We start from the raw sequence: 55,461 nt of genomic DNA on the forward strand, positions 1-55,461 counted from the left end.
CGCTACCTGGATCCATTGCGGAGACTCGCGCCTGTACATGGTGCGCGATGGCGATCTGCTGACCCGTACGCGGGACCACTCGTACATGGAGCTGCGCAACACGCCGCCCCCTGGTCTGGACAAGATCAACCGCAACGTGCTGTTCACCTGCCTGGGTTCCCCCACCAAGCCCATTTACGACATTACCGGCCCTGTGTACCTGGAGCAGGGCGATCGCATTCTGTTGTGCTCAGACGGCCTGTGGGGCACGCTCAGCGACGAAGACATCGCCAAGCAGCTGGGCCGCAACACCGTGTCGCACGCTGTGCCCGAGCTGGTGGAAGATGCCCTTCGCAAAGCCGGGGACAGCAGTGACAACGTGACCGTGGTGGCTCTGGAGTGGGAGACGCCAGATGCGTTCGAGTCCACCCAGGGGGTGTCCACGGACAGCATCAGCGACGACGTTTTTGCGTCCACCATCCAGGCGGGCCCGCTCGATGGGCTGGTGGATGACCTGGACGATGCGGCCATTGAGCGGTCGATCGCCGAAATCAACGAAGCCATCCGTCGCTCTGCTGCCCGCAAGGCCTGAACTGCCATCGGCGCTGTGGGTTGCATCCAGGCTCCCTCCATGCGAATGCATGGAATCAGGTTTTTTCGCCTTTCATCGCCCGCCTCATGACGCAGGTGGGCGACTCGCTTGATATAGAGAATCACATGACCACCTTCATCCGCACCGGCAACCGCGCCGCCAACCAACTGCGCCCTGTGCGCATCACGCGCCACTACACCATGCACGCCGAAGGCTCGGTGCTGATTGAGTTTGGCAACACCAAGGTGCTCTGCACCGCCTCGGTGGAAGAGCGTGTGCCCCCGCACAAGCGCGGTAGCGGCGAGGGCTGGGTCACGGCGGAGTACGGCATGCTGCCGCGCGCCACCCACACCCGCAGCGACCGCGAGGCCGCACGGGGTAAGCAGACTGGCCGCACGCAGGAGATCCAGCGCCTCATCGGCCGCAGCCTGCGCGCCGTGTTTGACCTTCAACTGCTGGGCGAGCGCACCATCCAGCTCGACTGCGACGTGATCCAGGCCGATGGTGGCACGCGCACGGCTGCCATTACCGGCGCCTGGGTCGCGGCCCAGGATGCGGTCAACCAGCTGCTGGCCAGCGGCAAGATCGCCCAGTCGCCCCTGCTGCAGCCAGTGGCGGCGATCTCGGTGGGCATCGTGCAGGGCACGCCGCTGCTGGACCTGGAATATGTGGAAGACGTGGATTGCGACACCGACATGAACGTCGTGATGACGGGCGCAGGCCACTATGTGGAGGTGCAGGGCACAGCCGAAGGCGTGGCCTTTACCCGCGCCGAGATGGACCAACTGCTGGGGCTGGCCGAACAGGGCATCGCCCAGCTGGTGCAGCTGCAGCAGCAAGCCCTGCAAAATACTCCTTAATTGATAGCTGCTTGCGCATATTTCACTAGCGCTTGCGGCCATTTTGACCATGAAAATTGTTCTGGCATCCAATAACCGCGGCAAACTGGCCGAGTTGCAGGCCATGTTTGCGCCCCTGGGCGTGGAGCTGGTGCGGCAGGCCGACCTGGGCGTGGGTGAGGCCGAGGAGCCTTACCGCACCTTTGTCGAAAACGCCCTGGCCAAGGCAAGGTTTGCATCCGAACACACGGGCTTGCCGGCGCTGGCCGACGATGCCGGCATGTGTGTGGACGCTTTTGGCGGCCTGCCGGGCGTGGACACCGCGTATTACTGCACCCAGTTCGGCTACGAGAAAAGCGACGACAACAACGTGCGCGCCCTGCTGGAGCAACTGCAAGGCGTGACCAACCGCCGCGCCGCCATGGTCAGCACCCTGGTCGCCGTGCGCAGCCCGCAAGACCCGGAGCCGCTGATCGCCGTGGGCCGCGTGGTGGGCGAGATCACCACCGAACCCCGGGGCAGCAACGGCTTCGGCTTCGACCCCGTGATGTTCATCCCCGAGTTCGGCAAGACCTTTGCCGAGCTGCCCGTGGAGGTGAAAAACGCCCACAGCCACCGGGGCCGATCGGCCGCACAGATGCTGGCGCTGATGCGCGAACGCTGGTTGTAGAAGGGCGCTGACCGTGGTTCATATTCCGATCACGCCACAGGCCGAGGCCGAACCTGCCGTGGTGCGCGACATCCAGCACTACATGCGCCCGGGCCTGTTGCAGCTGCCCAGCCTGCCGCCCCTGTCTCTGTACGTGCACCTGCCCTGGTGCCTCAAGAAATGCCCGTACTGCGACTTCAACTCGCACGAATTTCGCGCGGATGCCTCCGGCGGCGAGGTGCCCGAGCAGCGCTACATTGATGCTCTGATGGCCGACCTGGAGGCCGCGCTGCCCCTGGTCTGGGGGCGGTCCGTGCACAGCATCTTCATTGGCGGCGGCACGCCCAGCCTGTTTTCGCCGGCAGCCATCGACCGGCTGATCGGCGACATCCGCGCCCGTCTGCGGCTGGAGCCAGATTGCGAGATCACGATGGAGGCCAACCCCGGTACGTTCGAGAAAGACCGTTTTCGCGCCTTCCGCGCGGCGGGTGTCACGCGCCTGTCGGTAGGGGTGCAGAGCTTTAACGACCAGCACCTGAAGGCCCTGGGCCGCGTGCACGACCGTGCCCAGGCGATGGCGGCGGTGGAGGAGGCCGCTGCGTCCTTCGACACCTTCAACCTCGACATCATGTACGCCCTGCCGGGCCAGACGCTGCCAGAGCTGGAGCAGGACCTGCAAACCGCGCTGGCCTTCAAGCCGCCGCACATCTCCATCTATCACCTCACCATTGAGCCCAACACTTACTTCGCCAAGTTCCCCCCGGCCATCCCCGAGGACGACCAGGCCTACGCCATGCTTGACCGGATCACGGAGATGACGGGGCAGGCGGGCATGGCGCGGTACGAGATTTCTGCGTATGCGCAGCCGGGCCACCAGTGTTTTCACAACACCAACTACTGGCAATTTGGCGACTATCTGGGCATCGGCGCGGGCGCGCACAGCAAGCTGAGCTTTGCGCACCGCGTGGTGCGACAGGTGCGCTTTCGGGACCCCGCGCGCTACATGGACAACGCCCTGGCAGGCCATGCCGTGGCGCAGGACGACGAGGTGCGCCGCACCGATCTGCCGTTTGAGTACATGCTCAACGCCCTGCGCCTGCGCGAAGGCTTTGCGCTGCAGGACTTCATGGCCCGCACAGGCCTGCCGTTGACCACCATCGCCAAGGGCCTGGAGGCTGCCGAGCGCAAGGGCCTGATCGAGCGCCACATGGCGCGTGTACGGCCTACCGAGCGGGGCTTTGACTTCCTGAGCGATCTGCAGGAGCTGTTTCTGGCGGACTGACGGAGGGAGGCTCCATCAAAGCCGGTTTGTGATCTCCGGGGAGATTGTTGGCAGGCCCTCAGGCCATTCGGCAGCCAGGGGCAAGCTCAGCCACACTTTGCCGCAAGGATGCGGCCATTGCCATCTACCTCCAGGTTCAGCCGCTGGGTGTCGTATTCCTTGGTGATGATTTGCCCTGGGCGCAGGATGCGCGCCGTCTGCGCGCCCGAGCGCTGCCGTGCAGACTCCACGATCGATGCCGTGCTGTTTTGTCCCACTGCAAACTGCGCGGGCTGGGCATTGCACATGCCTCCGGGCGCTGCGCCTGTCGGTGCCGTGCTGGCGGGTGGTGCGGGTGTTTGTCCGTAACCCGCACATCCAGTCACAGCTGCTCCCAGGGCGAGGCAACAGGCGACGGCAAAAGGGGTGGTTTTTTTCATCATGCGGCTAGCTCCTGGGTACAAAACACCCACCATAGCGGAACGCAGGCGCGACAGGGTTCCGGTCAAGCTATGGATCAGTTTCCAGCCGTAACGACGACGGGGCCTAGCATCCGCGCTGGTCTCGGTTGAGTCTTGACTTGCATCAAGATATTGTGGTGCTGGCGCAACACAAACCGCTGCCTTCAACTTGTCCGTGGCCCTCAGACGGTTTGCTGTAAGTACGGTTCCGCACAATGAAGCGACCGGCGCTGTGCGTCGGCGTTGGCAGACCCCTTGCCACCTGGGCCAGTGTGTTGCACGGGCTTGTGCTGACAGTGCCGTATCCAACCTCCTGACCATGCCTGACGCTTCTCGCCTCCGCCTCATCCGTGCCCTGGGTGACACCCTGGATGGTTTGGACGTGGCGCTGTGCGCGTTTGACGACAGCGACCGCACGGTGGCCTGGAACAGGACCTTCTTCAAGTTCTTCCCGGAGCACGAGGGGCATGTGTACGAGGGCGAGCCCTACGAAGCCAACCTGCGCCGCTTCTATAACCAGCGGCTCGATGCCCAGGAGCTGCCCAACATCGAGCGCTACATCACCGCCGGGGTCGAGCGCCACCGGGCGCAGACCCGCCCCTACAGCTTCGATCACCGGGGGCTGCGCGTGCATGTGTCGTCGTTGCCCATTGAAGGCGTGGGGCGGGTGCGCCTGTGGCGTGCCGAGGCGCTGCCGCTGCAGAGCGCGCAAGCCACGCTCGCTACGCCGGCCGAGGCCGACATCCATGAGCCCGGCTACCTGCGCAGTCCGCTGTTTGAAAGCTCCGAACTGTTCGACCGCATTCCCGATGGGTTGATGATCTGTGCCGAAGATCAGCGCATCCAGTGGGTCAACCAGCCCTTTATGCAGATGTATAGCCTGTCGGACCGTACGGCTGCCGCGGGTAAAGCGTTCGACGAGGTGTACCGCCACGCCTGGTCCGTCGAAGGTCAGGGAGATATGGCGCCTTTTTACGACGGCCTGTCGATCTTGCAGGAGCACATGCGTTTTGCGGGGGCGCCGTTTGAGGTGCCCTTGCCCCGCAGCCGCTGGAGCCGCGTCATCGCCAAACAGGGCAGCGACGGCACGGTGTTCTATGCCCATGTGGACATCACCGAACTCAAGCGCCAGCAGCGCTTGCTGGCCCAGGCGGAACGCAGCGCCCGCGACAGCGAGGCGCAATTGCGCGAGAAATCCATCCTGCTCGAAGCCACGCTGGAAAACATGGACCAGGGCGTGGCCAAGATCAGTGCCGCCGGGGTCGTCGAGCTGTGCAACCGCCGTGCACTGGAGCTGCTGGAGCTGCCCGCCGAGCTGATGGCGTCCAAACCCACACTGATGAATGTGCTGGCCTACCTGCGCGCTCGCGGTGAGTTCAAGGGTGCCTCCCAAGACATCCAGGACATGCTGCTGCACAGCAACGGTGGAGTCGATCAGCTGCAGGTGTACGACCGCCCCCGGCCCGACGGGCGCATCCTGGAGGTCCAGACCGTACCCATCAAAGGCGGGGGAGCGCTGCGCACCTTTACCGACGTCACCCAGCGCAAGCAGGCCGAGCAGCAGATCCGCCACGTCGCAGAGCACGACGGCCTGACGGGCTTGGTGAACCGCACGGCCTTTTTGCAAGCGTTACAGTCCGCCGCCACCGATGTGCACCGCCTGGGCCGTGGCTTTGCCGTGTTGTATGTGGACCTGGACGGTTTCAAACCCATCAACGACCGCTACGGCCACGCGGTGGGCGACCAGTTGCTGGTTTGGGTGGCCCGGCAACTGACGCAGGCTGCGCGCGAGGACGACGTGGTGGCGCGGCTGGGCGGTGATGAGTTTGCGTTGTTGCAACGTGGGGTGTCCGACCGCGAAAGCGCCTACCGCCTGGCCGATCGCCTGGTGCAGGCGCTGGGGCAGCCCACCGAGATCGAGGCGCACGCCCTGCAAATCGGCGCGTCCGTCGGTATCGTCCTGTCGCCCGGCGACGGAACCGAGGCCGAAGAACTCCTGCGCAAGGCCGATTCCGCGATGTACCTCGCCAAAGCCACTGGACGGGGCTGCGCACGGATCTATGGCACTTGAGCGCTGGGTGAGCGGTGCATTGACCCTATGGCGGCCGCAGGCTGCCAAGCGGTCCGGGACCCGGGGACACACGTTTCAGCCCTTGCGCGCGCCTCTGGAGGAATCGGCTCTGTCCTACATGCCCTCACGGGTCACCGTCCTAACATTGCCACGTCGATACCCCTCGACATCCCTCCCGCTTGCATCGTGCAAGTGTTAAGCCCGCAACCTGCGGGCTTTTTTTTGTCCGCCCTTCGGCATCAACATGGGGGTGAAAAAGCGACTGCGTCGTAGGTCTTTTGCCGGGCGGCAAAGCCCCGGCGCCCATCTGTTGGCACCATTGCGGAATGGGTGATGTCGTCATCCTCCGGCCATCCCAGCGCGCTACATCACAAGAATGATTCTGTACAAACCCGGCGCGCAATTTCTCTACAAAGGCAGAACGGTGAGCGTGGACTACGTCATCATCAAACGCACCGGTCTGTGGATTCGTTTGGCGCACAGCGAAGAGGTATGCCGCCCTGAAGATTTGACTCCCATCGCACCGCAGGGAGCGGGACTGGCGAGGTGAAAGAAAGGCCACACGCAGGGCACAGGCCCGGCGTGGCACCCCACCGAGAGGTCTACTTGAGCTGCTGGGACAACCACAACAGCCCCCAAACGATCGCCACCAACTGAACCAGGTTGACGAAGAGCGCCGCCGAATGCACGCGGCGAAAGTGGTGAATCGCTCCGTCGCTACTCGCCTCGATCTGTGCACCGAGCTGCTGCATGGCTTGCAACAAGTGCTTGCGCAGCAGCGAGACGATGCAGGCATTGACCGCCACGCCGATTGCAAAGGGGTACCTGCCCCAAAGCGCATAGCTTACAAACGCCCCCAGTGACGCCCAGAACGCAGCACGGTAGTACACGTTGAAAAACCCCCGAACGAACCGCGCGTCCAGTGGGGTGTCATGTTTTAGCGTAAGAAGCGGCAGACCACCCATCAAGAAGTAGGCGGTGGTGACCAGCAGGGCCACCGTGAAAAAGAACGATGCGTAGAGGGCCGACGACAACATCCTTCTCTCCTCGACATGGCTAGTCACTTCAGGCCGCAGGCCCACACCCAATTTCTCAGTCCTGCCCATGGATGCAGCAAGGCTCAGTAAAAACGCAGTCTAGGGGGCAGATGCGTTCTTGTGAATCGGGTTGAGTGAGGGGTGGTCAGCCACAGACATGTTGCTGCACTGGCCTTTGCGCACATTTCGCTGTTGTAGCTGCGCCGGGCCGAGAACTGGCGGAGACTGTGAGATTCGAACTCACGGACGGTTGCCCGTCGGCAGTTTTCAAGACTGCTGGTTTAAACCACTCACCCAAGTCTCCGGGAGGGAAGGCGCGAATTCTAGCCGACTGCGGGTGCTGATTTTTTCAGCATGCCCCGGGTCTCGATGAACTTGACCACATCGGCCACGCCGGCCAGGGTTTTGAGGTTGGTCATCACAAACGGCTTGAGGCCCTGGGCGTTGGTGCGCATCCGGGTGGTGTCCGCATGCATCACATCCAGGTTGGCGCCCACGTGGGGGGCCAAGTCGGTCTTGTTGATGATGAACAGGTCGCTTTTGGTGATGCCAGGGCCGCCCTTGCGGGGGATTTTTTCGCCAGCGGCCACATCGATGACGTAGATGGTGAGGTCGCTCAGCTCGGGGCTGAAGGTGGCGGCCAGGTTGTCGCCGCCGCTTTCCACAAACACGATGTCTGCGTTGGGGAACTCGCCCAGCATGCGGTCGATGGCCTCCAAGTTGATGGAGCAGTCCTCGCGGATGGCGGTGTGGGGGCAGCCGCCGGTTTCCACGCCCAGGATGCGCTCTGCGGGCAGCGCGCCGCTCACGGTGAGCAGGCGCTGGTCTTCCTTGGTGTAGATGTCGTTGGTGATGGCGATGAGGTCGTAGTCATCGCGCATGGTCTTGCACAGCATTTCCAGCAGCGTGGTCTTGCCGGAGCCGACGGGGCCACCGATGCCCACGCGAAGGGGCGGCAGATTCTTGGTGCGGTTCGGTACGTGGTGCAGGTTGCTGGTGGTCATGATCGGAAGAGGCGGGAGTATTGGGTTTCGTGCTGGGCTGACAGGATGGCGAGCATGGGCGAAAAGGCCTGGCGCTCGCTGTCCATCAACCCGATGGCATGGTCGGCTGCGGCTGGGATTGCATCGGCCAGCCGGGCCAGGATGCGCTGGCCGGCGCTTTGGCCCAGCTGCATGGATTTGAGGGCGGCCTGCACCATGTTCTCCGCCCAGCCAAAAGCGTAGGCCAGCAGGACGTCGCGCACGGGCGCCTGGGTGGTGGAGGCGGCCAGTGCGAATGCCACAGGGTAGGTGGGGGGCAATGCGGCCAGGTGGCGCACGGCGGGCATCAGGGTCTCGTCGCCCTGGTTCTGATTGCGCAGCCAGTCGGCCATCGACCGGCCCATTTGCTCGGTCTGCATGCGCAGTTCGCTCGTTTCTCGGGTGTGCAGCACCCAGTCGTTGAGTTCGCGCACATGCGCCCAGTCGGCGCGCCGCCACGCACCCACAGCCTTGGCGATGAGGGCCATGTCGCCCCGGGCCTGGGTGATGTGGAGCTGGTCCTGCAGCCAGTCACCCACGGCGGTTTCGCTGGCGAGGCCCACGTTTTCAATGGCGCTTTCCAGCCCCTCGGAATACGAAAACCCGCCCACCGGCAGTGCAGGGGAGGCCAGCCACATCAGCTGCAAAAAGCTGGCGGCCGGCAGCGGCGTGGGGCGGTCCAGGCGCATGGGCGGTGGCTCAGTGGTCGTGGTTGCAGTTCGGGCCGTGCACGTGCCCTTGGGCCACCACGGGGATGGACACCGTGCGGCCTCGGGCCGGGGGCGTGGCCGCAGCCGGTACCTCTGTGTGCGTGTGCCCGTGGTCATGGCCATGATCGTGCGCGTGAGCATGCTCGTGGTCGTGGTCGTGGTCGTGATCGTGATCGTGATCGTGATCGTGGCTATGGCCGTGACCCCCATGGTGGTGCCCGCCGCCATGCCCCGCAGCATAGGCACCGCCTTCGGGTTCAAACGGCAGGTTTTGCTCGTTCACGATGAGGTGCATGGCGCGCAGCATGTCGGCCAGCACGTGGTCAGGCTCGATCTTGAGGTGGTCGGGCTGCAGCTCGATGGGCACGTGGCGGTTGCCCAGGTGGTAGGCGGCGCGGGTCAGGTCAAACGGTGTGCCGTGGTGTTCGCAGTGGGTGATGACCAGCACCGGCTGCGGCGCTGCGATCACGCGCACCATGGAACCGTCTTCGGCCACCAGCACATCGCCGCCGCGCACCAGGGTGCCACGGGGCAGGAAGATGCCCAGTTCGCGTCCGGCCGAGTCGGTGGCTGCAAATCGGCTTTTCTGGCGCACGTCCCAGTCCAGCTCGATGGTGGTGGCGCGCTTGAGCAGTACGGGAGCGAGGCCTTGGCCTTGGGGGAGAAGTTTGGAGACCTGGATCATGGCAAGAGGGAAGGGCGGAGCCGGATAGGCGAGGTCAACATTGTGGCCCTGGCCGAAAGGCGATGCGCGGATGCGCTACAGGGTGCGGCTCATGTAGCGGCTGTGGGGATCGGGCCGGTAGCTGCCGAATGGTGCACAGTCGGTAAAGCCATAGCGCAGGTACAGCTGGTGCGCGGGTTCAAAGAAGGGCTGGGTGCCCGTTTCCAGGCTGATGCGCTGGTAGCCCAGGTCCACCGCCTGGCCCAGGATGTGTTCCAGCACGGCCCGGCCCACTCCCTGGCCACGCACGCTGGCTGCTGTGCGCATGGACTTGAGCTCGGCATGGTCGGCATCCAAGTGCTTGAGTGCGCCGGTACCCACCAGCTCGTCATCGCCGCGCCAGGCCGTCCAGAAGCGGATCTCAGGCTGGCGCAGTTGCACCATGTCGAGCGCGTGCACGCTCTCCGGTGGCGAGGTGGCACGCATGTCCTTCAAATGCTCCTGCATGAAGGCTTCGATGCGGGGATCGGTCAGGTCGTCCAGGCGGATCCGCAGGTCTTGCAGCAAGGCGTTCATGGGAAGCAACCTCAGAACAGGAAGTAGCGCTGTGCCATGGGCAGCACGGTGGCCGCTTCACAGGTGAGCAGCTGGCCGTCGGCGCGCACGGTGTAGGTCTGCGCGTCCACCTCCATCTTGGGCGTGTAGCTGTTGTGCACCATGTCGCGCTTGCGGATGCCGCGGATGTTGCGCACGGCGGAAAGCGTCTTGCGCAGGCCAAAGCGCTCGCCAATGCCAGCAGCCAATCCTGCCTGCGAGACAAAGGTGAGCGACGTTTTGGCGATGGCCCCGCCAAACGCGCCAAACATGGGCCGATAGTGCACGGGCTGCGGTGTGGGGATGGACGCGTTGGGGTCGCCCATCGCAGCCATGGCAATCAGTCCGCCCTTCAGGATCAGCGCGGGCTTGACACCAAAGAACGCGGGCTTCCAGATCACGATGTCGGCCCACTTGCCGACTTCGAGAGAACCCACCTCGTGGCTGATGCCATGCGCAATCGCGGGGTTGATGGTGTATTTGGCCACGTAGCGCTTGATGCGCGTGTTGTCGTTGCGGGCCGTGTCACCTTGCAAGCTGCCGCGCTGCACCTTCATCTTGTGCGCCGTCTGCCAGGTGCGCAGGATGACTTCGCCCACGCGGCCCATGGCCTGACTGTCGCTGGACATCATGCTGATGGCGCCCAGGTCGTGCAGGATGTCCTCGGCCGCAATCGTCTCCTTGCGGATGCGGCTCTCGGCAAAGGCGAGGTCCTCGGCAATGCTGGCATCGAGGTGGTGGCACACCATGAGCATGTCCACATGCTCGTCCAGCGTGTTCTGGGTGTAGGGCATGGTGGGGTTGGTGGAGCTGGGCAGAAAGTTGTCTTCGCCCACCACGCGCAGGATGTCCGGTGCATGGCCGCCGCCCGCGCCCTCGGTGTGGAAGGCGCAGATGCCGCGCCCGCCCACGGCGGCAATGGTGTTCTCCACAAAGCCCGATTCGTTGAGCGTGTCGCTGTGGATGGCCACCTGCGTGTCGGTGGCTTCGGCCACATCCAGGCAGTTGCTGATGGCCGAGGGCGTGGTGCCCCAGTCTTCGTGGAGCTTGAGGCCAATGGCGCCAGCGTTGATCTGCTCGTGCAGCGCATCGGGCAGGCTGGCGTTGCCCTTGCCGAGAAAGCCGAGGTTCATGGGGAAGGCGTCGGCGGCCTGCAGCATGCGCTCCATGTTGAAGGAGCCCGACGTGCAGGTGGTGGCCAGCGTGCCCGTGGCGGGGCCGGTGCCGCCGCCCAGCATGGTGGTCACGCCGCTGGCCAGGGCCTCTTCGATCTGCTGCGGGCAGATGAAGTGGATATGGCTGTCGATGCCGCCTGCGGTGACGATGTTGCCTTCGCAGCTGATGACCTCCGTGCCGGGGCCGATGACGATGTCCACGCCGGGCTGGGTGTCGGGGTTGCCGGCTTTGCCGATGGCGGCGATGCGGCCTGCGCGCAGGCCGATGTCGGCCTTGAAGATGCCGGTGTGGTCTACCACCAGGGCGTTGGTCAGCACTGTGTCCACCGCGCCTTGTGCGTTGCTGCGCTGGCTCTGTGCCATGCCGTCGCGAATCGTCTTGCCGCCGCCAAACTTCACCTCTTCGCCGTAGCTGCCGGCGCGCAGGGTGTAGTCGGCCTCGACTTCGAGAATGAGTTCGGTGTCGGCCAGGCGCACGCGGTCGCCCACGGTGGGACCGAACATCTCGGCGTAGGCGCGTCGTCCAATGGTTGCCATGTGAGGGGTGCTCCGCAAGAACGGTTTACTATGTTTTTGATAGCTGCTGGGGCAATTGATACCGGCGCTATCGGCCAATTGGGCTTGAATTTGCTACAGCGGACCCTGGGTCAGGCCCTGAAAGCCGAACACGCGGCGCTCGCCTGCGTAGTCCACCAGCTCCACGGTGCGCTCCTGGCCGGGTTCAAAGCGCACGGCGGTGCCGGATGCGATGTTGAGCCGCATGCCGCGTGCAGCCGCACGGTCAAAGCCCAGGGCGTTGTTGGTCTCGGCAAAGTGGTAGTGCGAGCCCACCTGGATGGGCCGGTCGCCGGTGTTGCGCACCACCACGGTCAGCGTACGGCGGCCGGTGTTGAGCGCGTGCTCGCCGGGTTCGGTAAAAAGTTCGCCAGGGATCATGGTCGGGTCCTTGAGGGAGGAGCTGCTGTGGTGTCGGTATGCATGACGCCAGTCAGACCTGTCAGGCCATCTGGGCCAGCAGGGCGCCACCCATCAGTGCCACGGCAGCGCCTGCAGCGCGGCTGAGCCACACGGTGCGGTGGCGCAGTGCCCAGCCTGCCGCCAGCCCCGCGCCATGCAGCAGCACGGTGGCCGTCAGCATGCCCGCCAGGGTTTGCCAGGCGCTGTGGCTGCCCGCCAGCTCGACGCCGTGGGCCACGCCGTGAAAGACGGCAAACACCCCCACGCCCAGCGCGGCCACGAGGCCAGGCACGGGCAGGCGCGACACGACGAGCAGGCCCGTGGCCAGCAGCGACGCGGCAATCATCGGCTCCACCGCAGGCAGTGCCACGCCCTGCAGGCCCAGCACTGCGCCCGCCAGCAACATGGCCGCAAAGCCCACAGGGCCCCACAGCAGTTCGCGTCCAGCACGGCGCGCGGACAGGGCGCTCCACAGGCCCACGGCCACCATGGCGGCCAGGTGGTCCAGGCCGAACAAGGGGTGGGCCAAGCCGCTCAGAAAACTGTTGTGGATGTGGGATTCAGCGCCGGTATGGGCGATGGCGCTAGAACTGATTGCACTGGCTGCTATGAAAAGAAGAGCGGCTGTGTGACGGTGTGAGAGTGTGATGCGCATGGGGGCTCCACAGAGAGAAGGTGGGAAGTGTTGGGGAGGGGTCAGACGATCGGCTGATGGACGGTGACGAGCTTGGTGCCGTCGGGGAAGGTGGCCTCCACCTGGATGTCCGGAATCATCTCGGGGATGCCTTCCATCACGTCCGCGCGGGTCAGCACGGTGCGGCCTTCACTCATGAGCTGCGCCACGGTCTTGCCGTCGCGCGCGCCTTCCATCACGGCGGCACTGATCAGGGCGACGGCCTCGGGGTAGTTGAGCTTCAGCCCCCGGGCCTTGCGGCGCTCGGCCAGCAGGGCGGCAGTGAAGATCAGCAGCTTGTCTTTCTCACGAGGGGTCAGTTCCATGTCGTTCTGCTCAATGTAAGGAGGGGTGGGCTCGTGTGGCGGGTTGTCCTGGCCGGACATACGGGGCAATCGTCATCGATGGCCATGCGGTCCGAAGGGCAGCGGATTCATCATAGGCAGCAAGCCCCGTGCCCGCCATACGCCAGAGGGCGAAGGTGCACTGGAAGTGAAGCCGACCCGTGGCATGGAAACTGCACTTACAAGGGCCGCCGCCGCCCTTTGCCCATGCTCCCCTCCACCGCCTCCCTTGCCCCGCCTGACGCCACCTCGGCTCCCATGCCAGGGCCGGATGCCGACGCGCAGGCGCCGCAGCAGGTCGTGAAGGTCCGGCGCGACTACAACAGCTGGGTGGCCACCGAGACCATGGAGGACTACGCGCTGCGCTACACCCCCCAGCGCTTTCGCAAATGGTCCGAATGGCGGGTGGCCAACACCGCGTTTGGTGCGGCCTCGTTCCTGATCCTGGAGGCCGTGGGCGCCACGCTGCTGGTGCAGTACGGCTTCATCAACGCGTTCTGGGCCATCGTGGCCACGGGGCTCATCATCTTCCTGGCGGGGCTGCCCATCAGCGTGTATGCGGCGCGCTATGGGGTGGACATGGACCTGCTCACGCGCGGCGCGGGCTTTGGCTACATCGGCTCCACGCTCACCTCGCTGATCTACGCCAGCTTCACTTTCATCTTCTTCGCGCTGGAGGCGGCCGTGATGGCCTATGCGCTGGAGCTGGCACTCGACATCCCGCCCACCTGGGGCTACCTCATCTGCGCCATTGTGGTGATTCCGCTGGTCACGCATGGCGTGTCGGCCATCAGCCGCCTGCAGGTGTGGACACAGCCGCTGTGGCTGGTGATGCTGGTGGTGCCGTTTGTGTATGTGATCGTGCGCGATCCTGGTGCATTTTCCGGCATCGTGCACTATGGTGGTGAATCAATGCGGGGCGCCACATTTCAGTTGCCCTTGTTTGGTGCGGCGCTCACGGTCGGTATTGCGCTCATTACCCAGATGGGGGAGCAGGCCGACTACCTGCGCTTCATGCCCGCCAGCACACCCGCCACGCGCGGCCGCTGGTGGCTGGGCGTGCTGGTGGGCGGGCCGGGCTGGGTGGTGCTGGGCGTGCTCAAGATGCTGGGCGGCGCTCTGCTGGCCTACCTGGCGCTCACCCACATGGTGCCCGCCGAGCGTGCGGTGGACCCCAACCAGATGTACCTGGCCGCGTATGAATATGTGTTCCCCCACTACGGCTGGGCGGTGGCGGCCACGGCGTTGTTTGTGGTGGTCTCGCAGCTCAAGATCAATGTGACCAACGCCTACGCAGGCTCGCTGGCGTGGTCGAACTTCTTCTCGCGCCTTACCCACAGCCACCCGGGGCGCGTGGTGTGGGTGGTGTTCAACACGCTGATCGCCTTCATGCTGATGGAGATGAACGTGTTCCGCGCCATGGGCGAGGTGCTGGGGCTGTACTCCAACATCGCCATCGCCTGGATCATGTCGGTGGTGGCCGACCTCGTCATCAACAAGCCGCTGGGCCTGTCGCCCAAGGGCATCGAGTTCAAGCGCGCCCACCTGTACGACATCAATCCAGTGGGCGTGGGCTCGATGGCGCTCGCGTCCATCCTGTCCATCAGCGCGCACCTGGGCCTGTTCGGACCGCTGCCGCAGGCGTTCTCGGCGGTGATTGCGATGGCGGTGGCCTTTGTCACCGCACCGCTCATTGCCTGGGCCACTGGAGGGCGCTACTACATTGCGCGCCAGCCCGATCCCACTGCGGTGACCGATGTGGTGGCGGTGCCCATGCACGGTCCGGTCAGCGGCAAACAAGGTGCTGACCTGGGCAGCTACGTGCGCTACACCGTGCAGCGCTGCGTGATCTGCGAGCGCGAGTACGAAGCCCCGGACATGGCCCAGTGCCCTGCTTACCGGGGGGCTATCTGCTCGCTGTGCTGCACGCTCGATGCGCGCTGCGGCGACCTGTGCAAACCCCACGCGAGCATGGCGGTGCAATGGTCGGCCGCGCTGCGCTGGGTGCTGCCGCGCGCCATGTGGCGCTACCTGGACACGGGCTTGGGTCACTTCCTGCTGCTGATGCTGGTGATCGCGCCGCTGCTGGCCTCGGTGATGGGGCTGCTGTACCACCAGGAGCTCAACACCATCGCCCAGGCGGCCACTGACACCGAGGTGATGGCGGCACCCGAAGTGGCGCTGCGCTCGGGCCTGCTCAAGGCCTATCTTGCACTGCTGGTCATTTCGGGCATCGTGGCCTGGTGGCTGGTGCTGGCGCACAAAAGCCGCCAGGTGGCGCAGGAGGAATCCAATCGCCAGACCGGCCTGCTGGTGCGCGAGATCGAGCTGCACCGCCAGACCGACGAGGCGCTGCAGACCGCGCGCAGCGTGGCCGAGCAGGCGCGCCAGGTGGCCGAAGCGGCCCAGCGCGCGGCCGACCAGGCCAACCAGGCCAAGAGCCGCTACATCAGCGCCATCAGCCACGAGATCCGCACGCCGCTCAACAGCATCCTGGGCTATGCCCAGCTCATGGGCGAAGACGCGGGCGTGCCACCGCACCGCAAGCAGGCGGTGCATGTGATCCGGCGCGGCGGCGAGCATTTGTTGTCGCTCATCGAAGGCACGCTCGACATCGCGCGCATCGAGTCGGGCAAGCTCACGCTCGAGGTGGCGCCCATGCGCTTTGCGGACGGGCTGCACGAGATGGCCAGCCTGTTCGAACTGCAAGCTGCCGCCAAGGGCCTGGCGTTCACGTTTGATGTGCAAGGCGTGATTCCGGAAGTGGTGCGTGCCGATGACAAGCGGCTGCGCCAGATCCTCATCAACCTGCTGGGCAACGCCGTCAAGTTCACGGCGCACGGCACTGTCACGCTGCGCGTGCGCCATGCGCGCGAGATGGCACGCATCGAGGTGCAGGACACGGGGCCGGGCCTCACGGCCGAGGAGATCGAGCGCATCTTCGAGCCCTTTGCACGCGGCGGCTCGGGCGGCGGCAGCACCACGGCCGCGCCGGGCGCAGGCCTGGGCCTGACCATTGCCAAGATGCTCACCGCGCTCATGGGCGGCGAGCTGACGGTGAGCAGCACGCCGGGCGTAGGCTCGGTGTTCCACGTCAAGCTGTTCCTGCCCGAGGTGCATGGGGATGTGCTGGGCAAGGCGGCGGCGCCCGTAGCGGTGCAAGCCCAGCGCGCCCGCAGGGGGTATGCAGGCGAGCGCCGCCGCATCCTGGTGGTGGACAACGAGGAGCCCGACCGCGAACTGCTGCTGCAACTGCTGGAACCCCTGGGCTTTGAGCTGCGCCAGGCGGCCAGCGGCCACGATGCGCTGGACCTGCTGGCCACCGGCTACCGGCCGCACGCCATCTTCATGGACTTGGCCATGCCGGGCATCGACGGCTGGGAGACTTTGCGACGTGTGCGGCAGATGCGGTTACCGGACGTGCAATGTGCCATCGTCTCCGCCAATGCCTTCGACAAGGCGCTCGACAACGACGTGGACATCCGGCCCGAAGACTTCATCGTCAAACCTGTGCGCCACAGCGAGCTGCTGGACTGGCTGGAGCGCCGCCTGGGCCTGCAATGGCAATACGACGAGGCTGCCGAGGCCTTCACGGGGCCAGCGCCCACGGCAGCCTCTGCGGCGCCCGCACCCCTCACATACCCCGATACCACTGCGCTGGCGGCTTTGGCGCAGGCAGTGTCTTTGGGCTACTACCGGGGCATTCTCAACACCCTGGACGACATTGAACGCAGCCAGCCCGCACACAGCGCTTTTGTGGACACCATGCGGCAGCTGGCCAAGCAGTTCCAATTCGATGCCATGGGCCAGATCCTGGAACAGGCACCCTCGTGATGACCACCGCCAACCCACCTTCCTTTCAGGCCCCTGCCGCGCCGGGTGCCGCGCTGGACCGCACCGACAGCGATGTGGTGCTGATCGTGGACGACGTGCCGGACAACCTGGCCGTCTTGCACGACGCGCTGGATGAGTCGGGCTACACCGTGCTGGTGGCCACGCATGGCGAGGCCGCCCTGCAGCGCGCTGCGCAGGCCCTGCCCGACATCGTGTTGCTGGACGCGATGATGCCCGGCATGGACGGCTTTGAAGTGGCCCGGCGCTTGAAGGCATCGCCCGCCACGGCACACATTCCCATCATCTTCATGACCGGTCTCACCGAGACTGAACACCTGGTGGCCGCGCTGGAGGCGGGTGGCGTGGACTACGTCACCAAGCCCATCAAGCCGCGCGAGGTGATGGCGCGCATGGGGGTGCACCTGGGCTCTGCCCGAAAGGCCCGGCAGGACGCGCGCCAGGCCCGCGAGGCGCGCAACGCGCTCGATGCGTTTGGCTACGCCAGCATCACCGTGCGTGCGGTGGACGGACGCATCGTGTGGCAGACCCCGCTGGCGCGCGAGCTGCTGCAAAGTTACTTTGGTGAAGTGGGCCCGGACGGCGCGCCCACCGCCTTCGGCCAATGGGCGCCCGAGCCGGTGCAGGCCTGGCTGCGTCGCCATGTGCTGGCCGACAACGCGGCCGAGCTGCTGGCCGCTTCGCTGGCCGAGCCCCCGCGCCTTGCGGTGGAGCAGGGTGCCCGCAGGCTGACCTTCCGCCTGCACCAGCAGGCTGGCGACAGCGCCGGCGGCGGCGACTGGCTCATCGTGATGCGCGAGGTGTCGGATGCCAAGATCATCGAATCCATGAGCCTGTCCTTCAAGCTCACCGCGCGCGAGGCCGAGGTGCTGTACTGGGTGGTCAAGGGAAAGATCAACCGCGACATCGGCGACATCCTGGGCGCCAGCCCTGCCACCGTCAAAAAGCACCTGGAGCGTGTGTTTGCCAAGCTGGGGGTGGAAACACGCACCGCAGCAGCGGCCATGGCTATGAACCGCATCCGGCAGTTGCATCCCCAGTTTGAAGGGTGACCGTCGGGGCCAAAAAAACGCATTGACCTCGTCATGTTGCAGCGCAATAATCGCGCACCTTCATTTCCGGAGCCCCAGCGTGGAAAGTGCCAGTTGTTGCAGTGAACCCCAGCAAGCCGTGACGGCTGCTGCCTGCCAGGCCTCCTGACGCCCGCTCCCGGGCCGTGGATTGCCTTGTGCAAGCTCCGGCCCCGTCTCTCCCAGCCCCTGTTGTACCCCGTGCGCCCCCGTTGGCCATGGCGGTGTGGGTGGCTTTACCGTCTTGCCGCTTTGCTGCATCTGTGCCGTCTGCACGGGCCGCGCCCCTTTGGCTGGGGCATGTCCCGCCTGCTGTGATGGTGCCCCCTGGCGCCCATCTGCGTCTGCGTGCTCCGCCCTGCCTGCCAAGGACAACGGCCATGCGTTTTTTTGTTGTGGATCTGCCCAGCCTTTTCCAGCGTGCGGTGGCGCCTGGCGCTGAACGCGCCGAGCATGCTGCATTGCTGCCTTCAGGCGCACAGGGCCCTGCCCATGGGGCCGCTGACAGCCTGCAAGCCGTGGCCGAACTTGACGGCACCACGTTGTGGCCCACGCACCGCATTCGCTGCTACCTGCATGGCCAGCCGCCTGCGCGGGCATCGCGCCGCCGGGCGCGGCCGCTTTAAGCCGGCCCAAGCCGGTATTGCAACCACTACCCAGGAGGCCCCATGGACCCAGACCCGCGCAGGCGCTCCGAAGCGCCGCCCCACACCACATCCCCATTGAACTTTGCATACCAGGCCCAGGGCCCGGGGCGATGGCTCGCGTGACGGCGTGAGCCTCACGCCTCTGGCCGTTGCCGGCCAGAAGGAGTGACTCACCATGTTCCGTTTCATCAACATTTCTGCGCACACGGCACCACTGCCCGTGACGCGCAACGCCGTCAGCGCTTGCTGCTAGGGAGACCGCCATGAGCTTCCTGCACCACCTGTTCGACCGCTTTCTGCACACCCGCCATGTGACGCGCCACTTTGCGCGGCGGCTGATCCTGGACACGCTGACCCTGGGCCGCGCGCCCACCCCCGCCACCTCGCCCGACCTGCTCAGCCGCGAGCTGCAGCGCGCCGCCAGCGATGACCTGCCCCCACTGATCGAGCGCCTGCAGTCCGACCCTGCGGGTCTGAGTGACGCCCAGGCCGCCGCCGCCCTGGCCCAGCACGGCCCCAACGAGGTGGAGCACGAAAAGCCGCTGCCCGCCTGGCTGCACCTGTGGCACTGCTACAAGAACCCGTTCAACGTGCTGCTCACGGTGCTGGCACTGATCTCGTACCTCACCGAAGACCACGAGGCCACCGTCGTGATTTTGGCCATGGTGGTGCTCTCCACGCTGCTGCGGTTTGTGCAGGAGGGCCGCTCCAACCGGGCGGCCGAGCGCCTCAAGTCGCTGGTCACCAACACCGCCACGGTGCTGCGCCGCAGCGGCGCGGAGGCCGCAGCCACGCCGCGCGAACTGCCCATCCACCAGCTGGTGCCGGGCGACCACATCGTGCTGTCGGCGGGCGACATGATCCCGTCGGACTGCCGCGTGCTCACGGCCAAGGACCTGTTCGTGAGCCAGTCGGCCATGACGGGTGAATCGCTGCCGGTCGAAAAATTTGCCGAGCGCAGCCAGCCCGGCACGAGTGCGCTGGACGCCACCAACCTGCTGTTCATGGGCACCAACGTGGTCTCGGGCTCGGCCACGGCGCTGGTGGTGGCCACGGGCAACCATACCTACTTTGGCACGTTGGCCACCCGCGTCACGGCCACCGACCGCACGCCCACCGCGTTCCAGGCAGGCGTCAACAGCGTGAGCTGGCTGCTGATCCGCTTTGCGCTGGTCATGGTGCCCATCGTGCTGGTGGTCAACGGCTTTACCAAGGGCGACTGGCTGGAGGCGTTTCTGTTTGCGCTGTCGGTGGCCGTGGGCCTCACGCCCGAGATGCTGCCCATGATCGTGACCAGCACGCTGGCCAAGGGCGCCGTGCTGCTGTCGCGCAAGAAGGTGGTGGTCAAGCGGCTGGACGCGATCCAGAACTTTGGTGCCATGGACGTGCTGTGCACCGACAAGACCGGCACGCTCACGCAGGACAAGATCTTTCTGGAGCGCCACACCGACGTGTTCGGCCACAACAGTGACGAGGTGCTGGCCTTTGCCTACCTCAACAGCCACTACCAGAGCGGCCTGAAGAACCTGCTGGACCACGCCGTGCTGGAGCATGTGGAGCTGCAGACCGACCTGCGCCTGGCGCAGGACTACCGCAAGGTCGATGAGGTGCCTTTCGACTTTGTGCGCCGGCGCATGTCGGTCATCGTCAGCGAGCGCAACGACCACCACGAGCTGATCTGCAAGGGTGCGGTGGAGGAGATGCTGGACGTGTGCACCCAGGTCCGCGTGGTGGAAGACACCGGCGCGCAAGACCTGCCGCTGGACGCCACCCTGCGCGCGCGGGTGCTGGAGGTGACGCGCGGTCTGAACAACGAGGGCCTGCGCGTGGTCGCCGTGGCCATGAAGGAGACGCCGCCCCACCAGACGGTGTACAGCGTGGCCGATGAATCGGGCCTCACGCTGATCGGCTACGTGGCGTTTCTGGACCCACCGAAGGAATCCACCGCCCCTGCGCTCAAGGCGCTGGCCGCGCACGGTGTGGCCGTGAAGGTGCTGACCGGCGACAACGAGCTGGTGACGCTCAAGGTCTGCCGCGAGGTGGGTTTGGCGGTGCAGGGCGTGTTGCTAGGAAAGGACGTGGACGCCATGGACGACGCCACCTTGGCGCGCGCAGCCGACACCCACAACGTGTTTGCCAAGCTCTCGCCACTGCACAAGGAGCGGCTGGTGCGCGCGCTGCGCGCGGGCGGCCATGTGGTGGGCTTCATGGGCGACGGCATCAACGACGCCCCGGCGCTGCGTGCGGCCGACATCGGCATCAGCGTGGACAGCGCGGTGGACATTGCCAAGGAGGCGGCCGACATCATCCTGCTGGAGAAAAGCCTGATGGTGCTGGAAGAGGGCGTGATGGAGGGCCGCAAGACCTTCAGCAACATGCTCAAGTACATCCGCATGACGGCCAGCTCCAACTTCGGCAACGTGTTCTCGGTGCTGGTTGCCAGTGCGTTCCTGCCTTTTTTGCCCATGCTGCCGCTGCACCTCTTGGTGCAGAACCTGCTGTATGACCTGTCGCAGATCGCCATCCCGTTCGACAACGTGGACGAGGAGCTCATCCGCAACCCGCTGAAGTGGAACCCTGGCGACATCGGCCGCTTCATGGTGTTCTTCGGGCCCATCAGCTCGGTGTTCGACATCACCACCTTCGCCGTCATGTGGCACGTGTTTGGTGCCAACAACGAGGGCGCACAGACCCTGTTCCAGTCGGGCTGGTTTGTGGTGGGGCTGCTCACGCAGACGCTGATCGTGCACATGATCCGCACCCCCAAGCTGCCATTTGTGCAAAGCGTGGCGTCGGTGCCGCTGCTTGCGGCCACGGTGCTCATCATGGCGGTGGGCATCTTCATCCCCATGGGGCCGCTGGCCGGGCACTTCAAGCTGCAGGCGCTGCCGCTGGCTTACTTTCCGTGGCTGGTGGGCATTCTGGCGGGCTACGTGCTGCTGACGACCGTGATGAAGCGCTGGTACGTGCGGCGCTACGGCTGGCAGTGAGCGGACGCAAAGCGCGGGCCAGGGTCAGCGCGCCAGCGCCTGCTCCAGTTGCTGCTTGTTCATCCGGGAGCGACCCCGGATGTTCTCTCGCTTGGCGTCCTCGTACAGCTGCTCGCGCGTGCGGCCCTGCGGGCCGCGGTGCGAGTTTTTGCCGCCGCGTACGGGTGCGGGCGTGGCTTTCAGGGTCTTGGGGTTGGCCGTGCGGGCTTCGCCGTGTTGCGCGCGTTCCTTGTTCACTGTGCGCGCGGCAATCTCTTCGGCGGTGCTTTCGCTCTCTCCGCGCTCCAGCAGGCTGTCCTTGATGTGTTCGTACTGGCGCTCGCGTTTGGCGCTCCAGGCGGCACGTGGCATGGGGACTCCTTTCCGATCAACAGGTGAGCTTTTCAGCTTAGACCCGTGACCTGGCGGAGCGGTCAGTGCATCGTGACGGCGGGTGTAGGACAGGCCCGCTGGGCCGCCCGGAGGGGCGCCGCAGGCACTTCGGGCGCATATTTGAGAAAAAGTGGCTGCAAGCGCTAGTGTTTCATGCGCTGGCAGCTATCTTTTTTGTAGTGTTTCTACATCCCCAGCGACTTGAGCAGCGCATCCGTGTCGTCCTGGCCGGCTGGCGGTGGGGCGGGCACGGGCGGTGCTTCTTGCGACTGGGCCATCAGCGCGTCCGGGTCGGGAGCTTCCTGGGCTTCAAAGTCGTAGAGCTTGATGAACTCGGTGCGGTCGATGGCGAGTTCCAGGTAGAAGATGTTGTTGTTGCTGGTGTAGAAGGTCACGCGCCGGGCCTCGGGCTTGTCGAGGTTGGCGTCCACCGACAGCTGCACCTGCTTGTTCAGCACCAGCATCTTGGGCTGGTTCTGCGTGATGTGGGTCTGCAACTCGCGCCGCACCTTGCCGGTGAAGTCGCCCACCACCTGGTTCATCAGCTCGCCCATCACGTTGCTGACCTCGTCGGAGGTGTACGAACTGACCAGGTCATCCTTGGACATGCCCATGTTCAGCAGGTAGTTGGCGTACAGCTCCATCGCCGCCTGGCCTGAGAAATTGATGATCACCAGCCCCGAGAAGCCGCCGTCAAACAGCACAAAGCAGCCAATGTCGGGTTTCAGGCAGGTCTTGCTGATGCGCTGCACCATGCCGGAATAGTGGATCTGGCTGTGTGTAGCCACGCCCAGCACGCGGGTGACGGAGTTGCACAGGCTTATCAAAAGGTCTTCGGTGCCGTAAACGGGGGATTTTTCGGGGGTGCTCATGGTGGGGGTAGCGGAAAACAACTTGGTGCACAGCATAGGCGATGATGCCGCCGTAAACCAGAGTGCAGGCCCTGCCGTGGTGCCGATCCCCCCGTGGTATCCCGGTCATTGACTTTCGACGGGGCTCGGATATCGTGCTTTTCATCCAAATAAGAGAGGGGGGCCCGATGGGCAATGTCTATTTCTATGGCCTGACCGATTTCCAGGCGATCGCCACCGGGGCGGCCGTGCTGGCCAGCGGCGGTGGTGGCAGTTACCAAGACGCATGCGCCATCGTGCAGCAGCTGGCAGACCAGGGCTACACGGGCACGGTGCAGGTGCAGGACTACGACGGCGCCACCAATGCCTGTGTGCTGGCCATCATGGGTTCGCCCGACGCGGCCGACAACCTCACCCTCACGGCGGTGCAGAACTCCATCAGCAACACCGTGGCCGTGATGCAGGCGTACACCGGCATGCAGCCAGGCGCCTTCATCCCGGTGGAGATCGGGCCCATCAATTCGCTGGTGCCGCTGATTGGCGCGGCCATGTCGGGCGGCAGCATCTGGGTGGTGAACGGCGATGGCGCAGGCCGTGCCGTGCCTGAGCTGCCCCAGACCACCTTCACCGCCCCTTCTGGGCCAGCGCCCAGTCCGGCCGTGCTGGCCAGCGATGCGTCCACGCTCGTGGCGGCGGAGTACGCGGTGCTGGGCTCCGCCACAGCGTCGGGCATCGAGTCGCTGGCGGGCGGGGTGGTGGGCGGTTTTGGCGGGTACTCGGGCATTGCGATGTGGCCCTCCAACGCAGGCAACCAGTTCGCGTTGTCGGACAGCTACATTCCGGGCACGCTGGAGCAGGCACGCCAGCTGGGCCTGCAGCTCTTGCAGGCGGTCACGCCGCTCAGCACCCAGGCCGTGGCGGCGGGCATCCAGAACCTCACCGGCCGTGCCGCGCGCGCCGTGGTCACCAACTTTTTCATCACCTCGGTCAGCCAGTCTACGTCCAGCGCGTCGCTAGACTCGGGCATCATCCGGCTGGACAATGCATCCGACCCGGCCCAGAGCACCGAGACACATTACCTCTACAACCTCAACGAGAACCTGATCATGTATTCGGCGGCCAGCACCACCCCCGACATCATTGCGCCCGACTCGATCTGCTACTACTCCGAGAGCACGGGTCGTGGGTTCTCCAACGCCAGCGACGACCTGGCCCAGTATTTCGACCCTACAACGGGCCGCAGCACCGGCAACCAGGTGAGCGTGATTGCGGTGCAGACTGCGCCCCAGCTCTACAACACCCCTGGCGTCGTGGCATCGTTTGCCGCGCTGCTGCGCAATATCGGTTACGCGGGTGGCATGCCGCCCGGCTGAACCCTGAAGCCCGCACCGACGCACGAGAGAAACGGAACGCTGTGAAAAAAGGTGGTCATGGCCATGGGTGAGGCGGACCTGAACAAGGAGCGGCTGGAGCTGGCTCTGGAGGCCGCCGGGCTCGACCTGTGGGAGAACGACCTCATCACCGGCAACGTCACGCGCAAGGCGACCAAGACGTTTGAAGAGCTGGGGTTCTCCGAGGATGAAATCGTCTCGGGCGTGCAGGACATCTACGGCCTGTTCCACCCCGACGACATCGACACCGTGCGCAAGGCCGTGGCCGACCACCTGACGGGCGTCACGCCGCAGTACCGGTGTGAGTTCCGGCTGCGCTCCAAGAGTGGCGAGTGGATCTGGTTTGCCAACTATGGCCGCATCATGGACGGCCACAGCGAGACGCCCGGCAAGCGCTTGATCGGCGTCACGTTCAACATCCACGACCGCAAGTGCCGCGAGACCGAGATCGCCCAGATCAACCAGCAGCTCACCGAGCAGAACCGCCTGCTGCAGCAGCTCAATGCCACGCTGGAGCGGCTGGCCGCCAACGACTCGCTCACGGGCCTGTCCAACCGCCGCACGCTGATGGAGCTGGGCGCCAAGGAATACAAGCGCACGGAGCGTTTTGGGCACCCGATGTCCGTGCTGGTGGCAGACATCGACCTGTTCAAGACCGTCAACGACCTGTACGGCCACCTGGCGGGCGACCGCGTGATCTGCGCAGTGGCCCAGGTGTGTGCTGGGCACAAGCGCAGCGGTGTGGACATCGTCGCGCGGTTTGGGGGTGAGGAGTTTGTCATCGTGCTGCCCGAGACCGACAGCGCGAGCGCGTTGCAAGTGGCAGAGTCGCTGCGCCGCGAGGTCGAGTCCTTGCTGGTGTGCGTGGGCGACGAAGGGCAGGAGGTGGCCGTCACCGTGAGCATTGGCGTAGCCACCCTGTACAAGGGCTCGGGGATGAATTTTGAAGAGCTGGTGAACCGTGCCGACCAGGCCCTCTACCAAGCCAAGGGCACAGGGCGCAATGCCGTGTACTGCGCCGACATGCCGCCCGAAAAAGGGGGCGTGGTCGAGCAGGTTTCGCTCGACCTGGGAGGGGGGATCTCTCAGCCCTGAGGCCCGCGCGCAGCCTGGTGGATCGCCGCCCGGATGCGCGGGTAGGTGCCGCAGCGGCAGGCATTGCCCGACATGGCGGAGTCGATGTCGGCATCGGTAGGCTGCGGCGTTTTCTTCAGCAGGGCACAGGCCGACATCAGCTGCCCGCTCTGGCAGTAGCCGCACTGCGCCACATCCACTGCGGTCCATGCGGTGCGCAGTGCAGAGGCTTCGGGGCCCTGCAGGCCCTCGATGGTGGTGACCTGGGCGCTGCCCACGGCCGACAGGGGCGTGATGCAGGCGCGCACCGGCTCGCCGTTCAGGTGCACCGTGCAGGCGCCACACAGCGCCATGCCGCAGCCAAACTTGGTGCCGTTCATCTGCAGCTCGCCGCGCAGCACCCACAGCAGGGGCGTGTCGGGTTCGGCGTTGACCGCGATGGGTTGGCCGTTGAGGTTCAGGGTCGTGGTCATGGGGGCTCCGGTGCGTCGGGTCAGCTGAGCTTGAGTGGCAGCGCGCGCAGGCGCTGGCCGGTGAGGGCAAACAAGGCACTGGCCACGGCGGGTGCAATGGGCGGCACGCCGGGCTCGCCCACGCCCTCGGGGGGCTCGGCGCTGGCGATGATGTGGGTCTCCACGCGGGGGCAGTCGGCCATGCGCAGCAGGGGGTAGTCGTGCAGGTTGCTCTGCTGCACCTGGCCATCCTTGATCGTCACTTCGCCCCACAGCGCAGCGGTGAGGCCATAGACCACGGCGCTTTCCATCTGCTGGGCAATGAGGTTGGGGTTGATGGCCGCACCGCAGTCGATCACGCACACCACGCGGTGCACGCGGATGGCCTTGTCGGCACCCACCGACACCTCGGCCACCTGCGCGACGATGGAGCCGAACGACTGGTGCAGCGCCACGCCGCGCGCCCGTTGCACGCCCGACGCATCGGGCGGCAAGGGCAGGCCCCAGCCCGACAGCTCGGCCGCCTTTTGCAGCACCTTCAGGTGGCGCGGGTGTTTTTGCAGCAGCGCGGCGCGGAACGCCACCGGGTCCTTCTTGGCGGCGTGGGCCGCTTCGTCCACAAAACTCTCTTTGAAGAACGCCTGGTGCGAATGCCCCACCGAGCGCCAGAAGCCCACGGGCAGCGGCAGGTCGATGATCTCGTGGGCAATGCGTGCGTGGGGCCACTCGTAGGGTTGGTCGAACGCGCCTTCTGACGCGGTCTTGTCCGGCCCGGCGCCCGGCAGGCCAAAGGTGCGGGCCAGCACCTGCGGCACGATGGCCTGGCCTGCCGACACGTTGTGCCAGGCCACCAGCTGGCCCTGTGCGTCCAGCCCGGCCTTGAGCCGGGCCACGCAGGCGGGGCGGTAGAAGTCGTGCTGCAGGTCCTGCTCGCGGGACCACAGCGTCTGCACCGGCGCGCCGCCCGCGGCCTTGGCAATGGCGGCGGCCTGGGCCACATAGTCCACCTCCAGCCGCCGGCCAAAGCCACCGCCCAGCAGCAGCTGGTGCACGGTCACCTTGGTGTCGTCGATGCCCAGGGCCTTGGCGGCCGCCATGCGCGCCAGGCCCGGTACCTGGGTGGATGTCCACACGCTGGCCGCGCCATCCTTGAACTGCACGGTGCAGTTGATGGGCTCCATGGTGGCGTGGGCCAGGTAAGGCGCGCGGTAGTCGGCAGTGAGGGTGGTTGCAGCGCCTTGCAGGGCCTGGTCCACATCGCCCACGCTGTGGTAGCCAAAGCCCTGGGCCTGGTCCAGCGCCTGGGTCAGCTGGGTCATGACGGCGGCGCTCGACAGCGCGGCGGCGGGGCCGTGGTCCCACTGCACGGTGACTGCGGCGGCGGCCTTTTTGGCGTGCCAGGGCGTGTCGGCAATCACGGCCACGCCGCCAGTGCCGCCGTGGTACGGCGCTACCGCCAGCACCTGCTTCACGCCGGGCATTTTTTGCGCGGCTGCGCCATCGAACTGGGCCACTTTGCCGCCCCGCGTGGGGCACATCACCACGCTGGCGTACAGCAGGCCGGGCGGGTGGGCATCGATGCCAAACACCGCACTGCCATCGAGCTTGGAGGGCGCCTCGATGCGGGTGAGCGGCTTGCCGATCAGCTTGAATTCAGCAGGCGCCTTGAGGGGCACCTTGCCCGGTGGCGGCTGCTGCGCCGCCAGTGCGGCCAGCTCGCCAAACGTGGCGCGCTGGCCTGCCGCATGTTCCACCACGCCAGCGTTGGCCTTGCATTCGGCGGCCTGCACCTTCCATTGCACGGCCGCTGCGTTGATGAGCATGGCGCGGGCGTGGGCACCGGCCTCGCGCATGGGGCGCCACAGGTCCTTCATGCTGCTGGAGCCGCCCGTCATCATCACGCCCACTTCGCGCATGGTCTTGGCGGTCAGCCAGCCCGCCACGGCCTTGATGGAGCCGTCGTTGTCGGGGTGGAACGGCAGGCCGTCCACCACCGTGGCCAGGTTGTTGTAGATGTCGTCGATGGGCGCCATCTCCAGCCGCACCTGGGCCCAGTCGGCGTCCAGCTCTTCCGCCAGGATGGCGGCCAGCCCAGTGTGCGCGCCCTGGCCCATTTCGGACTTGGCCATCATCACCGTCACTGTGTTGTCGGCGGCTACCTTGAGCCAGCCATTCAGAGCCACCTGGCCTGTGCCCTGGGGCAGGGGCTGCGCGGTGTGCAGCCGCTGGCGTGGGGGCACCACGCCCCAGCCGATGACCAGCGCGCCGGCTGTTGCGGCGCCACCGAGAAGCACTGTGCGTCGTTTCACCATGGGTTGTCCTGAGCGGTTAAGAAAGTGCACGCCGGCGCCTTCGATGGCAATCACCGGGTGGCAAGGGCAGGGGGCCATCCTAGCGCCACTGCGCAGCGCTGCGCTGCCGGCGAATGTCGGCTATGTGACGCTGCGCCGCACGCGCATGGCAATGCGGTTGAGCCCGACGGGCGTCAATCCCAGGTGGCGGGCCAGGTCTTTTTGCGGGATGCGCAGCGCCAGGTTGGGGTGTGATGCCAGGAAGGCGCGGTAGCGGCCCTCGGGGGTGAGGGTGAGCAGTTCGCGCTCACGCGCCTCCTTGCGTGCGGCGTACACCAGGGTCAGCTGGTACAGCGCCTTTGCCCAGGGCAGGTGGCGTTCGGCCAGCGCTAGCAGCACGCCGTGGTCGATGCGCTCCAGGGTGGCGGGCTCGATGGCCGTCACCATGAAGGCCGTGCGGCCGCCCGGCTGCAGGGCGGACACGCTGGCAAAAAAACGTCCTTCTTCGGCAAACGACTTGATCCATTCCGTGCCGTCATCCTGCAGGTAGCTCAGCTTGAACAAGCCTGCTTGAACAGCGTAAACATAAGGGTGCTGCACCCCCTGCAGAAAAACCGTGCCGCCTGCCTGTACCGCGTGCGTGGTGATGGCGCGCTCTGCCGTGGCCCAGTCGGGCAGGGCCTGCGTGCCCGCCGCCTGTGTGAGGAGCGACCAGAAGGCGGGGTGCGGGATGGGGGCCATGGCGCGCAGTATGCCGCGTGGCAGCGTGGCGAAGTTTCCGCCGCGCCTGAGGGTGAGAGCCTCCTTCGTTCGCCAATTAACCTGGGTTGATGACGACGGACGGCGCCATGCCTAGAGTGCGGCCCATGTCACACGCTCGCACCCCCACCACCGCACGCCGGGCCGCGCCCGCAGGCCCCTTGCCACGCACCATCGTCACTGGCGCGAGCTCGGGCATTGGCCGGGCGCTGGCCCTGGAGCTGGCACGGTGCGGCGTGCCCGTGCTGGCCGTGGCACGGCAGCCCGAGCCGCTGCAGGCGCTGGCAGACGCCCATGGACTGATCGAGCCCTGGGTGGCCGACCTGTCCCGCATTGAAGAGATGGATGGCCTGGCGGCGCAGTGGCTCCTGCGCTATCCCGATATTGGCGCGCTGGTGAACAACGCAGGCATCCAGGATGACCTGCGGGTGGACGATGCCGGCTACAGGGCACAGGACATGCGCGCGGAGGTCGAGATCAACCTGCTGGCGCCGATGGCGCTGACGCGTGCGTTGCTGCCCCATTTGCAGGCCCAGCAGCGCGCATGGGTGGTCAATGTCGGGTCGGTGCTGGGCTCTTGCCCCAAGCGCACGGCGGCGGTTTACAGCGCCACCAAGGCCGGGCTGGACCTCTTCACCCAGGCGCTGCGGGTGCAGATGCAAGGCAGCCCAGTGCGGGTGGTTCACGCTGTGATGCCCCTGGTGGACACGCCCATGACCCGGGGCCGAGGGCGCGGCAAGATCCCTTCCGATGTCGCTGCACAGGCACTGGTCCGCGGCCTGATGGCGGGGCACACCGACATCCGCATCGGCAAGGCGCGCGCGGCCTGGCACCTGCAGCGCTGGGCGCCCGGGCTGCTGGCCCGCCTGCTGCGCACTGCTTGATCCAAGCCTGCCGGCTCAACACCTGTTTTCTCATCGACCCCAGGAGATCACCCCATGGCCACCCGTTATGCCTTCTTCATCCACCTGCGTGCACTGCCCGAGTGGCTGCGTTTGCCCCGTGAGCAAAGGCGTGAGTTGGGTGAGGCGCACCTGCATGCCCTGCTGCCCCGCTACCAGGGAGCCCTGCGCCTGCGCCACTTCGATGCCGAGGCCTTCGCAGCGCCCTGCAGCGACCTGATGCTGGTGGAAACCGATGACCCGCTCAAGCACTACGACTTCATGGAGCGGCTGCGCGATTCCCCCCTGCTTACCGTGCCGTATTTCGAAGTGCTGCAGATCCTGCCTGCCATCGAAGACGGCTATGTGGCGTTCGAGCGCGCCGAAACGGCTTAGGCCGCCTTGCAGTCGGCCAGCGCCGGAGCCTTGTGCGTGGGCTGCCGGTCCAGCCAGGCAATGTAGGCCGTGAGCGCCAGCGCACTCAGCGTGACGGCGGCCGCCACCAGCGGAATGGTCTGCAGCGACCACCCGGCCGTGATGACTGCGCCCCCCAGCCAGGCACCAATGGCATTGCCGAGGTTGAATGCGCCGATGTTGAGCGTGGACGCCAGGCTGGGCGCATCGCCCGCCTGCGACACCACCCGCGCCTGCAGCGGCGTGCCCGCCGCGAACGACACCATGCCCCACACCACCACGGTGACGACGGCAGGCCACAGCCACACGCTGGTGAACGAAAACGCTGCCAGCACCCCCGCCAGCACGGCGAAGATGCCCATCAGCGAGGGCAGCAGCTTCCAGTCTGCCAGGCGGCCGCCCAGCAGGTTGCCAATGGTCAGGCCCACGCCGCACAGCAGCAGCACGCCGCTCACGTTCTGGGGCGAGACACCGGTCACGTCGCGCAGGATGGGCGTGATGTAGGTGAACAGCGTGAACATGCTGGTGGATGCGAGCACGCTCACCGCCAGCGCCAGCCACACCTGGCGAATGCGCAGCACGCGGAACTCGCCCAGCGCGCTGCCGCTGATCTGGTGGCGCAGGTGTGGCACCCAGCGCACCACGGCGGCCACGGCCAGCACCCCAATCACCACCACCGCCCAGAAGGTGGAGCGCCAGCCCAGGTGCTGGCCCAGCAGCGTGCCCAGCGGCACGCCCAGCACGTTGGCGAGCGTGAGCCCGGTGAACATCAGCGCCATGGCCTGGGCGCGCTTGTGGGGCTCCACCACGCTGGCGGCCACTACGGCGCCAATGCCAAAAAACGCGGCGTGGCAGAACGAGGTGACCACGCGCGCCACCATCAGCCACGCATAGCTGGGGGCCAGCGCGCAACCCACATTGCCCACGATGAACAGCACCATCAGCCAGGTCAGCGTGGTCTTGCGCGGCCAGCGCGCGGTGGCCACCGCCAGCAGCGGTCCACCCACAGCAACGCCCAGTGCGTAGGCCGACACCAGCATGCCGGCGGCGGGGATGGAGACGGACAGGTCACCTGCCACTTCGGGCAGCAGCCCCAGGATCACGAATTCGGTGGTGCCAATTCCAAAAGCGGCAATGGCCAGGGCCAGCAGGGGGAGGTTCATGGAGCGCAGAGGGACAAAAGGGCAGCACCAGGGCCGATGGGGTCAGGCGCGCAAGACTAGGGAAAACCCTTGGATTCTACGGAGGCCCCACAACCTTTGCAGGCCAAGGTTTTTGCATGAAATGGGCTGGTAGCGCTAGTGATATATGCCGTAGCAGCTATTGTTTTCATAGTGAATGCCATCCTTGCCCTTGTGCGCCTGTGGCGTGCATCGGGGGTGGTGAGTCGCCTCGCAACGGCCCCCGTGTGATGCGGGCTCGCAGCGGGGCGTGTACGCCACCCGGCGTATTTCGCCAACCGGCCCCGCTCTCCAGAATCCATTCCATCGCCCGATCCACAGGGGCTCCACACCGGGGCCCACCGGGCGAAGCGGTTTGATTGATTTCCTGATTGAAACCACCACCGGAGAAGCACACATGCAACGTCGTTATTCCCTCAAGGCCCTCGCGGCCGTCGCTACGCTCGCTGGCCTGTCTGCGCTGCCAGCCCACGCCCAGGACACGATCAAGGTCGGCATCCTGCACAGCCTGTCGGGCACCATGGCCATCTCTGAGACCGTGCTGAAAGACACCGTGCTCATGGCGATCGACGAGATCAACGCCAAGGGCGGCGTGCTGGGCAAGAAGCTCGAACCCGTGGTGGTGGACCCAGCCTCCAACTGGCCCCTGTTCGCCGAAAAGACCAAGCAGCTGCTGGGCCAGGACAAGGTCTCGGTCATCTTCGGCTGCTGGACCTCGGTGTCGCGCAAGTCGGTGTTGCCGGTCGTGGAAGAAATGAACGGCCTGCTGTTCTACCCCGTGCAGTACGAAGGTGAAGAGCTGTCCAAGAACGTGTTCTACACCGGCGCCGCGCCCAACCAGCAGGCCATCCCTGCGGTGGACTACCTGATGAGCAAGGACGGCGGCAGCGCCAAGCGCTGGGTGCTGCTGGGCACCGACTACGTCTACCCCCGCACCACCAACAAGATCCTGCGCGCCTACCTCAAGAGCAAGGGCGTGAAGGACAGCGACATCGACGAGAAGTACACCCCCTTCGGCCACTCTGACTACCAGACCATCGTGGCCGACATCAAGAAGTTCAGCCAGGGCGGCAAGACGGCCGTGGTCTCCACCATCAACGGTGACTCCAACGTGCCCTTCTACAAGGAACTGGGCAACGCCGGCCTGAAGGCCAAGGACGTGCCCGTGGTCGCCTTCTCGGTGGGCGAGGAAGAGCTGCGCGGTGTGGACACCAAGCCGCTGGTGGGCCACCTGGCTGCCTGGAACTACTTCCAGTCCATCAAGAGCCCGGCCAACACCGAGTTCATCAAGAAGTGGAGCGACTACGCCAAGGCCAAGGGCATTGCCGGCCACAAGGACAAGCCGCTCACCAACGACCCGATGGAAGCCACCTACATCGGCATCAACATGTGGAAGCAAGCGGTTGAAAAGGCCAAGAGCACCGATGTGGACAAAGTGATTGCCGCCATGGCCGGCCAGACCTTCAAGGCACCGTCGGGCATCGTTTCCAAGATGGACGAGAAGAACCACCACCTGCACAAGAGCGTGTTCATCGGCGAGATCAAGGCCGACGGCCAGTTCAACGTGGTGTGGAAGACCCCCGGCCCCGTGAAGGCCAAGCCATGGTCTCCTTACATCGAAGGCAACGACAAGAAAAAAGACGAACCTGAAAAGAAGTAAGCACCTGCAGTGTGCCCAAGAGGGGAGGGCGCCTGTGTGCGCCCTCCCTTTTTCTTTGACACCCGCCTGCCACCGACAGCAGGCCGAATGGAATTCTTCTTATGTTGCGATGTTTTCTGGCCATGCGCTGGTGCCTGGTCAGCCTGTTGTGCCTGGCGGGCAGCGCCCACGCCCTCACCGCCGAGCAGGCCCTGGCCATGGCCGCTGGTGACACCGACGACCGTGTGGCCGCCGTGCAGCAGGCCGTGGTGGAGCCCAGCGAACGCACCGCCGCCTTCTTGCAGGCGCTGGCCGACGACGCGGTGAAGGTGGCCGATGGCAAGGCGCTGATCGTGCGCGATGACAAGGGCATCGACCCTGTCACTGGCGCCGAGGTCCCTGTGCCCGCCGATGCCGAAGACATCATCAACAACAACCGCATGCGCGGCGAGATCGACACGGCCCTGGCGGGCCTGGCGCTGTTTGGCAAGGACGAAACCCAGCGCATGGCCGCCGCCAAGGCACTGACCAAGGAACCGGATGCAGGCCGTCTGCCCCTGCTCGACAAGGCACTGGCGCAGGAGACCAACGACAAGATCAAGACCCAGCTGGAGCTGGCGCGCGCCGCCACGCTGCTGGGCAGCGACGACCCCGCACAACGCATCGCGGCCGCCCAGGCACTGTCGCTCAGCGCCACACCTGATACGCGGCTGCTGCTCAACGAACGCGTTACGGTCGAAGAAGACGCCAAGGTCAAGGCTGCGCTGCAGGCCGCCCTGCGCGCCATGGAAGGCCAGCTCGCCTGGGGCGAACGCCTGGGCGCCGCGTTCTCGGGCATCAGCCTAGGCTCCATCCTGCTGCTCGTCGCCTTGGGCCTGGCCATCACCTACGGCCTGATGGGCGTGATCAACATGGCCCACGGCGAGTTGATGATGATCGGCGCCTACGCCACCTATGTGGTGCAGGGCATCTTCCAGAAGTATTTTCCGGGTGCGTTCGACTGGTACCTGGTCGCTGCGCTGCCCCTGGCCTTTGGCGCTTCGGCCGCCGTGGGCGCGGTGCTGGAGCGCGGCGTGCTGCGCTTTCTGTACGGCCGCCCCCTGGAGACGCTGCTGGCCACCTGGGGCATCAGCCTGGTGCTGATGCAACTGGTGCGCACGATTTTTGGCGCGCAGAACGTGGGTGTGGAAAACCCCGCGTGGATGAGCGGTGGCGTGCAGGTGCTCTCCAACCTCACGCTGCCCTACAACCGCCTCGTCATCATCGGCTTTGCCATCGCGGTGCTGCTGGGCATGGGCTACCTGATCGGTCGCACGCGCCTGGGCCTGTTCGTGCGTGGTGTGACGCAGAACCGCCCCATTGCCTCGTGCATGGGCGTGAACACTGCGCGCATCGACACCATGGCCTTTGCGCTGGGCTCGGGCATTGCGGGCCTGGCGGGTTGCGCGCTGAGCCAGGTGGGCAACGTGGGGCCGGACCTGGGGCAGAGCTACATCGTCGATGCCTTCATGGTGGTGGTGCTGGGCGGCGTGGGCCAGCTGGCGGGCACGGTGTATGCCGCGCTGGGTCTGGGCATCCTGAACAAGTTCCTCGAAGGCTGGGCGGGCGCGGTGTTGGCCAAGATTGCGGTGCTGGTGTTCATCATCATCTTCATCCAGAAGCGGCCCCAGGGCATCTTCGCGGTCAAAGGGCGTACGGCCGACTGAAGCACCAGAGACGACTGATCATGACTACGCCAACCTCTCCCAATATCCAACTGCCCGCACCGGCGCCGCTGCTCACGCGCGGTGGCTGGTCGGCCTTTATCGTGGCGCTCATCGTGGTGTGCGCCGTGGCACCCGTGCTCAACCTCTGGGTGCCCGCAGGCAGCATGTTCCACCTGTCGGACTACGCCGTGGCGCTGCTCGGCAAGATCATGTGCTACGCCATCTGTGCGCTGGCCATGGACCTGATCTGGGGCTACACCGGCATCCTGAGCCTGGGCCACGGCCTGTTCTTTGCGCTGGGCGGCTACGTGATGGGCATGTACCTCATGCGCCAGATCGGCCGCGACGGCAACTACAAGAGCGATCTGCCGGACTTCATGGTGTTCCTGGACTGGAAGGAGCTGCCCTGGCACTGGGCGCTGTCCGACAGCTTCATCGCCACGCTGATCCTCATTGTGGCCGTGCCGGGCGTGATCGCGTTTGTGTTCGGCTACTTCGCCTTCCGCTCGCGCATCAAGGGTGTGTACTTCTCCATCATCACCCAGGCCATGACGTATGCGGCCATGCTGCTGTTCTTCCGCAACGAAACCGGCTTTGGCGGCAACAACGGCTTTACCGACTTCAAGCGCATCCTGGGCACGCCCATTGCCACGCAGAACATGCGCATGACGCTGTTCGTGCTGACGGGGTTGTCGCTGCTGGGCTTCTTCCTGCTGGCGCGCTGGCTGGTGCGCAGCAAGTTTGGCCGCGTGCTGCAGGCGGTGCGCGATGCCGAGAGCCGCGTCATGTTCTCGGGCTATTCGCCGCTGCCCTACAAGCTCACCATCTGGACCATCAGCGCCATGATGTGCGGCGTGGCGGGGGCGTTGTATGTGCCCCAGGTCGGCATCATCAACCCCGGCGAGATGAGCGCCGCCAACTCCATCGAGATCGCCGTATGGGCGGCCGTGGGCGGGCGCGCCACACTCATCGGACCCATCGTGGGGGCGTTCATTGTCAACGGTGCCAAGAGCTGGCTCACGGTGACGGCGCCGGAGTTCTGGCTGTACTTTCTGGGCGCGCTGTTCATTGCGGTCACGCTGTTCCTGCCCGACGGTGTGGTGGGGCTGGTCAAGAAGCTCAAGGCAAAAATGACAACACCGAAGGGAGCCGCGCAATGACGCCCGATCTGATGGAAGAAGGCGCGCGGCGGCTGCAGAAGACGCTGGCGCCCGTCGCACTGGGCCAGACCGAGTCGGGCGGCCGCGCTGCAGGCTTCTCGCGCATTGCCACGCCGGGCGAAGTGGACGTGACCCACGGCCGCATCCTGTACCTGGAAGATGTTCATGTGAGCTTTGACGGCTTCAAGGCCATCAACGGCCTGAGCCTGGACATCGCCCCGGGCGAGCTGCGCTGCATCATCGGCCCCAATGGTGCGGGCAAGACGACGATGATGGACATCATCACCGGCAAGACCCGGCCCGACAAAGGCACGGTGTTCTTTGGCTCCACCATCGACCTGCTGCGTCACAACGAGCCCGAGATCGCAAGCCTGGGTATCGGCCGCAAGTTCCAGAAGCCCACGGTGTTCGAGCAGCTCAGCGTGTTCGAGAACCTGGAGCTGGCGCTCAAGACCCACAAGGGCGTGAAGTCCAGTATGTTCTTCAAGCTCGACTCCGCACAGTCGGACCGCCTGGCCGAGATCCTGCACACCATTCACCTGGCCGACAGCGTCACGCGCCAGTCGGGCAACCTGAGCCACGGGCAAAAGCAGTGGCTGGAGATTGGCATGCTGCTGATGCAGGACCCCAAGCTGCTGCTGCTGGACGAACCCGTGGCCGGCATGACCGATGAAGAAACCGCCCGCACTGCGGAGCTGTTCCTCACGCTCAAGGGCAAACATTCGCTCATGGTGGTGGAGCACGACATGGGCTTCATCCGCACCATCTCAGAGAAGGTGACGGTGCTGTGCGATGGCTCGGTGCTGGCCGAAGGCACGCTCGACCAGGTGCAGGCCGACGAGCGCGTGATCGAGGTGTACCTCGGCCGGTGAAAGTATTCACTATCAAAAATATAGCTGCCGGCGCATATTGAACTAGCGCTAGCGGCCCAAAACACCCCAAGTCACCATGCTCACCGTCCAGAACATCAACCAGTACTACGGCGGCTCCCACATCTTGCGTGACGTGAGCCTCACCGCCACCCCGGGCAAGGTCACCGTGCTGCTCGGCCGCAACGGCGTGGGCAAGACGACGCTGCTCAAAAGCCTCATGGGGCTGGTGCCCATCAAGAGCGGCAGCATCAGCTTCGACGGCAAACCCATCGACAAAGCCACGCCCTACGACCGGGCGCGCGCAGGCATCGGCTTTGTGCCGCAAGGCCGCGAAATCTTCGGCCGCCTGACCGTGGAAGAAAACCTGCGCATGGGCCTGGCCTACAAAAGCGGATCGACGCCGGTGCCCGCACACCTGTACGAACTCTTCCCTGTGCTCAAGCAGATGCTCAAACGCCGGGGCGGTGACCTGTCGGGCGGGCAACAACAGCAGCTGGCCATTGCCCGCGCGCTGGCCCCCTGCCCGCGTTTGCTCATCCTGGACGAGCCCACCGAGGGCATCCAGCCCAGCATCATCAAGGACATCGGCCGCGTGATCCGCATGCTAGCCGACCAGGGAGAAATGGCCATCCTGCTGTGCGAGCAGTACTACGACTTTGCGCAGGAACTGGCCGATGAGTACCTGGTGATGGAACGCGGCGAGGTCATCGCCCGCGGGCCAGGTAGCGAGATGGAAGCCAAGGGCATTCGCAACCTCGTTGCGATTTAAGACCGCAGCCCCTGAGTCGCCTGCGGCGCCTTCCCCCTCTCTTGCTGCGTGGGAGGGGGATGCACCCGGTGGCCTAGTGAGGCCAGTTCCACGGGTGCACTGGCGAGGGCGCACCAGTTTCAGGGAGCTGAAGGCAATGCCACGGCGGGGGAAGGTGCTTCCATCGCCTCCACCAGCAGCCGGGTGAAAGTGTCATGCAACGGCGAAGCCGGTGCGTTGTTCACCGTGGCGATGCCCAGCTGGTAGGCGATACGGGGCCTGAACGGGCGCGACGTGATCGCCTCGTACGGGCAGTGCCGCGCCAGCAAGGCGTTCACGATCGAGACCCCGAGCCCTTGGGCCACGTGGGCGCAGGCCTCACTGATGGAGTGCACCTCCAGCGCCACGCGCGGCTGCACGCGCCGCTGGCGAAAGGCCATGTCGATGTCGTGGCGGATCTGCCGCTGGCGCCCCAGCAGGATCAGGCTGACGTCGATCAGGTCGGTGGGGCTGACCTCTGCCAGGCCTTCGAGCGCATGGCCCCGGGGCATGATGCACACGGCTTCGGAGTCCAGGCTGGCGCGGGTGTTCAGTCCCTGCATTTCCATGGGCAGGCGCACGAGACCGATGTCCGCATCGCGGCTCAGCAGCGCGCGCTCCGTGTCGTTGTACGAGCCTGACAGCACCTCCAGCACCACGTCCGGGTGCGCCTGCATGAAGCGCTTGGCCAGCACCGGCATGAGCGTGGTGGCCAGCGTGCTGGGCACCGCCACCTTCAGCAGGCGCCGCTTGAAGCCGCCCAGGCGCAACTGTTCGGCATGGCGGCGAAAGCACTGCGCCGAGTCCATCAGCACCTGGGCATCGTGCAGCAGCGCATGGGCTTCGGCCGTGGGGCTCAGGCGACCCTTTTCGCGCACGAACAAACGCAGGGCCAGGTCTTCCTCCAGCTGCGCCAGCAAACGGCTGATGGCGGGCTGCGACAGCCCCATGCGCTCGGCCGCGCCGGTGGTGGAGCCGCTGAGCATGATGGCCTGGAAGGCCTCGAGTTGCTTGAAGTTCATGGGGTGGAAAAGGGGCAGACGTTCGGGTATGCAGGCAGCCAGCCTGCATCTTTGCATTGCTGCCACGCCAGCGCAAACCTGCGGTCTATTGCATAGGGTCATCAGCGTTCGTCATAGCGTTGTGGCCGAGCACCTCGCTCCACAGAATCGGCGGCGTCATCAGCCAACCTGGCACCACCCCTTCAAGGAGCAAGATTTCATGAGGCGCTCATTTCCCTTCGCGCTGGCCGCCTGCGGCCTTTCCGTTTCGGCTGCGGGGCCCGCTGCCGCACAGGACCTGCAGGTCTATGGCCAGGTGCGGCTCACCGTCAACAATGTCAAGACCGGCAACGCCGGTTCCGTCACGGAAGAGCGCGACAACGCATCCCGCCTGGGCTTTCGCGGCAAGGAAGACCTGGGCGATGGCTTGGCCGCCTTGTTCGGCCTGGAGATGGGGCTCGAAGCCGACTCCGGCGCCGCCACGACGCCAGCGTTTCGCAACAGCTATGCGGCCTTGCGCGGCAGCCTGGGCACGGTGGCGCTGGGGCGGCTCGACTCCGCCAACCCGACCGGTTCGCCGCTGTACTCGCAAGTCACGCGCATCACCTCGTTCGCCGCCAACGATGCCGGGGCCACGGCCATCGGCACCTCCATCCTGAACGCGCGCAACCGCACGTCCAACGCCATCGGCTACCAAAGCCCCACCTGGGGCGGCGTCAACCTGCGGGCGCGCTACTACCTGCGCGGCGATGCCAAGACGCCCGAGCAGGAAAACGGCGCCAAGTCGCTGGACCTGGGCCTCAACTATGCCGACGGGCCCTGGTCGGCAGGCATCGGCTACGGCAAGGACACGCGCCCGGGTGGACTGCTGGCCAACGAGTTCTCGAGCAAATGGCAGGCCGGCGTGCGCTACGACTTCGGCGCGATCGAGCCCTATGTGCTGCTGGGCCGCGATACGTACGCCAGGACGTCGGCCACCACCCGCGCCGATGTGGACTACTGGCTGGTGGGCACCCGCTTTTCAGCTGGCCAGCACGCCATCGTGGTCAACGTGATGCAGCGCGATGTGCAGGCGTCGCTGCGCGGCCTGCGCAAGCGCCAGCAGGTAGCCTATACCTATGCCCTGTCCAAACGCACCGAGCTGCAGGCCTTCATCGACCGCGACGGCGTCGATTCGAGCCGCAGCAATGTGTCCGTGCGCGCCATTGGCGCGGGAGTTCGCCATGATTTCTGATTACAAGCACCGCATGATTCCCTGGATGTCCCGCATTCCGCAAACGCTCGCGCTGTTGTGTTCATTCATGCTGTGCCACCCGCTGATCGCGGGCGCGGCCGAGTTCCCCGAGAAGCCCGTGCGCATCGTGATTCCGTTTCCGGCAGGGGCAGCTGCGGACACGGCCATGCGTGTGGTGGCACGCAAGATGTCGGACCAGTGGCGGCAGCCTGTCGTCATCGACAACCGGCCCGGTGCGCACGGCTTCCAGGCGGTCTCCTCGGCGCCGGCCGACGGGTACACGCTGCTGATGGGCGCAGGTTCCGGCATGGTGACGGCGCCGCTGCTGTCCAGCAAGCTCACGTACAACCCCTCGCGCGACTTTGTGCCGGTGGGGCGGGTGGTGGTCAACGTGCCCATCCTCACCACGCACCCGAGCCTGCAGGTTCGCACGGTGCAGGAGCTTATCGAGCTGGCGCGCAAGAACCCCGGCGGCCTGAACTACAGCACCAGTGGCAACGGCAGCCCGGGGCATTTGTCGATGGAGATGTTCCAGGCGGCCACCGGCACGCGCATGGTGCAGATCCCGTACAAGGGCGGCGGCCCGGCGGTGAACGAGCTGGCGGGCGGGCATGTGCAGCTGGGCATCAATGCGGTGCCCAGCGTGGCTGCGCACATCAAGGCGGGCAAGCTGGTGCCGCTGGCGGTGGCCAGCGCCAAGCGCTCGCGCGCCTTCCCGCAGGTGCCGACCATGGCCGAGGCGGGCCTCAAGGACTTCGAGTACGACATATGGTACGCCCTGTTCGCGCCCACCGGCACGCCGGCGGATGCGGTGCAAAAAATCAGCAAGGTGCTGCGCGCCTCGCTGGCCGACGCGGAGGTGACCGCCTCGCTGCTGGCGCAGGGTGCGGAGCCCGCGCCCACCACGCCGCAGGAGCTCGGCCGCTTCATCCAGGAAGACACGGCGCGCTGGGCCAAGCTGGTCAAGGACCGCAACCTCAAGCTCGACTGAGGCAGGACCTTCCATGACCACGATGATGAATCCAATGGCGCCGTCTGCCGCGCCGGCCGGTGTGGGCGGGGTGGTGCGGCACACCCGCCGGGTGCCCATGCGCGACGGCGTGCACCTGGCCACCGATGTGTATCTGCCGGCCGGTCACACCGGCCCCCTGCCGGTGCTGCTGGAGCGCACACCCTACGGCAAAGACGAGCCCACCCGGCGCGAGCGCACCGCCGCCAACCCCGCACCCCTGCGGCGCGGCGAGGTGGCCGAGCGGTTTGCCCGCGAGGGCTACGCGGTGGTGGTGCAGGACTGCCGGGGCCGCTTCGACTCCGAAGGGCAGTTCACCAAGTACCTGGGCGAGGCCCACGACGGTGCCGACACCATGGCCTGGATCGTGGCGCAGCCCTGGTGCAACGGCGCCGTGGGCACCTACGGGCTGTCGTACGCGGCCCATACCCAGACGGCGCTGGCCAGCCAGCGGCCCGCCGGGCTCAAGGCCATGTTTCTCGAATGCGGCGGCTTTGCCAATGCCTACCGGGGCGGCATCCGCCATGGGGGCGCTTTCGAGCTCAAGCAGGCCGTGTGGGCCCTGCGCAATGCGCGCAGCGGCAGCAACAGCCTGAGCGACGCCGCGCGCCAGGCGCTCGACCAGGCAGACATCGGCGAATGGTTCTTGCGCCTGCCCTGGACGCGCGGCGATTCGCCGCTGCAGTGGGCGCCCGAGTACGAGGACTATCTCTTCGGCCAATGGGAGCGCGGCAGTTTCGATGACCACTGGCGCCAGCCCGAGCTGTATGCGGCAGGCCACTACGGCGCCTTCGAAGGCGTGGCCGTGATGCTGATGTGCGGCTGGTGGGACCCGTATGCGCAGACCACCACCGACAACTACCTCGGGCTCTCGCAGCGCGGGCAGGGCGACGTGCGCATGGTGCTGGGCCCCTGGACGCATGGCGAGCGCAGCGTGCCGTACGCGGGTGATGTGGACTTCGGCCGCGATGCGGTGCTGGATGGCACGCTTGCACCCGACTACGTGCACATGCGGCTCGCGTGGTTCAACCACTGGCTGCGCGGGCAGCCGCTGCCCGCGGGGCAGGACGATGCCGTGCGCTACTTCCGCATGGGCGGGGGCACGGGGCGGCGCACGCCGCAAGGCCGGCTCGACCATGGCGGCGTCTGGCGCAGCGCGGCCCGCTGGCCTGTACCGGCGACCACGCTGGTGCCCTGGTACCTCGCGCCGGGCGGGCTGCTGTCGCAGTCCGTACCGCAGGCCGAGGCCCAGGCCGGTTTTTGCTTTGACCCCGCAAGGCCGGTACCCACCATCGGGGGCTCCGTCACCTCGGGCGAACCGCTGATGGTGGCCGGTGCCTACGACCAGCGCACGCACGACGGGCTGTTCGGTGCGCAGGCGCCGTTCGGGCCGCTGGCGGGCCGGGACGACGTGCTGGTGTTCCAGACGCCGCCGCTCGACGGCGATGTGGAGATCACCGGCCCGGTGACCATCGCGCTGTGGGTGTCGTCCACCGCACCCGACACCGACTTCACGGCCAAGCTGATCGACCAGTACCCGCCCAGCGAGGACTACCCCGAGGGGTATGCGATGAACCTGACCGACGGCATCCTGCGCTGCCGCTACCGCGACTCGTGGGAGCAGCCTGGGCTGATGGCGCCTGGCGAGGTGGTGGAGATCACCATCGAGCCCATGCCCACGTCCAACCTGTTCCGCCGGGGCCATCGGATACGGCTCGACATCTCGAGCAGCAACTTCCCGCGGTTCGACGTCAACCCCAACACCGGCGCTCCGGAGGGCAGTGCGGGGCCACGGGTGGTGGCGTTCAACACCGTGCACATGGGGCCGGGGCGTGCGTCCTGTGTGGTCTTGCCGATGCAGCCCATGGAGTCTGCCGAGGACTCCCCCGCACGGTAAACCGGGGCGCCCGGGCGGCGGCTCAGCGGCGCGTCGCCGGGGGCGCAGCGCCGCGCCAGCGCGACACGCTCTCCATGATCAGCACCGTGCACACCATCCACGTGCTGCCCAGCAGCCAGCCTGCCAGCACATCACTGGCGTAATGCACGTGCAGCACCACACGGCTCCAGCCGGTGGTGAAGATCAGCGCGCCCGCCAGCACCACCGCAGGCAGGTGCCAGGCGCGGGGCAATAGCCGCGTGGCCAGGTAGGCCAGCATGGCGTAGGCCACCATCGATGCGCTGCTGTGCCCACTGGGAAAGCTGTAGCCGCTGGCCTCGGCGATGCCGTGCGTGTGCTCGGGCCGTACGCGCTCGAACAGACGCTTCAGCACCTTGGTCAACGCGCCGTTGCCCGCCATGGCCACCAGCCAGCCGGTGGCCAGCAGGCGGTGCCGGCGCAGCCACAGCAGGGCGGCCACGCCCAGCGCTAGCGCGGTCAGCACCCAGGTGTCGCCCAGGTGGGTGAGGGTGGCAAACCATTGCAGCACGGCGGCGGATGCCTGTGCTTGCAGGCCTGCAGCCAGTGCGTCGTCCAGTGCGCCCCAGGTGCCCGGGGCGCGCCCGCTTTCGGCCAGCTCTGCCAGCGCGGCACCTGCCAGAGCCAGCGTGCAGGCCGATGCGGCCATGGCGGCCACCAACACCCAGCGCGCTTGCGCCGGAAACATGCGGCCCAGCGGGGCGCCTGCGTGTTGTCGCAGGCGGCGCAAGCCGGTCAAGGCGACGCTACCCAGCAGGGCAAACGACAGCACGCCAGCCATCCACCAGCCCAGGGGGTGTTGCGCCAGCAGGGCGCCGATGTCGGTGGCGGCCAAAGCGCTGGAGGTTGTGGTCATGGAGATAGTGGGTCCTTTCTTCGGATGCACCCGCAGGGCGGGCGGCCCATGGAGAGAAGCCGTGGGTTGTACCGAAGTTCCCAACATCCCGTTGCGTGGTGGGTGTATTGCATCGTTACTGTCGCTGTCGGAGCCGGCTGACAAAGGGTAGGCGTGGCTACCGGCTGCGCGGGGGACAGCCGTTTGTCACCATGGAGTGCCCTGCAATCCGTGTTGACAATCATCGTGTGGTGTGGCCCTGCGGGCTCGCCCGGTCGCTGCGATTGGCTCAGCGCGGTGTGGGGTTGCTCTTGTTTGTTGCAGAGTTTTTGAATGACACCTTCGGAACACACCCTCCCTCCCCAGCCCCGTGGCCCCATCCATCTGGTGGTGCCACGGCGGCCAGGTGCCGACCTGGACCTGCTGCGCGCCAAGCTCGAAGGTGTGCCTGCCTTGCAGGCGCACGACGTGGTGTGGCACGTGCCTGACCGGCGTGCCGACATCGTGCAGCTGGCCGAGCAAGCCGCCCAGGCCGCGCAGGACGATGGTGGACTGGTGGTGGCCGCCGGGGGTGACGGCACCATCAACGCAGTGGCGTCGGCGGCGCTGCGCGCCGGGGTGCCGCTGGGTGTGGTGCCCATGGGCACGTTCAACTACTTCAGCCGTGAACATGGTCTGGCGCTGGACCCCGAGACCGCTGTGCAGGACCTGCTGCAGGCGCTGCATGCGGGCGACCTGCGGCCAGTGCAGGTGGGGTTTGTGAACCGCCGCATGTTTGTGGTCAACGCCAGCGTGGGCCTGTACCCCAAGATGCTGGCCGACCGCGAGATGGCATCGCGCCGCTTTGGCCGCAAGCGCTGGGTGGCCATAGCGGCGGCGGTGTGGAGCCTGTTTCGTCCCGCATCGGGCCGCCGCTGGCGCGTGGTGATGAAGACGCACCAGGGCGCCGAGGCGCAGCAGGAGGAGCATCTGGTCACCACCCTGTTTGTGGGCAACAACCCCTTGCAGCTGGACCGCATGGGCCTGCCGCAGGCGCAGAAGGTGGCAGACGGCGGGCACTTGGCCGTGGTGATGCTCAAGCCCCAGGGGCGCTGGGCCATCGCCCGCACCGTGTGGAACGCGGCCACCGGCCAGCTCGACAAGGACAACGCGGTGGTCAGCATGGCGTGTGCCGAGCTGACCGTGGCGCCCGCCAGCTGGCGGCCCCCGCAGGTCAAGGTGGCGTTTGACGGCGAGCGGGAGTGGATGGCGCCGCCCCTGCATTTCCGCATCAGTGCGCGGCCGCTGTGGCTGGTGGCACCGAGCCCGCTGGTGCGCGATGGCGCAGCGCAGACCCCACCACCAGAAGAGACCGCTTTCGCAGCCTCCGCAACCGACACGCCTGCGCCCGGCACTACCCCCGCCCCCGGCTTGCTGCCTGCATGATGGGGCCCCCCGTGCGCTTGCCCACTGCCTGCGATCACCTGCCATGACTGTTCTGATGCACCTGTCGGACTTGCACTTCGGTGCGCACGACCCGTTGGTGTGTGCCGCTGTGCAGCGGCTGGCGCAACGCCTGGGGGTGGCAATGGTGGTGGTATCGGGCGACCTCACGCAGCGCGCCACTGCCGAGCAGTTTGAGCAGGCCGCGCGGTTTGTGCAGGGCCTGCATGCGCGCAGCACCCTGGTGCTGGCGGGCAACCACGACCTGCCCCTGTTTGCGTGGTGGATGCGCTGGGGCCGTTCGTACGAAAGGTTCTCTGAACAGTTCGGCATGGACCAGGAGCCGGTACGGCAGATGGGAGCGTTCTACGTGGTGGGCGTGAACACCACGCGTGCCTGGCGGCACGAGCGCGGCAGCCTGTCGTCTGCCCAGATCGAGCATGTGGCGCTGCTGCTGGCGCGTGCACCCCCGGGTGCATGGCGCATTGTGGCCAGCCACCACCCGCTGGTAGCGCGCGACGCCGAGGACCGCGACCACCGCCCCCGCCGCGCCGACGAAGCCGTGGAGCGCTGGCGCATTGCCGGCGCGCAAATGCTGCTGTCCGGCCACGTGCACCAGCCGCGCCTGTTGCAGCCAATGCCGGGGCTGTGGGCCAGCAGCGCGGGCACGGCGGTGTCGCACCGCCTGCGGCACGGCAGCCCCAACAGCCTGGTGGTGCTCAGCACCGAGGCATCGGGCGTTGTGCCAGACGGCCAGGCGAGGGTGGCGGCACGGTGGGACTATGACGGCGCGGTGGGCGAGTTTGTGTGTGTGGACCGGGTGGCTGCCAGGTGACGGCGGAAGATGCATCAATTGCTATGTTGTTGATAGCATTTGATGCATATGGATGTAGCGCTTCAAGCCAAAAAGCCCCAATTTTTCTACCGGGAAGCGCTGCGGCGCTGCTGGCACGCCCCACACCGGTTTGCTGATAGCGGGCAGGTGCCGCCCACCTCGCTGTTGCTGCTTTGCCCGGGGTGTTTTCACCGGTTGACCAGCCGTGGGGCGGCGCCTATTCTGGGTGGTGAATGGCAGGCATTGCCTTTAGAACCTGAACAGGTTCTTACCCCCACCCACAAAAACCCGGCCGCTCCACGCCCCAGACCTCCATGCACAAAGAATTCCACCACGACGCCGTGCGCCGCCTGCAGGCGCTGATCGAACGCGAAACCGGCAAGCCCCTGGGCGAGGCGGCGCAGGCCGAGATGGCGGGCATCCTGCACGGTATGGAAAACCCCGAAGGTGCTGCCGCCAACGGCCTGGAGGTGGCGCCGCGCGAGGTCACCATCCTGCTGGCCGACCTGCGCGGGTTCACTGCGCTGTCGGGCTCACAGCCCGCGTCGGTGGTCATTGCGGCGCTCAACCGCTGCCTGGCACGGCTGTCGGAGGTGGTGTTCAAGTACCAGGGTACCATCGACAAATTCATGGGCGACTCGATCATGGTGCTGTTCGGCGCCCCGGTGGCTCGAGACGACGATGTGGACCGCGCGCTGCTGTGTGCGGTGGAGATGCAGATCGCCATGCGCGAGCTGAACCTGGCCCACCTGACCGAGCGCCTGCCGGAGGTGTTTCTGGGCATTGGCGTGAACACGGGCACAGTGATGGCCGGGCGCTTTGGCTCGGATGTGTATTCCGAATACACGGTGATCGGCGAGGCCGTGAACCTGGCTTCGCGCATCGAGGCGCTGAGCCTGCGGGGCCAGGTGCTCATCAGCGACTCCACCTACCAGCGCTGCTGGGGGCTGGTGTCGGCGTCTGCGCCCATGCAGGTGTTCGTCAAGGGGCGCACGCAGCCCGTCAGCCTGCGTGAGCTGATCGCCATCCCGTCGCACAAGCTCAAGGTGCCCCGCCAGGAGTTCCGCCGCAGCCACCGCGTGGACGCGCGCCTGCCCTGCCTGTGCCAGCGCATGCAGGACAAGATCGTGGTGCCCCACATCGTGCACGGCGCCATCCGCGACATTGGCTACCACGGCCTGCTGGTCGAGCTGATCGAGCCGCTGGAACCCCACAGTGAGATCAAGCTGGAGTTCGAGCTGCCACTGGTGGACTACCGCGTGGCCGATGTGTATGCGCGGGTCATCACCCTCAAGCAGGAGGGCGACGAATGGGTGGCCGGGCTGGAGTTCACCTCCATCAGCGCCGAATGCCGCGCCAAGGTGCAGATGTTTGTGCAGCTGCTGGTGGCGCACTGACGCGCGCACACCCCGCACCGCGGGCCGTTCAGCATCCCAGCATGCTGGCGAGATCAGCCAGGTCCTTGGCGTGCAAGTCATTGCCGGGCTGCGGCGACACATCCTTGGGCTGTGCCACGCCAAACTCGTGTGGCCGTTCGATGTACGCCGTGCGCAGGCCACAGCCCCGCGCAGCGGCCAGGTCGTCGTGGTGCGCCGCCACCAGCGCCACCTGCTGTGGTGGCAGGTCAAACACCCGCGCCACGCCCAGGTAGGTGTCGGGATGCGGCTTGTAGGCCTTGAACACCTCGGCGCTCAACACACAGTCCCAGGGCAACCCGGCGCGCTTGGCCATGTTGGTCAGCAGGCCGATGTTGCCGTTCGATAGCGTGGTGATGGTGTAGCGCTGCTTGAGCCGCGTCAGCCCCCGCACGCTGTCGGGCCAGGCATGGAGCCGGTGCCACGCGCGGTTGAGGTGGTGGCGCTCGGCATCGCCCAGGTGTGCCAGCCCAAAGCGCGGAAGGATCTCGTCCAGGATCTGCCGGTGCAGGGCATCGATCAACGTCCAGCCCTGTTCGCCGCGCATCACCCGCGCCATGGCGGGCTGGTAGCCCGCGCGCCACGCCAGTGCAAACGCATCGGCATCCACCTGGGGATAGAGTGCCCGCACCTCGCGCGCAATGCTGCCGTGCCAGTCCACCACGGTGCCAAAGATGTCGAAGGCCAGCACCTGCACCTGGGCAAAGGGATGGTCGGCAGGCAGGGCAGTGGGGTTTGTGGATGGGAGGGTGTTCATGCGCCCATCGTAGAGGCGGCGGCAAGCCCTCGTCCCCACTGCGGCATTGCCGCCACACTGCGCACAAAGGGCTGGAGTGCTGCCCGCAGCTTGCGCTACATTGACTGCGGGCTGGCCTTTCTGCCAGCCACGTCGCTCGGACGGTTCCGGGCGCTTACGTGAAAGTTCAACCAGCATGTCTGCATCGCAAGGCAAGCGCCGTTTCGCGCGCATCGATCGCCTCCCTCCCTACGTCTTCAACATCACGGCCGAGCTGAAACTCGCCGCCCGCCGCCGGGGCGAAGACATCATCGACATGAGCATGGGCAACCCCGACGGGGCCACACCACCGCACATCGTCGCCAAACTCACCGAAGTGGCCCAGCGGCCGGACACCCATGGCTACAGCGCCAGCAAAGGCATCCCGCGCCTGCGCCGCGCCATCAGCCACTGGTACAAAGACCGCTACGCGGTGGACATCAACCCCGACACCGAGGCCATCGTCACCATCGGCTCCAAGGAAGGCCTGGCCCATCTGATGCTGGCCACGCTGGACCGGGGCGACACTGTGCTGGTGCCCGACCCCAGCTACCCTATCCACATCTACGGCGCGGTGATTGCCGGTGCCGACATCCGCAGCGTGCCTGTGGCGCCCGATGTGGACTTTTTTGCCGAGCTGGAAAAGGCCATCCGCGGCAGCTACCCCAAGCCCAAGATGATGATCTTTGGCTTCCCCAGCAACCCCACCGCGCAGTGCGTGGACCTCTCGTTCTTCGAGCGCGTCATCGCCCTGGCCAAGAAGCACGACATCCTGGTGGTGCACGACCTGGCCTATGCCGACATCGTGTACGACGGCTACCGCGCCCCCAGCATCATGGAAGTGCCCGGCGCCAAGGACGTGGCGGTGGAGTTCTTCACACTCTCCAAAAGCTACAACATGGCCGGCTGGCGCGTGGGCTTCATGGTGGGCAACCCCGACCTGGTGGCCGCGCTCGCCCGCATCAAGAGCTACCACGACTACGGCACCTTCACCCCCCTGCAGGTCGCGGCCATCGCCGCGCTGGAGGGCGACCAGCAGTGCGTGAAAGATATTACTGCCCAGTACCAGCGCCGCCGTGACGTGCTCTACAAGGGGCTCACCGAAGCCGGCTGGGCCGTGGACTGCCCCAAGGCCAGCATGTACATCTGGGCCCGCATCCCCGAGCCGTATCGCGCGCTGGGCTCGCTGGAATTTGCGCGGCAGCTGCTGGACAAGGCCAAGGTGTGTGTGTCGCCAGGCATCGGCTTTGGCGACCAGGGGGATGAGTACGTGCGCTTTGCACTCATCGAGAACGAGGCGCGGATTCGGCAGGCGGTGCGGGGGATTCGCGCCATGTTCAAGGCGGATGGTTTGTTGAAGCTGCCCCCGGTGATACCCGCCTGAGAAAGGCGCCGCAAGGCGGCGCTGAAACCCGTTGCAACGACTGCTTACGGCATTGGCATGCGCCGCCGCGTAGACTGCGGCGCATGTTTCTGGACTACAACCCCGACGACCTCGACGTCACCATTTCCGAACTGCTGGTGGCCACCAGCGACGCTGCCGATCCCGACCTGCCAGCGGCTGTGCCGCAGGTGCTGAAGCTGCTGCGCACCCGCCTCAACATGGACGTGGCCTTCGTGTCCCAGATCACCGAGGGGCGCAGAACCATTAAGGCGGTGGACAGCGCCGCAGACTTTTCCGCAGTGCAGCCGGGCAGATCGGACCCCGTGGAGGAAAGCTGGTGTCAGTGGGTGATCGAGGGGCGCTTGCCCGAAGCGATCAAGGACGCCGGGCCCCTGGTGGCGGCGGGCCGGGCACCCAACCCCGGCTTTCCCATCGGCACGCATCTGAGCACGCCGGTGCGGCTTTCGGGCGGGGAGATATATGGCACGTTGTGCTGCTTCAGCCGTGGCGTGCAGGCCGACGTGGACATCGGCCGTCTGCGGTACACAGCTGACCTGCTGGCCTCCAGGCTCACACTGGATCCCGGGCAGCGCTGACCTCCTGCAGGGCAGTGTTGATCGGCCCCTTACATCGCCCAGATCCGGGGTGCTTCCCCTTCCAGCGACCACATCGCCTGGCGCCACGCCACCCGCACGGCCTTGAGCAGTTTCATCGCGGGCTCCACCTGCGGCGCCAGCACGCGCACCACCACCATGCGGTCGTTGGGGCTGGTGGCGCCTGCGGTGGCCTTGACCAGGGGGTGCTGATCCATCACCGCACGGGCCGCGTCCAGTGCGGTGTCGCGGCGCGTCCGGTCAAGTGGGGTGCCTGCGGCAAAGAACATGCTGGCCATGCAGCGGTGGCCCCCCAAGCCCAAGGGGCTGCTCAGCAGCCGGTCATCGGCGGCGTCGACGACGCCGCGCTCCAGCCACAGGCCGGGCACTTCCAGGTGCTGGGTGAAGCGGCCTTGTTCAAACGGCTGGCCCGCGTGCGGCAGGCCCAGTGCGGTCACGTCCCAGGCGATGCATTCGGCGCCGGGGGCGAGGTTCAGCGTGAGGTGGTTTTCAGCATGGCAGGCGCTGTAGCACAGGGCCTCCAGCGGCAGCCATTCCAGGCGCGCGCCTTCGGCCAGGGTGAGGTGGCTGCGCTGCAGCGCCAGCGGGCCGGTGGAGCGGTAGAAGCGCGTGGCACCGGGCGTGGTGACCAGGCCATGGGCGCCGGTGCCCACGGTGGTGGTGATGTCCAGCGTGTCGCCGCCCACCAGGCCGCCGGGCGGGTGCACCAGCACGTTGTGGCAGATGGCGTCGCCCTCGGGGTACAGGCTTTGCAGGATGCGCAGCGGCCCGTTGTGCTCGTAGCGGGCTACCGTGCGGGCGCTATGTTCTGCCGTGTAGTCGAGCTGAAGGCGGGCGTGCCAGGGCATGTTTCGATGGTTTGCTACTAAATGAGTAGCTGATTATGCCCTGCAGGTAAGCGGTAGAGGCCCGTGGGTGCGACACGCGCCACCCGTTTTCTCTACGCTGTTTGGCGTACAGGTGTCTGCACGGGGGCTGTGGGTTCGGCCGTGTACCAGCTGCGCAGCTTGCCCGGGTTGAGCAGGCCCTGGGGGTCAAAGCGGCGCTTCATGCCCACCACGGCCGGGTCCAGGTTGTTCTGCTTGCCGTCTTCCACGATGTACACATGTGGGTTGTTGATCTGCACGCCATGGTCGCGGTAGATCTGCATGATCTGGTTCAGGCGTTCTTCGGTGGTGTAGCGGATGATCTGCAGCCCGCTGCAGTTGAAGGCGCCTTCCTTGGTGCGCAAGAACTCCAGGTGCATCATCACCTCGCCCTTCAGCGCGGCCTCCAGCGCCTTCACCTGCTTGAGGCGGTGCATGGGGTTGAAGCCGCTCTGGATGTAGGTCAGGCCCTTGTCCACCTTGAGGGCGTGCAGGGTGGTGTGGTTCCAGGTGTATTCGAGCAGCGTCTTGTGGCTGCTGGCCACTTCGTCGGCCGTCTTGCGGTAGGTGACCTGGCCGCCGTGCTGCGCCACCATGTCGCGCATGCCCGCCTCGGAGTGTGGGGCCACCAGCAGCAGCACGGCATGCTGATTGGGGGGCAGATGCTCGGCCAGGCTGGTGAAGTATTGTGGGATGGGTGCGGCCACAAAACACACCTCTTTTTTCTCCAGCCCGGGCGCGCTGCCAAAGCGGTCGGCAAACTCCAGCGCAGCGTCAAACTGCTCGAAGGTGGCGATGCATTCGGTCCACTCCACGGCAGGGGTCAGGGCCACTTCCAGCTCCAGCACGATGCCGTTGGTGCCGTAGGTGTGGTGCAGCAGCATGGCTTCTGGGCCACGCAGTTCGATGACCTGGGGCTCGGGCTCCACCGTCATCGCGCGCACGGCCAGCACATTGCCGGGCGCGGCCAGCGGGCCGTGGTTGATGGAGCCCGCACCGCCAAAGCCGCCGCCAAACAGCCCGCCCAGCGTGGCGCTGCGGTAGGTGCTGGGCAGCCAGCGCAGTTCTTGCCCGTGGGGCTTGGCCTGCGCGTCAAAGTCTGCCAGCCGGATGCCTGACTGCGCACGGCCCACGCCGCCGCGCACCCAGCCAAAGGCGTTGTAGCCCGACAGGTCCAGGATCACGCCGCCATGCAGCGGTGTGCTCTGGCCGTAGTTGCCGGTGCCGCTGCCGCGCACGGTGAGGGGGATGCCCGCGCTGGCGCAGGCGGCCACCACCTGGCGGATTTCTGCTTCGGTGCGCGGGCGCACGGCGATGTCGCCGCGCTTGCCCGCCAGGTCGCGCTTGAGCACGGGGCTGAACCAGGCAAAGTCCTGCGAGAGGCGGCCCACGCGCAGCGGGTCGGCGATCCAGTCGAGGTCGGGCAGCAGGTCGGGCAGTTGATGGGCGGTGGTGGTCATGTCGGTATCTCCTTGGCCGCTGGTGGCCGTTTTGGGCAAAAGGAAGCCCGTGCCGCGCGCCAGTGGCTGCGCGCGGTGTGTTGGCGATGGGGTTGAAAGGGCTAGTCGTGCGACGTTTCGCTGGCGTGCCAGCCGCCTAGGGCGACACGCGTCAGCCACGCCATCAGTACGAACAATGCGACCCCGGTGAGCGAGATCAGCAGCAGCGCAGCAAACATGCGCGGGATGTTGAGCTGGAAGCCCGCCTGCAGGATCTGGTACGCCAGCCCTGCACCCTGGCCCCCGGTGCCCGCCACAAACTCCGCCACCACGGCGCCGATGAGCGCGAGGCCGCTGGAAATGCGCAGCCCGCCAAAGAAGTAGGGCAGCGCGCTGGGGATGCGCAGGCGCAGCAGCGTCTGCAGCCGCGTGGCGCGGTTGAGCTGGAAGTAGCTTTGCAGGTCAGGTTCCACACTGCGCAAACCCAGCGTGGTGTTGCTGATGATGGGGAACAGGGCCACCAGTGCGGCGCAGATCACCATCGACGCCGTTGGGTCCTTCACCCAGATGATGATGAGCGGCGCCACGGCCACGATGGGCGTGACCTGCAGCAGCACGGCGTAGGGGAAGAGTGCGGTCTCGATGCGTTTGCTCTGAACGAACAGGAACGAGATGAGCACACCCGCCACCGTGGCCACCACAAAGGCCAGCACCGTGATCTTGACGGTGACCCACAGCGAGCCACCCAGTGCGGCCCAGTCGGTGAACAGCGTCTTCATCATCAGGATGGGTGAGGGCACCAGGTAGGGCGGCAGCTCCATGGCCGTGACCAGCCCCTGCCAGAGCGCGATCAGCACCAGGCCGACCAGCACGGGGTAGACCACGCGCTGCACGCGTGGCTGGGCCATGAGCGGCGGGCGTTTGGGCGTGGCCTTGGCGGCAGGCTTGGCAGCGATTGGTGCAGGCGCTGAGCGCGGGGCGGCTGCGGGGTGGGCGGTGACCACGGGCGACGCCATCGGTGCGGAAGGGAACGGGGTGCTCATGCCACGGTCTCCTCGGTGTCCACGCTGGCACGCAGCAGGCTGTCCTGCAGCAGCTTGGCGTAGCGGCTGAATTCGGGCGACACCATGAAGTCGGCCGTGCGGGGGTAGGGCGCGTCGATGCGGAACTCTTCGACAACGCGACCGGGGCGTGCGGCCATCATGACCACGCGGCTGGAGAGGAACACTGCCTCGTGGATCGAGTGCGTCACAAAGATCACGGTGAGCTTCTTCTTGCGCCACAAGTCGAGCAGGTCGGCGTCGAGCTTGTGGCGCGTGATTTCGTCCAGTGCGCCAAAGGGCTCGTCCATCAGCAGCAGGTCGGGCTGGGTGACCAGGCCGCGCGCAATCGACACGCGCATTTGCATGCCGCCCGACAGTGCACGGGGCAGGGCGTTGGCAAACTTGGACAAGCCCACCAGCGCCAGCGCTTCGGTCACGCGCGCGTCGGCCTCGGCACGCGGCACGCCTGCCAGGTCCAGCGGCAGGCGCACGTTGGTCTGCACACTGGCCCAGGGCATGAGCGTGGGCGACTGGAAGACAAATGCCATCTTCTTGCCGCTTTCGTCCAACTGCGCCACGGGCTTGCGCCACAGGTGCAGGCGGCCGTCGGTGGGCTCCAGCAGGCCCGCCACCATTTTCAGCAGCGTGCTCTTGCCGCAGCCCGAGGGGCCGAGCAGGGTGACGAACTCGCCTTCCTCAATGGTCAGGTCCACCGGCAGCAGGGCCTGGGTGCCATTGGGGTAGGTTTTTTCGGCCGAGAGCACCTCCACGGCGGGTGTGGGGCGCGGCGCAGGTGCCAGAGGTGGCGAGGCAGCGGGAATGGACATGGTGGTGCCTTTCGATGGATGTGGCCGGGGAGGCTGGCCGCTGTGTCAGGGCGATCGGGCTTATCTGTCGTAGCGCTTGGCTTGGCTCCAGCCGCTGGAAACTGGCGCGGCCCGAGCCAGCGAACGCCGAGCAAGGGCCGCCCCGCAGCGAGGGCGTTGTCCCCCTTGGGGGAAGGCGCGAAGCGACTCAGGGGGGATCAAGGAAGAACCTTGAGGTCTTTGACGAAGGCCGTGGTGTAGGTCTCGGCCAGCTTCACCTTGGCGGGGTCGATGAGCTTCGCGTCCACCAGGAAGTCGTAGCTGGCCTTGGCACGCGCGTCGGTCATGATGCCGATGCCCATGGTGGCGGCGTCACCCCCGGTGGCCATGCCCATTTCCTTGAGCTTGGCCCCGCTGTAGGCGAGCTGCTCGTCGGTCATGTTGGGGTTGTCCTTCTTGATGAGCGCGTTGGCCGGGGCGGGGTCGGCCAGGTAGCTCTTCCAGCCTTCCATCGAAGCTTTCACGAACGAGGCCACAGCGGCGCTGCGGTCCTTCACCGTCTTTTCCATGCACGAGATGGTGGTGGCATACGCTGGGTAGCCCTGGTCGCTGAACATCAGCGTGTTGGCCTTGACGCCCGCCTTGGCAATCGCAAACGGCTCGGATGTCAGGTAGCCCTGCTGGGCGGCGTTCTTGTCGGCCACGAAGGGCTGGATGTTGAAGGTGTAGGGGCGGGTCTGCGAGTCGGTGAAGCCGTATTTGGCCTTGAGCCAGGGCCAGTAGCCGCGCTGGGCCGACGAGGCGATCAGGATGGTCTTGCCCTTGAGGTCTTCGAATTTCTTCACGTCCTCGTGCGCGATGAGTACCTGCGGGTCCTTCTGGAATACGGCCGCCACATTGACCACGGGCACGCCGCCTTCACGCATCTGGATCATCTGCAGGTCGCTCGACCCCATCACGCATTCGGCCTGGCCGGCGGCCATCATCTGCACGATGTTGACCTGCGGGCCGCCCATCTTGATGGTCACATCCAGCCCGTACTTTTTGTACAGGCCCGTGGCCACCGCCTGGTAGAAGCCGCCATGCTCGGCTTGCGCGTACCAGTTGGTCATGTAGGTGAACTTTTCCTGCGCGTGGGCCTGCATGGTGCCGACGGCACCAACAGCGAGCAGCGCGGCTGCACCAAGTTTGGAAAGGCGGGAGGCGGTCTTCATCATGGTGGTACTCCGGTAGGGTGGTGGAGGTGGAACGAAGGGACAACGAAGGGGAAGGCGAAAAGGTTTTGCGGTGGCGTTCGCAGGTTTCAGGCCAGTGCGCTGGAGTGCTCCACGTGGCCGGTGTGATGGGCGCGGCCCCAGGTGGGCTCAGTGCGCGGTGCCCACTGCAGCCGATGCAGCTCGGTAATGGCGGCGGCCCAGCTCACGGCCAGCGAGTCGAGGATGGCGTGCCCT

Annotated in this window: 52 protein-coding genes, 1 tRNA gene and 1 pseudogene (2 of these 54 cut by a window edge); 27 read left to right on the forward strand and 27 right to left on the reverse strand. The window is 66.2% G+C overall.

What is annotated here, in order from left to right:
- From N4G42_RS05625 to hemW, 4 genes are all read left to right on the forward strand, one after another.
- Positions 1-571, forward strand: partial view of a PP2C family protein-serine/threonine phosphatase gene (locus tag N4G42_RS05625; RefSeq protein WP_056747320.1) — the 3' portion only. The gene continues 332 nt to the left of window position 1, outside the view; the window shows 571 of its 903 coding nt (coding positions 333-903); the start codon falls outside the window, past its left edge; it ends in the stop codon at positions 569-571.
- Between the two features lie 125 nt (positions 572-696).
- Positions 697-1,431 (forward strand): ribonuclease PH, encoded by a 735-nt coding sequence (rph, locus tag N4G42_RS05630; RefSeq protein WP_108497687.1) that lies wholly within the window; start codon positions 697-699, stop codon positions 1,429-1,431.
- 49 nt (positions 1,432-1,480) lie between these two features.
- Positions 1,481-2,080, forward strand: coding sequence for an RdgB/HAM1 family non-canonical purine NTP pyrophosphatase (rdgB, locus tag N4G42_RS05635; RefSeq protein WP_056747321.1), 600 nt, complete (start codon positions 1,481-1,483; stop codon positions 2,078-2,080).
- Positions 2,081-2,093: 13 nt separating this feature from the next.
- Positions 2,094-3,341: a radical SAM family heme chaperone HemW gene (gene hemW, locus N4G42_RS05640; protein WP_108497683.1), complete on the forward strand. Its 1,248-nt coding sequence runs from the start codon at positions 2,094-2,096 to the stop codon at positions 3,339-3,341.
- An 86-nt stretch (positions 3,342-3,427) separates the two neighbouring features.
- On the opposite strand, the gene N4G42_RS05645 is transcribed toward hemW, so the two are convergent.
- Complete coding sequence (locus tag N4G42_RS05645) at positions 3,428-3,760, reverse strand: I78 family peptidase inhibitor (protein WP_369882092.1); 333 nt, start codon at positions 3,758-3,760, stop codon at positions 3,428-3,430.
- A 340-nt stretch (positions 3,761-4,100) separates the two neighbouring features.
- Here N4G42_RS05645 and N4G42_RS05650 point away from each other — a divergent pair, with 340 nt between their 5' ends.
- Both N4G42_RS05650 and N4G42_RS05655 read left to right on the forward strand, forming a co-directional pair.
- Positions 4,101-5,852: a diguanylate cyclase domain-containing protein gene (locus N4G42_RS05650; RefSeq protein WP_260666470.1), complete on the forward strand. Its 1,752-nt coding sequence runs from the start codon at positions 4,101-4,103 to the stop codon at positions 5,850-5,852.
- A 376-nt stretch (positions 5,853-6,228) separates the two neighbouring features.
- Positions 6,229-6,402: a hypothetical protein gene (locus N4G42_RS05655; RefSeq protein WP_260666471.1), complete on the forward strand. Its 174-nt coding sequence runs from the start codon at positions 6,229-6,231 to the stop codon at positions 6,400-6,402.
- A gap of 52 nt (positions 6,403-6,454) precedes the next feature.
- Here N4G42_RS05655 and N4G42_RS05660 read toward each other — a convergent pair whose 3' ends face one another.
- The 10 genes from N4G42_RS05660 to N4G42_RS05705 form a co-directional block, all read right to left on the reverse strand.
- The gene (locus N4G42_RS05660; protein WP_056062046.1) at positions 6,455-6,889 is read right to left on the reverse strand and encodes a hypothetical protein; all 435 of its coding nucleotides are present in this window, start codon (positions 6,887-6,889) and stop codon (positions 6,455-6,457) included.
- 216 nt (positions 6,890-7,105) lie between these two features.
- Positions 7,106-7,193 (reverse strand) — tRNA-Ser (locus N4G42_RS05665).
- Between the two features lie 19 nt (positions 7,194-7,212).
- Entirely contained in the window at positions 7,213-7,893 is a 681-nt protein-coding gene (gene ureG / locus N4G42_RS05670; protein ID WP_056060569.1) for an urease accessory protein UreG, read from the reverse strand.
- Entirely contained in the window at positions 7,890-8,600 is a 711-nt protein-coding gene (locus N4G42_RS05675) for an urease accessory protein UreF (RefSeq protein WP_260666472.1), read from the reverse strand. The genes ureG and N4G42_RS05675 overlap by 4 nt, the downstream gene beginning before the upstream one ends.
- 10 nt (positions 8,601-8,610) lie before the next feature.
- Positions 8,611-9,306, reverse strand: a complete 696-nt coding sequence (gene ureE / locus N4G42_RS05680) for an urease accessory protein UreE (protein WP_260666473.1) — start codon at positions 9,304-9,306, stop codon at positions 8,611-8,613.
- Between the two features lie 75 nt (positions 9,307-9,381).
- Positions 9,382-9,861, reverse strand: coding sequence for a GNAT family N-acetyltransferase (locus N4G42_RS05685; RefSeq protein ID WP_056747341.1), 480 nt, complete (start codon positions 9,859-9,861; stop codon positions 9,382-9,384).
- Between the two features lie 11 nt (positions 9,862-9,872).
- Complete coding sequence (gene ureC / locus N4G42_RS05690) at positions 9,873-11,591, reverse strand: urease subunit alpha (protein WP_260666474.1); 1,719 nt, start codon at positions 11,589-11,591, stop codon at positions 9,873-9,875.
- Positions 11,592-11,684: 93 nt separating this feature from the next.
- Positions 11,685-11,990 (reverse strand): urease subunit beta, encoded by a 306-nt coding sequence (locus N4G42_RS05695; RefSeq protein ID WP_056060586.1) that lies wholly within the window; start codon positions 11,988-11,990, stop codon positions 11,685-11,687.
- 61 nt (positions 11,991-12,051) lie between these two features.
- Positions 12,052-12,666: a HupE/UreJ family protein gene (locus N4G42_RS05700; protein WP_260666475.1), complete on the reverse strand. Its 615-nt coding sequence runs from the start codon at positions 12,664-12,666 to the stop codon at positions 12,052-12,054.
- A 41-nt stretch (positions 12,667-12,707) separates the two neighbouring features.
- A complete protein-coding gene (locus N4G42_RS05705) occupies positions 12,708-13,010 on the reverse strand; it encodes an urease subunit gamma (RefSeq protein ID WP_015012806.1) in 303 nt (100 codons plus the stop codon).
- A gap of 225 nt (positions 13,011-13,235) precedes the next feature.
- Between N4G42_RS05705 and N4G42_RS05710 the strand changes: the two genes are divergently transcribed.
- From N4G42_RS05710 to mgtA, 4 genes are all read left to right on the forward strand, one after another.
- Entirely contained in the window at positions 13,236-16,862 is a 3,627-nt protein-coding gene (locus N4G42_RS05710; RefSeq protein WP_409557798.1) for an ATP-binding protein, read from the forward strand.
- Entirely contained in the window at positions 16,862-17,932 is a 1,071-nt protein-coding gene (locus N4G42_RS05715; protein ID WP_260666476.1) for a response regulator, read from the forward strand. The genes N4G42_RS05710 and N4G42_RS05715 overlap by 1 nt, the downstream gene beginning before the upstream one ends.
- Positions 17,933-18,330: 398 nt before the next feature.
- Positions 18,331-18,576 (forward strand): hypothetical protein, encoded by a 246-nt coding sequence (locus N4G42_RS05720; RefSeq protein WP_260666478.1) that lies wholly within the window; start codon positions 18,331-18,333, stop codon positions 18,574-18,576.
- Between the two features lie 284 nt (positions 18,577-18,860).
- The gene (gene mgtA / locus N4G42_RS05725) at positions 18,861-21,587 is read left to right on the forward strand and encodes a magnesium-translocating P-type ATPase (protein WP_260666479.1); all 2,727 of its coding nucleotides are present in this window, start codon (positions 18,861-18,863) and stop codon (positions 21,585-21,587) included.
- 24 nt (positions 21,588-21,611) lie between these two features.
- Here the strand turns inward: mgtA and N4G42_RS05730 are convergent, their stop codons facing one another.
- Both N4G42_RS05730 and N4G42_RS05735 read right to left on the reverse strand, forming a co-directional pair.
- Positions 21,612-21,938, reverse strand: coding sequence for a hypothetical protein (locus N4G42_RS05730; protein WP_056060603.1), 327 nt, complete (start codon positions 21,936-21,938; stop codon positions 21,612-21,614).
- A gap of 206 nt (positions 21,939-22,144) precedes the next feature.
- The gene (locus N4G42_RS05735; RefSeq protein WP_056062049.1) at positions 22,145-22,831 is read right to left on the reverse strand and encodes a DUF3334 family protein; all 687 of its coding nucleotides are present in this window, start codon (positions 22,829-22,831) and stop codon (positions 22,145-22,147) included.
- Positions 22,832-22,998: 167 nt separating this feature from the next.
- Here N4G42_RS05735 and N4G42_RS05740 point away from each other — a divergent pair, with 167 nt between their 5' ends.
- Both N4G42_RS05740 and N4G42_RS05745 read left to right on the forward strand, forming a co-directional pair.
- Complete coding sequence (locus tag N4G42_RS05740; RefSeq protein ID WP_260666480.1) at positions 22,999-24,183, forward strand: DUF917 domain-containing protein; 1,185 nt, start codon at positions 22,999-23,001, stop codon at positions 24,181-24,183.
- 57 nt (positions 24,184-24,240) lie between these two features.
- Entirely contained in the window at positions 24,241-25,296 is a 1,056-nt protein-coding gene (locus N4G42_RS05745) for a sensor domain-containing diguanylate cyclase (RefSeq protein ID WP_225580894.1), read from the forward strand.
- Here the strand turns inward: N4G42_RS05745 and N4G42_RS05750 are convergent.
- From N4G42_RS05750 to N4G42_RS05760, 3 genes are all read right to left on the reverse strand, one after another.
- On the reverse strand, positions 25,287-25,748 hold the full coding sequence (locus N4G42_RS05750) for a (2Fe-2S)-binding protein (RefSeq protein ID WP_260666482.1): 462 nt from the start codon (positions 25,746-25,748) through the stop codon (positions 25,287-25,289). The genes N4G42_RS05745 and N4G42_RS05750 overlap by 10 nt on opposite strands.
- A 20-nt stretch (positions 25,749-25,768) precedes the next feature.
- Entirely contained in the window at positions 25,769-28,039 is a 2,271-nt protein-coding gene (locus tag N4G42_RS05755) for a xanthine dehydrogenase family protein molybdopterin-binding subunit (RefSeq protein ID WP_260666483.1), read from the reverse strand.
- Between the two features lie 120 nt (positions 28,040-28,159).
- Positions 28,160-28,759, reverse strand: a complete 600-nt coding sequence (locus N4G42_RS05760) for a Crp/Fnr family transcriptional regulator (RefSeq protein ID WP_260666484.1) — start codon at positions 28,757-28,759, stop codon at positions 28,160-28,162.
- A 125-nt stretch (positions 28,760-28,884) separates the two neighbouring features.
- On the opposite strand from N4G42_RS05760, the gene N4G42_RS05765 reads away from it, so the two are divergent.
- A complete protein-coding gene (locus N4G42_RS05765; protein WP_260666486.1) occupies positions 28,885-29,661 on the forward strand; it encodes an SDR family NAD(P)-dependent oxidoreductase in 777 nt (258 codons plus the stop codon).
- A 54-nt stretch (positions 29,662-29,715) separates the two neighbouring features.
- Positions 29,716-30,054 carry a darcynin family protein gene (locus N4G42_RS05770; RefSeq protein WP_260666487.1) on the forward strand — a complete coding sequence of 113 codons (339 nt, stop codon included), beginning with the start codon at positions 29,716-29,718 and terminating at the stop codon, positions 30,052-30,054.
- Here the strand turns inward: N4G42_RS05770 and N4G42_RS05775 are convergent.
- Positions 30,051-31,235 carry an MFS transporter gene (locus N4G42_RS05775; RefSeq protein WP_260666488.1) on the reverse strand — a complete coding sequence of 395 codons (1,185 nt, stop codon included), beginning with the start codon at positions 31,233-31,235 and terminating at the stop codon, positions 30,051-30,053. The two genes, N4G42_RS05770 and N4G42_RS05775, sit on opposite strands and share 4 nt — an antisense overlap.
- A 415-nt stretch (positions 31,236-31,650) precedes the next feature.
- On the opposite strand from N4G42_RS05775, the gene urtA reads away from it, so the two are divergent.
- The 5 genes from urtA (at position 31,651) to urtE (ending at position 37,399) form a co-directional block, all read left to right on the forward strand.
- Positions 31,651-32,913, forward strand: coding sequence for an urea ABC transporter substrate-binding protein (gene urtA / locus N4G42_RS05780; protein ID WP_056641426.1), 1,263 nt, complete (start codon positions 31,651-31,653; stop codon positions 32,911-32,913).
- Between the two features lie 101 nt (positions 32,914-33,014).
- Positions 33,015-34,598: an urea ABC transporter permease subunit UrtB gene (gene urtB, locus N4G42_RS05785; RefSeq protein ID WP_056060628.1), complete on the forward strand. Its 1,584-nt coding sequence runs from the start codon at positions 33,015-33,017 to the stop codon at positions 34,596-34,598.
- Positions 34,599-34,618: 20 nt separating this feature from the next.
- Positions 34,619-35,758, forward strand: coding sequence for an urea ABC transporter permease subunit UrtC (gene urtC, locus N4G42_RS05790; protein ID WP_260666489.1), 1,140 nt, complete (start codon positions 34,619-34,621; stop codon positions 35,756-35,758).
- Complete coding sequence (gene urtD / locus N4G42_RS05795) at positions 35,755-36,630, forward strand: urea ABC transporter ATP-binding protein UrtD (protein ID WP_056060633.1); 876 nt, start codon at positions 35,755-35,757, stop codon at positions 36,628-36,630. The genes urtC and urtD overlap by 4 nt, the downstream gene beginning before the upstream one ends.
- A 76-nt stretch (positions 36,631-36,706) precedes the next feature.
- Positions 36,707-37,399: an urea ABC transporter ATP-binding subunit UrtE gene (gene urtE, locus N4G42_RS05800; protein ID WP_260666490.1), complete on the forward strand. Its 693-nt coding sequence runs from the start codon at positions 36,707-36,709 to the stop codon at positions 37,397-37,399.
- A gap of 119 nt (positions 37,400-37,518) precedes the next feature.
- On the opposite strand, the gene N4G42_RS05805 is transcribed toward urtE, so the two are convergent.
- Positions 37,519-38,439, reverse strand: coding sequence for a LysR family transcriptional regulator (locus N4G42_RS05805; protein WP_260666491.1), 921 nt, complete (start codon positions 38,437-38,439; stop codon positions 37,519-37,521).
- A gap of 199 nt (positions 38,440-38,638) precedes the next feature.
- Between N4G42_RS05805 and N4G42_RS05810 the strand changes: the two genes are divergently transcribed.
- From N4G42_RS05810 to N4G42_RS05820, 3 genes are read left to right on the forward strand one after another with little or no spacing between them, the layout of a single operon-like run.
- On the forward strand, positions 38,639-39,652 hold the full coding sequence (locus tag N4G42_RS05810; protein ID WP_146872258.1) for a porin: 1,014 nt from the start codon (positions 38,639-38,641) through the stop codon (positions 39,650-39,652).
- A 25-nt stretch (positions 39,653-39,677) separates the two neighbouring features.
- A complete protein-coding gene (locus N4G42_RS05815) occupies positions 39,678-40,643 on the forward strand; it encodes a Bug family tripartite tricarboxylate transporter substrate binding protein (RefSeq protein WP_409557800.1) in 966 nt (321 codons plus the stop codon).
- A 13-nt stretch (positions 40,644-40,656) separates the two neighbouring features.
- Positions 40,657-42,558: a CocE/NonD family hydrolase gene (locus tag N4G42_RS05820; RefSeq protein WP_260666493.1), complete on the forward strand. Its 1,902-nt coding sequence runs from the start codon at positions 40,657-40,659 to the stop codon at positions 42,556-42,558.
- Between the two features lie 22 nt (positions 42,559-42,580).
- Here the strand turns inward: N4G42_RS05820 and N4G42_RS05825 are convergent, their stop codons facing one another.
- A complete protein-coding gene (locus N4G42_RS05825; protein WP_260666494.1) occupies positions 42,581-43,432 on the reverse strand; it encodes a phosphatase PAP2 family protein in 852 nt (283 codons plus the stop codon).
- Positions 43,433-43,744: 312 nt separating this feature from the next.
- Between N4G42_RS05825 and N4G42_RS25630 the strand changes: the two are divergent.
- Positions 43,745-44,071: pseudogene (locus N4G42_RS25630) on the forward strand (diacylglycerol kinase family protein); the annotation flags it as partial.
- On the opposite strand, the gene N4G42_RS25635 reads toward N4G42_RS25630, so the two are convergent.
- Positions 44,065-44,682 carry a hypothetical protein gene (locus tag N4G42_RS25635; protein ID WP_353937047.1) on the reverse strand — a complete coding sequence of 206 codons (618 nt, stop codon included), beginning with the start codon at positions 44,680-44,682 and terminating at the stop codon, positions 44,065-44,067. The pseudogene N4G42_RS25630 and the gene N4G42_RS25635 overlap by 7 nt on opposite strands.
- A gap of 197 nt (positions 44,683-44,879) precedes the next feature.
- On the opposite strand from N4G42_RS25635, the gene N4G42_RS05835 reads away from it, so the two are divergent.
- Both N4G42_RS05835 and N4G42_RS05840 read left to right on the forward strand, forming a co-directional pair.
- Positions 44,880-45,668 (forward strand): metallophosphoesterase family protein, encoded by a 789-nt coding sequence (locus N4G42_RS05835; RefSeq protein ID WP_260666497.1) that lies wholly within the window; start codon positions 44,880-44,882, stop codon positions 45,666-45,668.
- 314 nt (positions 45,669-45,982) lie between these two features.
- On the forward strand, positions 45,983-47,065 hold the full coding sequence (locus tag N4G42_RS05840; RefSeq protein WP_056060658.1) for an adenylate/guanylate cyclase domain-containing protein: 1,083 nt from the start codon (positions 45,983-45,985) through the stop codon (positions 47,063-47,065).
- Positions 47,066-47,093: 28 nt separating this feature from the next.
- Here N4G42_RS05840 and N4G42_RS05845 read toward each other — a convergent pair whose 3' ends face one another.
- Positions 47,094-47,840, reverse strand: a complete 747-nt coding sequence (locus tag N4G42_RS05845) for a haloacid dehalogenase type II (protein WP_260666498.1) — start codon at positions 47,838-47,840, stop codon at positions 47,094-47,096.
- Positions 47,841-48,015: 175 nt separating this feature from the next.
- Between N4G42_RS05845 and alaC the strand changes: the two genes are divergently transcribed.
- Together alaC and N4G42_RS05855 are read left to right on the forward strand one after the other, a co-directional pair.
- Positions 48,016-49,242: an alanine transaminase gene (gene alaC, locus N4G42_RS05850; protein WP_260666499.1), complete on the forward strand. Its 1,227-nt coding sequence runs from the start codon at positions 48,016-48,018 to the stop codon at positions 49,240-49,242.
- An 83-nt stretch (positions 49,243-49,325) separates the two neighbouring features.
- A complete protein-coding gene (locus N4G42_RS05855; protein WP_260666500.1) occupies positions 49,326-49,838 on the forward strand; it encodes a GAF domain-containing protein in 513 nt (170 codons plus the stop codon).
- A gap of 29 nt (positions 49,839-49,867) precedes the next feature.
- Here N4G42_RS05855 and N4G42_RS05860 read toward each other — a convergent pair whose 3' ends face one another.
- From N4G42_RS05860 to N4G42_RS05885, 6 genes are all read right to left on the reverse strand, one after another.
- Positions 49,868-50,704, reverse strand: coding sequence for an urease accessory protein UreD (locus N4G42_RS05860; protein WP_260666501.1), 837 nt, complete (start codon positions 50,702-50,704; stop codon positions 49,868-49,870).
- A gap of 92 nt (positions 50,705-50,796) precedes the next feature.
- Positions 50,797-52,182, reverse strand: coding sequence for an FAD-binding oxidoreductase (locus tag N4G42_RS05865; protein WP_260666503.1), 1,386 nt, complete (start codon positions 52,180-52,182; stop codon positions 50,797-50,799).
- A gap of 101 nt (positions 52,183-52,283) precedes the next feature.
- Positions 52,284-53,204, reverse strand: a complete 921-nt coding sequence (locus tag N4G42_RS05870) for an ABC transporter permease (protein ID WP_409557799.1) — start codon at positions 53,202-53,204, stop codon at positions 52,284-52,286.
- Positions 53,201-54,031, reverse strand: a complete 831-nt coding sequence (locus tag N4G42_RS05875) for an ABC transporter ATP-binding protein (protein ID WP_094286805.1) — start codon at positions 54,029-54,031, stop codon at positions 53,201-53,203. Before N4G42_RS05875 ends, N4G42_RS05870 begins: the two co-directional genes overlap by 4 nt.
- Positions 54,032-54,228: 197 nt before the next feature.
- Complete coding sequence (locus tag N4G42_RS05880) at positions 54,229-55,227, reverse strand: ABC transporter substrate-binding protein (protein WP_260666504.1); 999 nt, start codon at positions 55,225-55,227, stop codon at positions 54,229-54,231.
- Positions 55,228-55,313: 86 nt separating this feature from the next.
- A protein-coding gene (locus N4G42_RS05885) for a creatininase family protein (RefSeq protein ID WP_121505600.1) crosses the window boundary here: on the reverse strand, positions 55,314-55,461 show its final stretch. The gene runs 716 nt beyond the window's last position; 148 of the gene's 864 nt are visible here — the last part of the coding sequence; its start codon lies off the right edge, out of view — the gene reads right to left on this strand; the stop codon is at positions 55,314-55,316.

The organism is Acidovorax sp. K2F (genome assembly GCF_025246485.1).
Taxonomy (GTDB): domain Bacteria; phylum Pseudomonadota; class Gammaproteobacteria; order Burkholderiales; family Burkholderiaceae_C; genus Acidovorax; species Acidovorax delafieldii.

Excerpts from the sequence above, each read along its gene's own strand:
- rph (WP_108497687.1), top strand. The coding sequence starts at position 697 with ATGACCACCTTCATCCGCACCGGCAACCGCGCCGCCAACCAACTGCGC.
- rdgB (WP_056747321.1), top strand. The coding sequence starts at position 1,481 with ATGAAAATTGTTCTGGCATCCAATAACCGCGGCAAACTGGCCGAGTTG.
- N4G42_RS05645 (WP_369882092.1), bottom strand. The coding sequence starts at position 3,760 with ATGAAAAAAACCACCCCTTTTGCCGTCGCCTGTTGCCTCGCCCTGGGA.
- N4G42_RS05650 (WP_260666470.1), top strand. The coding sequence starts at position 4,101 with ATGCCTGACGCTTCTCGCCTCCGCCTCATCCGTGCCCTGGGTGACACC.
- N4G42_RS05655 (WP_260666471.1), top strand. The coding sequence starts at position 6,229 with ATGATTCTGTACAAACCCGGCGCGCAATTTCTCTACAAAGGCAGAACG.
- N4G42_RS05660 (WP_056062046.1), bottom strand. The coding sequence starts at position 6,889 with ATGTTGTCGTCGGCCCTCTACGCATCGTTCTTTTTCACGGTGGCCCTG.
- ureG (WP_056060569.1), bottom strand. The coding sequence starts at position 7,893 with ATGACCACCAGCAACCTGCACCACGTACCGAACCGCACCAAGAATCTG.
- N4G42_RS05675 (WP_260666472.1), bottom strand. The coding sequence starts at position 8,600 with ATGCGCCTGGACCGCCCCACGCCGCTGCCGGCCGCCAGCTTTTTGCAG.
- ureE (WP_260666473.1), bottom strand. The coding sequence starts at position 9,306 with ATGATCCAGGTCTCCAAACTTCTCCCCCAAGGCCAAGGCCTCGCTCCC.
- N4G42_RS05685 (WP_056747341.1), bottom strand. The coding sequence starts at position 9,861 with ATGAACGCCTTGCTGCAAGACCTGCGGATCCGCCTGGACGACCTGACC.
- ureC (WP_260666474.1), bottom strand. The coding sequence starts at position 11,591 with ATGGCAACCATTGGACGACGCGCCTACGCCGAGATGTTCGGTCCCACC.
- N4G42_RS05695 (WP_056060586.1), bottom strand. The coding sequence starts at position 11,990 with ATGATCCCTGGCGAACTTTTTACCGAACCCGGCGAGCACGCGCTCAAC.
- N4G42_RS05700 (WP_260666475.1), bottom strand. The coding sequence starts at position 12,666 with ATGCGCATCACACTCTCACACCGTCACACAGCCGCTCTTCTTTTCATA.
- N4G42_RS05705 (WP_015012806.1), bottom strand. The coding sequence starts at position 13,010 with ATGGAACTGACCCCTCGTGAGAAAGACAAGCTGCTGATCTTCACTGCC.
- N4G42_RS05710 (WP_409557798.1), top strand. The coding sequence starts at position 13,236 with ATGCTCCCCTCCACCGCCTCCCTTGCCCCGCCTGACGCCACCTCGGCT.
- N4G42_RS05715 (WP_260666476.1), top strand. The coding sequence starts at position 16,862 with ATGACCACCGCCAACCCACCTTCCTTTCAGGCCCCTGCCGCGCCGGGT.
- N4G42_RS05720 (WP_260666478.1), top strand. The coding sequence starts at position 18,331 with ATGCGTTTTTTTGTTGTGGATCTGCCCAGCCTTTTCCAGCGTGCGGTG.
- mgtA (WP_260666479.1), top strand. The coding sequence starts at position 18,861 with ATGAGCTTCCTGCACCACCTGTTCGACCGCTTTCTGCACACCCGCCAT.
- N4G42_RS05730 (WP_056060603.1), bottom strand. The coding sequence starts at position 21,938 with ATGCCACGTGCCGCCTGGAGCGCCAAACGCGAGCGCCAGTACGAACAC.
- N4G42_RS05735 (WP_056062049.1), bottom strand. The coding sequence starts at position 22,831 with ATGAGCACCCCCGAAAAATCCCCCGTTTACGGCACCGAAGACCTTTTG.
- N4G42_RS05740 (WP_260666480.1), top strand. The coding sequence starts at position 22,999 with ATGGGCAATGTCTATTTCTATGGCCTGACCGATTTCCAGGCGATCGCC.
- N4G42_RS05745 (WP_225580894.1), top strand. The coding sequence starts at position 24,241 with ATGGCCATGGGTGAGGCGGACCTGAACAAGGAGCGGCTGGAGCTGGCT.
- N4G42_RS05750 (WP_260666482.1), bottom strand. The coding sequence starts at position 25,748 with ATGACCACGACCCTGAACCTCAACGGCCAACCCATCGCGGTCAACGCC.
- N4G42_RS05755 (WP_260666483.1), bottom strand. The coding sequence starts at position 28,039 with ATGGTGAAACGACGCACAGTGCTTCTCGGTGGCGCCGCAACAGCCGGC.
- N4G42_RS05760 (WP_260666484.1), bottom strand. The coding sequence starts at position 28,759 with ATGGCCCCCATCCCGCACCCCGCCTTCTGGTCGCTCCTCACACAGGCG.
- N4G42_RS05765 (WP_260666486.1), top strand. The coding sequence starts at position 28,885 with ATGTCACACGCTCGCACCCCCACCACCGCACGCCGGGCCGCGCCCGCA.
- N4G42_RS05770 (WP_260666487.1), top strand. The coding sequence starts at position 29,716 with ATGGCCACCCGTTATGCCTTCTTCATCCACCTGCGTGCACTGCCCGAG.
- N4G42_RS05775 (WP_260666488.1), bottom strand. The coding sequence starts at position 31,235 with ATGAACCTCCCCCTGCTGGCCCTGGCCATTGCCGCTTTTGGAATTGGC.
- urtA (WP_056641426.1), top strand. The coding sequence starts at position 31,651 with ATGCAACGTCGTTATTCCCTCAAGGCCCTCGCGGCCGTCGCTACGCTC.
- urtB (WP_056060628.1), top strand. The coding sequence starts at position 33,015 with ATGTTGCGATGTTTTCTGGCCATGCGCTGGTGCCTGGTCAGCCTGTTG.
- urtC (WP_260666489.1), top strand. The coding sequence starts at position 34,619 with ATGACTACGCCAACCTCTCCCAATATCCAACTGCCCGCACCGGCGCCG.
- urtD (WP_056060633.1), top strand. The coding sequence starts at position 35,755 with ATGACGCCCGATCTGATGGAAGAAGGCGCGCGGCGGCTGCAGAAGACG.
- urtE (WP_260666490.1), top strand. The coding sequence starts at position 36,707 with ATGCTCACCGTCCAGAACATCAACCAGTACTACGGCGGCTCCCACATC.
- N4G42_RS05805 (WP_260666491.1), bottom strand. The coding sequence starts at position 38,439 with ATGAACTTCAAGCAACTCGAGGCCTTCCAGGCCATCATGCTCAGCGGC.
- N4G42_RS05810 (WP_146872258.1), top strand. The coding sequence starts at position 38,639 with ATGAGGCGCTCATTTCCCTTCGCGCTGGCCGCCTGCGGCCTTTCCGTT.
- N4G42_RS05815 (WP_409557800.1), top strand. The coding sequence starts at position 39,678 with ATGTCCCGCATTCCGCAAACGCTCGCGCTGTTGTGTTCATTCATGCTG.
- N4G42_RS05820 (WP_260666493.1), top strand. The coding sequence starts at position 40,657 with ATGACCACGATGATGAATCCAATGGCGCCGTCTGCCGCGCCGGCCGGT.
- N4G42_RS05825 (WP_260666494.1), bottom strand. The coding sequence starts at position 43,432 with ATGACCACAACCTCCAGCGCTTTGGCCGCCACCGACATCGGCGCCCTG.
- N4G42_RS25635 (WP_353937047.1), bottom strand. The coding sequence starts at position 44,682 with ATGCGGAAATGCAGGGGCGGCGCCATCCACTCCCGCTCGCCGTCAAAC.
- N4G42_RS05835 (WP_260666497.1), top strand. The coding sequence starts at position 44,880 with ATGACTGTTCTGATGCACCTGTCGGACTTGCACTTCGGTGCGCACGAC.
- N4G42_RS05840 (WP_056060658.1), top strand. The coding sequence starts at position 45,983 with ATGCACAAAGAATTCCACCACGACGCCGTGCGCCGCCTGCAGGCGCTG.
- N4G42_RS05845 (WP_260666498.1), bottom strand. The coding sequence starts at position 47,840 with ATGAACACCCTCCCATCCACAAACCCCACTGCCCTGCCTGCCGACCAT.
- alaC (WP_260666499.1), top strand. The coding sequence starts at position 48,016 with ATGTCTGCATCGCAAGGCAAGCGCCGTTTCGCGCGCATCGATCGCCTC.
- N4G42_RS05855 (WP_260666500.1), top strand. The coding sequence starts at position 49,326 with ATGTTTCTGGACTACAACCCCGACGACCTCGACGTCACCATTTCCGAA.
- N4G42_RS05860 (WP_260666501.1), bottom strand. The coding sequence starts at position 50,704 with ATGCCCTGGCACGCCCGCCTTCAGCTCGACTACACGGCAGAACATAGC.
- N4G42_RS05865 (WP_260666503.1), bottom strand. The coding sequence starts at position 52,182 with ATGACCACCACCGCCCATCAACTGCCCGACCTGCTGCCCGACCTCGAC.
- N4G42_RS05870 (WP_409557799.1), bottom strand. The coding sequence starts at position 53,204 with ATGAGCACCCCGTTCCCTTCCGCACCGATGGCGTCGCCCGTGGTCACC.
- N4G42_RS05875 (WP_094286805.1), bottom strand. The coding sequence starts at position 54,031 with ATGTCCATTCCCGCTGCCTCGCCACCTCTGGCACCTGCGCCGCGCCCC.
- N4G42_RS05880 (WP_260666504.1), bottom strand. The coding sequence starts at position 55,227 with ATGATGAAGACCGCCTCCCGCCTTTCCAAACTTGGTGCAGCCGCGCTG.